52 protein-coding genes (2 of these 52 running past the window's edge) are annotated in these 54,809 nt (G+C 74.6%); 25 read left to right on the top strand and 27 right to left on the bottom strand.

Annotated elements, in window-relative coordinates; translation table 11 throughout:
- Together Ani05nite_RS01855 and Ani05nite_RS01850 are read right to left on the bottom strand one after the other, a co-directional pair.
- Positions 1 to 1,193 carry the 5' portion of a nucleotide sugar dehydrogenase gene (locus Ani05nite_RS01855; protein WP_203763603.1) on the bottom strand. It extends 64 nt beyond the left edge of the window, so the window shows 1,193 of its 1,257 coding nt (coding positions 1-1,193); it begins with the start codon at positions 1,191 to 1,193; its stop codon lies beyond the left edge, outside the window.
- Between the two features lie 27 nt (positions 1,194 to 1,220).
- Positions 1,221 to 3,167: a nucleoside-diphosphate sugar epimerase/dehydratase gene (locus tag Ani05nite_RS01850; protein ID WP_203763586.1), complete on the bottom strand. Its 1,947-nt coding sequence runs from the start codon at positions 3,165 to 3,167 to the stop codon at positions 1,221 to 1,223.
- Positions 3,168 to 3,588: 421 nt separating this feature from the next.
- On the opposite strand from Ani05nite_RS01850, the gene Ani05nite_RS01845 reads away from it, so the two are divergent.
- Positions 3,589 to 4,689 carry a glycosyltransferase gene (locus Ani05nite_RS01845; RefSeq protein WP_203763583.1) on the top strand — a complete coding sequence of 367 codons (1,101 nt, stop codon included), beginning with the start codon at positions 3,589 to 3,591 and terminating at the stop codon, positions 4,687 to 4,689.
- Here Ani05nite_RS01845 and Ani05nite_RS01840 read toward each other — a convergent pair.
- Positions 4,665 to 5,261 carry a VanZ family protein gene (locus tag Ani05nite_RS01840; RefSeq protein WP_203763580.1) on the bottom strand — a complete coding sequence of 199 codons (597 nt, stop codon included), beginning with the start codon at positions 5,259 to 5,261 and terminating at the stop codon, positions 4,665 to 4,667. The genes Ani05nite_RS01845 and Ani05nite_RS01840 overlap by 25 nt on opposite strands.
- A gap of 41 nt (positions 5,262 to 5,302) precedes the next feature.
- Entirely contained in the window at positions 5,303 to 5,908 is a 606-nt protein-coding gene (locus Ani05nite_RS01835) for a response regulator transcription factor (protein ID WP_203763577.1), read from the bottom strand.
- A 424-nt stretch (positions 5,909 to 6,332) separates the two neighbouring features.
- On the opposite strand from Ani05nite_RS01835, the gene Ani05nite_RS01830 reads away from it, so the two are divergent.
- A complete protein-coding gene (locus tag Ani05nite_RS01830; protein ID WP_203763574.1) occupies positions 6,333 to 7,028 on the top strand; it encodes a phosphatase PAP2 family protein in 696 nt (231 codons plus the stop codon).
- Here the strand turns inward: Ani05nite_RS01830 and Ani05nite_RS01825 are convergent.
- A complete protein-coding gene (locus tag Ani05nite_RS01825) occupies positions 7,009 to 8,190 on the bottom strand; it encodes a PP2C family protein-serine/threonine phosphatase (RefSeq protein ID WP_203763568.1) in 1,182 nt (393 codons plus the stop codon). The two genes, Ani05nite_RS01830 and Ani05nite_RS01825, sit on opposite strands and share 20 nt — an antisense overlap.
- Positions 8,191 to 8,322: 132 nt before the next feature.
- On the opposite strand from Ani05nite_RS01825, the gene Ani05nite_RS01820 reads away from it, so the two are divergent.
- The gene (locus tag Ani05nite_RS01820; RefSeq protein ID WP_239129103.1) at positions 8,323 to 8,979 is read left to right on the top strand and encodes a DUF3159 domain-containing protein; all 657 of its coding nucleotides are present in this window, start codon (positions 8,323 to 8,325) and stop codon (positions 8,977 to 8,979) included.
- Here Ani05nite_RS01820 and Ani05nite_RS01815 read toward each other — a convergent pair.
- The 3 genes from Ani05nite_RS01815 to Ani05nite_RS01805 are packed head-to-tail and all read right to left on the bottom strand — an operon-like array spanning position 8,944 to position 11,878.
- Positions 8,944 to 10,407 (bottom strand): glycosyltransferase family 2 protein, encoded by a 1,464-nt coding sequence (locus Ani05nite_RS01815; RefSeq protein WP_203763557.1) that lies wholly within the window; start codon positions 10,405 to 10,407, stop codon positions 8,944 to 8,946. The genes Ani05nite_RS01820 and Ani05nite_RS01815 overlap by 36 nt on opposite strands.
- Positions 10,404 to 11,504, bottom strand: a complete 1,101-nt coding sequence (locus Ani05nite_RS01810; RefSeq protein WP_203763551.1) for a HEAT repeat domain-containing protein — start codon at positions 11,502 to 11,504, stop codon at positions 10,404 to 10,406. Before Ani05nite_RS01810 ends, Ani05nite_RS01815 begins: the two co-directional genes overlap by 4 nt.
- The gene (locus Ani05nite_RS01805; RefSeq protein ID WP_203763548.1) at positions 11,504 to 11,878 is read right to left on the bottom strand and encodes a response regulator transcription factor; all 375 of its coding nucleotides are present in this window, start codon (positions 11,876 to 11,878) and stop codon (positions 11,504 to 11,506) included. The genes Ani05nite_RS01810 and Ani05nite_RS01805 overlap by 1 nt, the downstream gene beginning before the upstream one ends.
- A 143-nt stretch (positions 11,879 to 12,021) precedes the next feature.
- Between Ani05nite_RS01805 and Ani05nite_RS01800 the strand changes: the two genes are divergently transcribed.
- Positions 12,022 to 13,833: a sensor histidine kinase gene (locus tag Ani05nite_RS01800; protein WP_203763545.1), complete on the top strand. Its 1,812-nt coding sequence runs from the start codon at positions 12,022 to 12,024 to the stop codon at positions 13,831 to 13,833.
- Between the two features lie 9 nt (positions 13,834 to 13,842).
- A complete protein-coding gene (locus Ani05nite_RS01795; protein ID WP_203763542.1) occupies positions 13,843 to 15,051 on the top strand; it encodes a pyridoxal phosphate-dependent aminotransferase in 1,209 nt (402 codons plus the stop codon).
- A 40-nt stretch (positions 15,052 to 15,091) separates the two neighbouring features.
- Here the strand turns inward: Ani05nite_RS01795 and Ani05nite_RS01790 are convergent, their stop codons facing one another.
- On the bottom strand, positions 15,092 to 15,370 hold the full coding sequence (locus Ani05nite_RS01790) for a helix-turn-helix transcriptional regulator (RefSeq protein ID WP_203763539.1): 279 nt from the start codon (positions 15,368 to 15,370) through the stop codon (positions 15,092 to 15,094).
- Positions 15,370 to 15,858 carry a hypothetical protein gene (locus Ani05nite_RS01785; protein ID WP_203763536.1) on the bottom strand — a complete coding sequence of 163 codons (489 nt, stop codon included), beginning with the start codon at positions 15,856 to 15,858 and terminating at the stop codon, positions 15,370 to 15,372. The genes Ani05nite_RS01790 and Ani05nite_RS01785 overlap by 1 nt, the downstream gene beginning before the upstream one ends.
- Positions 15,859 to 16,011: 153 nt before the next feature.
- On the opposite strand from Ani05nite_RS01785, the gene Ani05nite_RS01780 reads away from it, so the two are divergent.
- A complete protein-coding gene (locus Ani05nite_RS01780) occupies positions 16,012 to 17,004 on the top strand; it encodes a hypothetical protein (RefSeq protein ID WP_239129235.1) in 993 nt (330 codons plus the stop codon).
- Positions 17,005 to 17,056: 52 nt separating this feature from the next.
- Here the strand turns inward: Ani05nite_RS01780 and Ani05nite_RS01775 are convergent, their stop codons facing one another.
- Complete coding sequence (locus Ani05nite_RS01775) at positions 17,057 to 17,626, bottom strand: helix-turn-helix domain-containing protein (protein WP_203763530.1); 570 nt, start codon at positions 17,624 to 17,626, stop codon at positions 17,057 to 17,059.
- Between the two features lie 47 nt (positions 17,627 to 17,673).
- Here Ani05nite_RS01775 and Ani05nite_RS42180 point away from each other — a divergent pair, with 47 nt between their 5' ends.
- Positions 17,674 to 18,516 (top strand): class I SAM-dependent methyltransferase, encoded by an 843-nt coding sequence (locus Ani05nite_RS42180; RefSeq protein WP_203763527.1) that lies wholly within the window; start codon positions 17,674 to 17,676, stop codon positions 18,514 to 18,516.
- Positions 18,513 to 19,157: a DNA-3-methyladenine glycosylase family protein gene (locus tag Ani05nite_RS01765; protein WP_239129101.1), complete on the top strand. Its 645-nt coding sequence runs from the start codon at positions 18,513 to 18,515 to the stop codon at positions 19,155 to 19,157. The genes Ani05nite_RS42180 and Ani05nite_RS01765 overlap by 4 nt, the downstream gene beginning before the upstream one ends.
- 7 nt (positions 19,158 to 19,164) lie before the next feature.
- Here Ani05nite_RS01765 and Ani05nite_RS01760 read toward each other — a convergent pair whose 3' ends face one another.
- On the bottom strand, positions 19,165 to 19,551 hold the full coding sequence (locus Ani05nite_RS01760; RefSeq protein ID WP_203763521.1) for a VOC family protein: 387 nt from the start codon (positions 19,549 to 19,551) through the stop codon (positions 19,165 to 19,167).
- A 91-nt stretch (positions 19,552 to 19,642) separates the two neighbouring features.
- On the opposite strand from Ani05nite_RS01760, the gene Ani05nite_RS01755 reads away from it, so the two are divergent.
- The 3 genes from Ani05nite_RS01755 (at position 19,643) to Ani05nite_RS01745 (ending at position 21,369) form a co-directional block, all read left to right on the top strand.
- The gene (locus Ani05nite_RS01755) at positions 19,643 to 20,254 is read left to right on the top strand and encodes an RNA polymerase sigma factor (RefSeq protein ID WP_203763518.1); all 612 of its coding nucleotides are present in this window, start codon (positions 19,643 to 19,645) and stop codon (positions 20,252 to 20,254) included.
- A complete protein-coding gene (locus Ani05nite_RS01750; protein WP_203763514.1) occupies positions 20,251 to 21,063 on the top strand; it encodes a hypothetical protein in 813 nt (270 codons plus the stop codon). Before Ani05nite_RS01755 ends, Ani05nite_RS01750 begins: the two co-directional genes overlap by 4 nt.
- A gap of 75 nt (positions 21,064 to 21,138) precedes the next feature.
- Positions 21,139 to 21,369: a hypothetical protein gene (locus Ani05nite_RS01745; protein WP_239129099.1), complete on the top strand. Its 231-nt coding sequence runs from the start codon at positions 21,139 to 21,141 to the stop codon at positions 21,367 to 21,369.
- Here Ani05nite_RS01745 and Ani05nite_RS01740 read toward each other — a convergent pair.
- The 6 genes from Ani05nite_RS01740 to Ani05nite_RS01715 form a co-directional block, all read right to left on the bottom strand.
- Positions 21,366 to 22,208, bottom strand: a complete 843-nt coding sequence (locus tag Ani05nite_RS01740; RefSeq protein WP_203763511.1) for a carbohydrate kinase family protein — start codon at positions 22,206 to 22,208, stop codon at positions 21,366 to 21,368. The genes Ani05nite_RS01745 and Ani05nite_RS01740 overlap by 4 nt on opposite strands.
- Positions 22,209 to 22,319: 111 nt before the next feature.
- Positions 22,320 to 24,005, bottom strand: a complete 1,686-nt coding sequence (locus Ani05nite_RS01735) for a glycoside hydrolase family 13 protein (protein WP_203763508.1) — start codon at positions 24,003 to 24,005, stop codon at positions 22,320 to 22,322.
- 68 nt (positions 24,006 to 24,073) lie between these two features.
- Positions 24,074 to 25,135, bottom strand: coding sequence for a LacI family DNA-binding transcriptional regulator (locus tag Ani05nite_RS01730; RefSeq protein WP_203763505.1), 1,062 nt, complete (start codon positions 25,133 to 25,135; stop codon positions 24,074 to 24,076).
- A gap of 31 nt (positions 25,136 to 25,166) precedes the next feature.
- On the bottom strand, positions 25,167 to 26,069 hold the full coding sequence (locus Ani05nite_RS01725; RefSeq protein WP_203763502.1) for a serine hydrolase domain-containing protein: 903 nt from the start codon (positions 26,067 to 26,069) through the stop codon (positions 25,167 to 25,169).
- Positions 26,070 to 26,109: 40 nt separating this feature from the next.
- Positions 26,110 to 28,095 carry a GAF domain-containing sensor histidine kinase gene (locus Ani05nite_RS01720; protein ID WP_203763498.1) on the bottom strand — a complete coding sequence of 662 codons (1,986 nt, stop codon included), beginning with the start codon at positions 28,093 to 28,095 and terminating at the stop codon, positions 26,110 to 26,112.
- A 10-nt stretch (positions 28,096 to 28,105) separates the two neighbouring features.
- Positions 28,106 to 28,480, bottom strand: a complete 375-nt coding sequence (locus tag Ani05nite_RS01715; protein ID WP_203763495.1) for a response regulator transcription factor — start codon at positions 28,478 to 28,480, stop codon at positions 28,106 to 28,108.
- Positions 28,481 to 28,676: 196 nt separating this feature from the next.
- Here Ani05nite_RS01715 and Ani05nite_RS01710 point away from each other — a divergent pair, with 196 nt between their 5' ends.
- The 3 genes from Ani05nite_RS01710 to Ani05nite_RS01700 all read left to right on the top strand — a co-directional run bounded on the left by Ani05nite_RS01710 (position 28,677) and on the right by Ani05nite_RS01700 (position 31,620).
- The gene (locus Ani05nite_RS01710) at positions 28,677 to 28,916 is read left to right on the top strand and encodes a hypothetical protein (protein WP_203763492.1); all 240 of its coding nucleotides are present in this window, start codon (positions 28,677 to 28,679) and stop codon (positions 28,914 to 28,916) included.
- 95 nt (positions 28,917 to 29,011) lie between these two features.
- Entirely contained in the window at positions 29,012 to 29,629 is a 618-nt protein-coding gene (locus Ani05nite_RS01705; RefSeq protein WP_203763489.1) for a hypothetical protein, read from the top strand.
- Positions 29,630 to 29,790: 161 nt separating this feature from the next.
- Positions 29,791 to 31,620: an anthranilate synthase family protein gene (locus Ani05nite_RS01700; protein ID WP_203763486.1), complete on the top strand. Its 1,830-nt coding sequence runs from the start codon at positions 29,791 to 29,793 to the stop codon at positions 31,618 to 31,620.
- A gap of 60 nt (positions 31,621 to 31,680) precedes the next feature.
- Here the strand turns inward: Ani05nite_RS01700 and Ani05nite_RS01695 are convergent, their stop codons facing one another.
- Positions 31,681 to 33,600, bottom strand: a complete 1,920-nt coding sequence (locus tag Ani05nite_RS01695) for a glycosyltransferase family 2 protein (RefSeq protein ID WP_239129097.1) — start codon at positions 33,598 to 33,600, stop codon at positions 31,681 to 31,683.
- Positions 33,601 to 33,834: 234 nt separating this feature from the next.
- On the opposite strand from Ani05nite_RS01695, the gene Ani05nite_RS01690 reads away from it, so the two are divergent.
- The 3 genes from Ani05nite_RS01690 (at position 33,835) to Ani05nite_RS01680 (ending at position 35,795) form a co-directional block, all read left to right on the top strand.
- Positions 33,835 to 34,854 carry an aldo/keto reductase gene (locus Ani05nite_RS01690; protein WP_203763483.1) on the top strand — a complete coding sequence of 340 codons (1,020 nt, stop codon included), beginning with the start codon at positions 33,835 to 33,837 and terminating at the stop codon, positions 34,852 to 34,854.
- Between the two features lie 20 nt (positions 34,855 to 34,874).
- Positions 34,875 to 35,453, top strand: a complete 579-nt coding sequence (locus Ani05nite_RS01685; RefSeq protein WP_203763480.1) for a DsbA family protein — start codon at positions 34,875 to 34,877, stop codon at positions 35,451 to 35,453.
- A gap of 72 nt (positions 35,454 to 35,525) precedes the next feature.
- Entirely contained in the window at positions 35,526 to 35,795 is a 270-nt protein-coding gene (locus Ani05nite_RS01680) for a hypothetical protein (protein WP_203763463.1), read from the top strand.
- A 14-nt stretch (positions 35,796 to 35,809) separates the two neighbouring features.
- Here Ani05nite_RS01680 and Ani05nite_RS01675 read toward each other — a convergent pair whose 3' ends face one another.
- The gene (locus Ani05nite_RS01675) at positions 35,810 to 36,505 is read right to left on the bottom strand and encodes a winged helix-turn-helix transcriptional regulator (RefSeq protein WP_203763460.1); all 696 of its coding nucleotides are present in this window, start codon (positions 36,503 to 36,505) and stop codon (positions 35,810 to 35,812) included.
- 107 nt (positions 36,506 to 36,612) lie between these two features.
- Between Ani05nite_RS01675 and Ani05nite_RS01670 the strand changes: the two genes are divergently transcribed.
- The 3 genes from Ani05nite_RS01670 to Ani05nite_RS01660 all read left to right on the top strand — a co-directional run bounded on the left by Ani05nite_RS01670 (position 36,613) and on the right by Ani05nite_RS01660 (position 38,702).
- Positions 36,613 to 37,446, top strand: a complete 834-nt coding sequence (locus tag Ani05nite_RS01670) for a class I SAM-dependent methyltransferase (RefSeq protein WP_239129094.1) — start codon at positions 36,613 to 36,615, stop codon at positions 37,444 to 37,446.
- A gap of 207 nt (positions 37,447 to 37,653) precedes the next feature.
- Positions 37,654 to 38,406, top strand: coding sequence for a hypothetical protein (locus Ani05nite_RS01665; protein ID WP_203763457.1), 753 nt, complete (start codon positions 37,654 to 37,656; stop codon positions 38,404 to 38,406).
- 32 nt (positions 38,407 to 38,438) lie between these two features.
- Positions 38,439 to 38,702 carry a hypothetical protein gene (locus Ani05nite_RS01660; protein ID WP_203763454.1) on the top strand — a complete coding sequence of 88 codons (264 nt, stop codon included), beginning with the start codon at positions 38,439 to 38,441 and terminating at the stop codon, positions 38,700 to 38,702.
- A 36-nt stretch (positions 38,703 to 38,738) separates the two neighbouring features.
- Here the strand turns inward: Ani05nite_RS01660 and Ani05nite_RS01655 are convergent, their stop codons facing one another.
- The 3 genes from Ani05nite_RS01655 to Ani05nite_RS01645 form a co-directional block, all read right to left on the bottom strand.
- Positions 38,739 to 41,981: an SCO7613 C-terminal domain-containing membrane protein gene (locus tag Ani05nite_RS01655; RefSeq protein WP_203763451.1), complete on the bottom strand. Its 3,243-nt coding sequence runs from the start codon at positions 41,979 to 41,981 to the stop codon at positions 38,739 to 38,741.
- A 69-nt stretch (positions 41,982 to 42,050) separates the two neighbouring features.
- Positions 42,051 to 42,884, bottom strand: coding sequence for an LLM class F420-dependent oxidoreductase (locus tag Ani05nite_RS01650; RefSeq protein WP_203763436.1), 834 nt, complete (start codon positions 42,882 to 42,884; stop codon positions 42,051 to 42,053).
- Positions 42,885 to 42,891: 7 nt separating this feature from the next.
- On the bottom strand, positions 42,892 to 45,525 hold the full coding sequence (locus tag Ani05nite_RS01645) for an MGH1-like glycoside hydrolase domain-containing protein (RefSeq protein ID WP_239129092.1): 2,634 nt from the start codon (positions 45,523 to 45,525) through the stop codon (positions 42,892 to 42,894).
- A 141-nt stretch (positions 45,526 to 45,666) separates the two neighbouring features.
- Between Ani05nite_RS01645 and Ani05nite_RS01640 the strand changes: the two genes are divergently transcribed.
- Together Ani05nite_RS01640 and Ani05nite_RS01635 are read left to right on the top strand one after the other, a co-directional pair.
- The gene (locus Ani05nite_RS01640) at positions 45,667 to 46,161 is read left to right on the top strand and encodes an NUDIX hydrolase (RefSeq protein WP_203763429.1); all 495 of its coding nucleotides are present in this window, start codon (positions 45,667 to 45,669) and stop codon (positions 46,159 to 46,161) included.
- Positions 46,162 to 46,212: 51 nt separating this feature from the next.
- Complete coding sequence (locus tag Ani05nite_RS01635; protein ID WP_203763426.1) at positions 46,213 to 46,986, top strand: hypothetical protein; 774 nt, start codon at positions 46,213 to 46,215, stop codon at positions 46,984 to 46,986.
- 29 nt (positions 46,987 to 47,015) lie between these two features.
- Here Ani05nite_RS01635 and Ani05nite_RS01630 read toward each other — a convergent pair whose 3' ends face one another.
- Together Ani05nite_RS01630 and Ani05nite_RS41735 are read right to left on the bottom strand one after the other, a co-directional pair.
- Positions 47,016 to 47,702: a response regulator gene (locus Ani05nite_RS01630; RefSeq protein WP_203763423.1), complete on the bottom strand. Its 687-nt coding sequence runs from the start codon at positions 47,700 to 47,702 to the stop codon at positions 47,016 to 47,018.
- Entirely contained in the window at positions 47,699 to 49,132 is a 1,434-nt protein-coding gene (locus Ani05nite_RS41735) for a sensor histidine kinase (protein WP_203763420.1), read from the bottom strand. The genes Ani05nite_RS01630 and Ani05nite_RS41735 overlap by 4 nt, the downstream gene beginning before the upstream one ends.
- Positions 49,133 to 49,718: 586 nt before the next feature.
- Between Ani05nite_RS41735 and Ani05nite_RS40765 the strand changes: the two genes are divergently transcribed.
- Positions 49,719 to 50,183, top strand: a complete 465-nt coding sequence (locus Ani05nite_RS40765) for a DUF1707 SHOCT-like domain-containing protein (protein WP_239129090.1) — start codon at positions 49,719 to 49,721, stop codon at positions 50,181 to 50,183.
- Positions 50,184 to 50,302: 119 nt separating this feature from the next.
- Positions 50,303 to 51,124 (top strand): metal-dependent hydrolase, encoded by an 822-nt coding sequence (locus Ani05nite_RS01615; RefSeq protein ID WP_203763414.1) that lies wholly within the window; start codon positions 50,303 to 50,305, stop codon positions 51,122 to 51,124.
- Positions 51,125 to 51,146: 22 nt separating this feature from the next.
- Here the strand turns inward: Ani05nite_RS01615 and Ani05nite_RS01610 are convergent, their stop codons facing one another.
- Both Ani05nite_RS01610 and Ani05nite_RS01605 read right to left on the bottom strand, forming a co-directional pair.
- Positions 51,147 to 52,838 carry a bifunctional 3'-5' exonuclease/DNA polymerase gene (locus Ani05nite_RS01610; protein ID WP_203763411.1) on the bottom strand — a complete coding sequence of 564 codons (1,692 nt, stop codon included), beginning with the start codon at positions 52,836 to 52,838 and terminating at the stop codon, positions 51,147 to 51,149.
- 59 nt (positions 52,839 to 52,897) lie between these two features.
- Positions 52,898 to 53,494, bottom strand: a complete 597-nt coding sequence (locus tag Ani05nite_RS01605; RefSeq protein WP_203763408.1) for a TetR/AcrR family transcriptional regulator — start codon at positions 53,492 to 53,494, stop codon at positions 52,898 to 52,900.
- A gap of 59 nt (positions 53,495 to 53,553) precedes the next feature.
- Here Ani05nite_RS01605 and Ani05nite_RS01600 point away from each other — a divergent pair, with 59 nt between their 5' ends.
- On the top strand, positions 53,554 to 54,809 hold the 5' portion of the coding sequence (locus Ani05nite_RS01600) for a glycoside hydrolase family 3 C-terminal domain-containing protein (RefSeq protein WP_203763405.1). Its footprint extends 1,003 nt past the window's final position; 1,256 of the gene's 2,259 nt are visible here — the first part of the coding sequence; the start codon lies at positions 53,554 to 53,556; its stop codon lies off the right edge, out of view.

The raw sequence follows: 54,809 nt of genomic DNA, 5'->3' as shown, positions 1-54,809 counted from the left end.
GTGACGACCAGGTCCAGGTCGAAGGCGTCGTGGTCGGCCAGCAGGATCACCGCGTCGGCCGCGGCGAGCTGCTCGGCGCTCGCGGCGACCCGGACGACGCGGCGGTCCACGTGGGCGTCCTCGACCACGTGCGGGTCGGCCGCGCGGACCTCGGCGCCCATCTCCAGCAGCAGCGCCGCGACCCGGCGGGCCGGCGACTCGCGGGCGTCGCCGCTGTTGCGCTTGTAGGCCAGGCCCAGCAGCAGCACCGTGGAGCCGTTGACCGGCTTGCGGCGGGTGTTGAGCGCGCCGACCAGCCGCCGCACCACGTAGTCGGGCATGTGGTTGTTGATGTCGTTGGCCAGCTCGACGAAGCGGAAGCTCTGGCCCAGCGTCCGCTGCACCCGCCAGGACAGGTAGGACGGGTCGATCGGCAGGCAGTGCCCGCCGACGCCCGGGCCCGGCACGAACGGCAGGTAGCCGAACGGCTTGCTGGAGGCCGCCGCGATCGCCTCCCAGACGTCGATGCCGAGCTCGTGGGCGAACACCGCCAGCTCGTTGACCAGCGCGATGTTGACGTGCCGGAAGGTGTTCTCCATGAGCTTGGCCAGCTCGGCGACCTTGGGGTCGGAGACCGGCACGGTGTGCTCCACGACCGAGGCGTAGAAGGCCCGCACCCGGGCCAGCGACTCCGCGTCGATCCCGGAGACGACCTTGGGCGTGGTGACCAGGTTCCACGTCCGGTTGCCCGGGTCGATGCGCTCGGGGCTGTAGCCCAGGTGGAAGTCGACGCCAGCGATCAGCCCGGAGCCCTCCTCCAGCAGCGGGGCGACCAGCTCGGTGGTGGTGCCCGGGTAGGTGGTCGACTCCAGCGCGACCGTGGCGCCGGGACGCAGGTAGCGGGCCAGGGTGCGGGCCGACTGCTCGATGTAGTGCAGGTCGGGGGTGCCCTCGCGCAGCGGCGTCGGCACCGCGATGACCGCGACGTCGAAGCCGGCGCACGAGCGCGGGTCGGCCGACGGCTGGAACGTGCCGGCCTCCAGGACCTCCTGCAGCTCCGCCGACGAGACGTCGTCCACGTAGGACTCGCCGGCGACGAGGCGCTTCACGCGTTCCTCGTCGACGTCGAAGCCGACCACCGAGTGGCCGACCTGGGCGGCGCGGACGGCCAGCGGCAGTCCCACGTACCCCTGGCCGGCGATCACGACCCGCATGCGTGCTCCCTTCGAGCCTGAGCGCCGCTACGCGGCGGTGGTCTTGTTGCGACGGCCGTTGCGCAGCGCGACCGGCGCCGGGGCCACCCGGGCCGGCGACAGCGCCGGGCTCTCGGCGAGCCAGCGCAGCACGGCAATCAGGTCCTGGCGCGGCACGGCCGGGTCCAGCAGCGAGAGCACCGAGCCGTCCAGCGGCGGCACCGGCGCCTGGGAGATCAGCGGGTGGTGCGGGCGGTGGTCGGGCTCGCCCGGGCCGAGCAGCGTCTCCGCGAGCTTCTCCCCGGCCCGCAGTCCGGTGTAGACGATCTGGATGTGCCGCTCGGCGGCGGCGGCGATGCGGCGGGCCACGTCGTCGATGCGGACCGGCTCGCCCATGTCGAGCACCAGCACCTCGCCCGAGCTGTCGATGGCGCCGGCCTGGATGACCAGGCGCACGGCCTCCTGCACGGTCATGAAGTAGCGGGTCATGTCGGGGTGCGTGACCGTGATCGGGCCACCCGCCTCGACCTGCGCGGCGAAGGCGGTCAGCACCGAGCCGCGGCTGCCCAGCACGTTGCCGAAGCGCACGCTGCAGTAGGTGCCCCGGGTGGCCTCGTCGGCGGCGGCGGTGAGCCGCTCGGTGATCCGCTTGGAGTAGCCCAGCACGCTCACCGGCTCGGCGGCCTTGTCGGTGGAGATGTTGACCAGCCGGTCGACGCCGTGGCGCAGGGCCGTCTGCAGGATCTGGTACGTGCCGATGATGTTGGTCTTGAGCGCCTCGGAGGGGTGCATCTCCAGCAGCGGCACGTGCTTGAGGGCGGCGGCGTGGAACACCACCTGGGGCCGGTGCTCGGTGAACACCTCGTCGAGGCGCTGCTGGTCGCGGATGTCGGCGACGACCAGGTTGCGGTCGTCGAGCATGCCGCGGCCGTCCAGCGAGAGCTGCACGGCGTGCAGGCCGGACTCGTCGCGGTCGAGCATGACCAGCCGGGCCGGGTGGAAGCGGGCGACCTGGCGGCACAGCTCCGAGCCGATCGAGCCGCCGGCGCCGGTGACCAGCACCCGGCGGCCCGCCAGGTAGCCGGCCACCGCCGCGAGATCGATGCCGATCTCGCGGCGGCCGAGCAGATCGGCGTGGCTGACCGGCCGGATGTCCTCGACCGAGACGGTACGGCCGAACAGCTCGACGACCGGCGGCACCACCTTCAGGTCGATGTTGAGCGGCGCGGCCAGCCCGGTCAGCTCGCGGACCAGGTCGGCGCCGGCGCTGGGGATGGCGATGAGCACCGCGTCGGCCCGGTAGCGCCGCGCCACCTCGGCCAGGTCGTGCCGGTTGCCGGCCACCGGCACCCCCATGATCCGCAGGGTGCGTTTGGTGGGGTCGTCGTCGAGCAGCGCGACCGGCACGTACGGGCTGAACGGGCTGCGCAGCATCGCGCGGATGACCTGGGTGGCGCCCTCGCCGGCGCCGATCACCACGACCCGGGTGCCGGGCTCCGGCGAGGGACGCAGCCGCTGGTCGTCGATCAGCCGGACGGCGTAGCGGACGCCGGCGGTGAGCACCAGCGCGATCAGGCCGGCGCCGATGATGGCCGAGCGCGGCACCAGCCGGCCGAGCAGGGTGTCCAGCACGAAGACCACCGGCGTGGTCACGGCCGCGGTCCGGGCCAGCGCGGCGATCTCCTCGAAGCAGCCGTACGACCAGCGTCCGGTGTAGAGGCCGAACCGCAGGCCGGCCACGGTGTGCACGACCGCGGCGACCATCGCGAGCGCCAGCAGCCCGGACAGGTCGACCCGGTGGAAGTCGCCGTCGTGGCGCAGCAGGGTGGCGATCAGCAGGGCCAGGCCCAGCGCCGCGGCGTCGACCCCGGCCCGGGCGGCCCGGCCGGGTAACGCCGCGCGCAACCACGGCGCCGGCCGGGGGCTCCGAGCCCGCCACCGGCGCGCGGCCGGGTGCCCCGCGGTGGCGTCGGGAGCTGCTCGCCGTACCTGCATGGATTTCCTCCCTGTACGGATACCGGCGGGTCGGGAAATGGAGCGCCGCGGCCACCATTGCGGATTGATGAAATGGCGCTCCGGGCGCAACGCTGATCGCTTTTCAGCGCTTACGAATAGAGGTTGCCAGTCGCCGCAGAACGAGCACAGTAGTAATTGTCATGGCCTACCTGAGCATGTTTCACGTTCAGTCCGCGGGGTCGCCGAGCGCTCTCGATCGCTTGTGCCGCAGCGACTTCCGGCGTCGCGGGGCCGCCGATCGGCCGGGCCGGCCGCCGCGTTTCGCGGCATCGGCGGCATTCATGTTCGGCATGACATCTGCGACTTACGCGCCGGCCGGCGCTCTGGCAGCGTGGCTGGCGCGCTCGCCGAGCCAGGAGCGGAAAATGACGCCTTACCGCGCGCACCCGGACCGCCGGACATGAGAGTCCTGCACGTCATCAGCGCCACGGGCCACGGCGGCGCCGAGCATCAGCTGCGGTTGCTGGTGCACCGGCTGCCGTACGACTGCGACGTGGTCACCCTGTCGCGGCCGGGAGCGGCCGCGGCCGCGATGCGCGCCGACGGCACGACCGTGCACGAGGTCGCCGCGGGCGGCGCCGCGGCCACCGTCGTCCGCCTGCGCCGGCTGATCCGGCGCGGCCGCTTCGACCTGGTGCACACCCACCTCTACCGGGCCTGCGTGCAGGGCCGCTTCGCCGCGCGGCTGGCCGGCGTCCAGCCCGTCGTGGCCACCGCGCACCACCTGAGCGAGCAGTCGGTCGAGGGCCGCCCGGCGACCGCCGCGGTCCGCGCGCTCTACCTGGCGGGCGAGCGCCTCGGGCAGGCCACGATCGCGGTGACACCGGCGGTGGCCGAGCGGCTGCGCTCCTGGGGCGTGCCCGGCACGCGCATCACCGTCATACCCAAGGCCCTCGAGGTCGCCGAGTTCCGTTTCGACCCGGCGCTGCGGGCCGCGGTCCGGGAGCGGCTGGGGATCGCGCCCGGCACGCCGGTCGTGGGCGCGGTGGGCCGGCTGGCGCACGGCGAGGGCATCGACCGGCTGATCCGGGCGGTCGCCGAGGTGCCCGGCGCCAGCCTGCTGCTGGTCGGCGACGGGCCGGCCCGGGTCGCGCTGGAACGGCTCGCCGTCATCGAGGGCGTGGCCGACCGGGTGCGGTTCGCCGGGTCCGTGGACCACGTCCGGGCGATGCTCTGCGCGATGGACGTGTTCGCCTCCCCGGCCGGCCCCGGCACCAGCGGCCTGGTGGTGCTCGAGGCCCTCGCCGCCGGCCTGCCCGCCCTGTACGCGGCCTGCCCGCCGCTGGAGGAGCTGGCGGCGGCCCGCGCGGCCGTCGAGGGCACGCACCGGCTCTCCCCGCGCGACCCGGAATCGCTGCCCCGGGCGCTGCGCACCGAGCTGCTCAGCCACCAGGAGCGCCACGGCGCCCGGCTGCCCGCGCGGTCGGCCGGCGCCCGCTACAGCGCCGCCGGGATGGCCGCCGCGGTCGCGCGGGTCTACGAGCGGCTGGCCGGGGGGTGAGCCTTCGCCGGGGCCGGCTCGTCCGGGCCGAGCGACCAGGGCCGCACCGCCCGGCGTACCGGCGCCGACCGCAGGGCCCGCCGGAAGATCATCCAGCCCAGCAGCGCGCCGAGCGTGTTCGCGGTCAGGTCGTTCACGTCGGCCCACCGGTTGCCGTGCCCCGCCAGAACGACGACGGCCTGGGTGATCTCGATGCCCAGGCTGGCCAGCAGCCCGGTCAGCACCACCGGCCGGCGGTCCCGCACCCCGGCCACCAGGTACAGCAGCGCCGCCAGCGGCAGCGTCATGACGATGTTGAGCAGGAAGTCGCCCACCCGCACGGTGACCAGCGGGACCAGGGTGATCCGGTAGAGCTCGGGCGGGCCGGCGCCGGGCCCCCAGGCCAGGTGCAGGGGCAGCAGGGTCGCGCCGACCACCGCGACCGCGTACCAGCCGGCCAGCCAGGCCGTGAGCAGGGGCCGTGGGCCGAGCCGGCCGCGCCGGCGCAGCACCACCGCCGAGACGGCCATGAGGAGGACGCCGAGCGGCAGCAGGATCGGCAGCGCCGGCACGTCGAGCTGGTGGTAGGGCATCCGGGACAACGGTACGTCGGCCACGCGCCGCACACCGCCGGTCAGTGCAGCCAGCCGTCCTTGCGGGCGATGCGGATCGCGTCCAGGCGGTTGCGGGCGCCGGTCTTGGTGATGACGGCGGACAGGTAGTTGCGCACGGTGCCGCCGGAGAGGTAGAGCCGGCCGGCGATGTCGTTGACCGACTCGCCCTCGGCGGCCAGCCCGAGCACCTCGAGCTCGCGGGTGCTCAGCCCGCGGTCGGTGTTGAGCGAGGCGGCCTGCAGCAGCGGCGAGACGACGCGTTCGCCCGCGGCCAGGCGCCGGACCGAGTCCGCCAGCACCGCCCCGGAGACGTCCTTGAGCAGGAAGTTGAGCCCGCCGGCCCAGCGCCGGGGCGGGAGCATGCCGCGCTTGGCCGGGTCGCACAGCAGCAGCATGGCGCAGGACGGCAGGGTGGCGTGCAGTTCGGCCGCGATCGGCAATACCTGACTGACCATGTATTCGGTGTCGATGACCAGCACCGTCGGCCACAATTCGGCCGCCCGCTGCGGGAGGTCGCCGGCGAACGGAACGGTGCCGACGTAATGCAGATCGGGCTTGCCCTCGAGCAGCACCCGGACCGGCACACCGAAGTATCCTTCGTCCCGCACCACCGCTACGCGAATCATGGCCCCACCCTCGCCGATGGACGTCCCGGCCCGGCCGGATCGTCGCCTTGCCGCCGCACGCCTGACCTCTCAGGTCTACTTCGGAGGCGCCAGCCGAGTGGATAGCCCGTCCGTCTCGACATGTGCGCACGTTTACCCGTTGAACCCCGAGTTTTCCCAGGTCATCTCGCATTTGTGCCGATGAATCCGCACGCCTATCGACCGATGTCAACGTACCGCCGCCGCCGGTATCCGACACGCGGGATAACCGATCAACCGAGGAAGGTCTGCCGGATCTTCACCCCGGGCCGACGGAAAGGCGCGAGCGAAACGCCCGACACCTGATGGGAAAACGCTCGATGTCGCTGCTTGTCGCATTTCTCCGGCAGGGAGCGCCCGCGGGCCCGGGTTTCGGGGCGAGGCCGGTGCGGGTAATGCGCCGGGCATGGCAGATTTCGCGGTTCAGGCCCTCAAGCGGGTGCTTCTCCCCGTCGCCGTGTTGCTCGGCGTCATGATCACCCTGGGTCTGCTCATCACCAAGGTCATGATGCACGTGTGGCCGCTGACGGTCGAGGACTCGGTGAACCGCGAGCTCGAACGCGACCGCACCCACGACATCAGCCTGGTGTCGCTGGTCTTCAGCACCCTGGCCAGCACCCCGGCGATCATCGCGGTGACCGTGCTGGCGGCGATCGTGCTGCGGCTGACGCTCAAGCGGTGGCGCGAGTCGATCTTCCTGTGCGCCGGGGTCTGCGCCCAGGCCCTGGTCTTCTTCCTCACCACGCTGGTCATCGACCGGCCCCGCCCGGACGTGGAACACATGGACACGTCCCCGCCGACGTCGAGCTTCCCCTCCGGGCACACCTCCGCCGCCGTCGCGCTCTACCTCGGCCTGGCCGTGATCCTCTACCGGGTGGCCGACCGGACCTGGCTCAAGCGGGCCGCCTGGCTGCTGCTGCTGGTGCCGATCGGCGTGGCCCTGACCCGGATGTACCGCGGCATGCACCACCCCAGCGACGTCGCCGCGTCGTTCCTCAACGGCGGCATCTGCGTGCTCGTGATGACCCGCGCCGTCCTGAACCGCACCGGCATCCCCGCCCCGGGCACCAAGGCGCGGCGGCTCACCACCGCGAAGGCGTGACCGCCGGCGGCGGCTGCCACTGCACCAGGGCAGCCGTCGCGTCGTCGCGCAGCTCGCCGTTCTCGTACGACACGATCGCGTGGATGAGCTTGCGCATCGACTCGGCCGGCGAGCCCTCGGCCAGCGCCCGCACGATGAAGCTGACCAGCCGGTCCAGCCCGAACAGCTCACCGTCGGCCGAGCGCGCCTCGGTGATCCCGTCGGTGTAGAGCACCAGCGTGTCGCCCGGCTCGAGCAGCACCTCGGTGACCCCCGGGGCCCGGGGCAGCATGTGACCGAGCCCGAGCGGCAGCGCCGTCGGCGTGGGCAGCCCCGGCATCGCCCGGCCGTCGCGGATGAGCAGCTCGGCCGGGTGCCCGGCGGCGATCCGGCGGTAGACCCCGGTGCTGGTGTCCAGCTCGCCGAGCACGGCCGTGACGAAGGCGCCGGGATACTGCGCGCGGATCCACTTGTCGATCGACCGATAGGTGTCGGCCAGGTCCAACCCGGAGCGGCGGGCATTGCGGTACGTGTTCAGCGTCAGCGTCGTCAGGGCGCTCGCGCTGATCCCGTGCCCCACGGTGTCGAACAGCGCCACGTGCACGGTGTCGCCGTTCGCCGCGTAGTCGAAGGCGTCGCCGCCCACGTCGTAGCAGGGCTCCAGGACCGCGGTGACCAGGGCGCCGTTGGCGGCGAAGGTCAGCGGCGGCAGCTGGTTCCAGATGATCTCGGCGGCCAGCTGCATCGGCAGCCGGCGGCGGGTCCGCTCCACCGCGTCGCCGTAGAACCGCCGGCTGGCGATCAGCTCGGCGACCAGCGCGGCGATCACCGCGAAGTCCCGGAACCGGCGCTCGTCCGGCTCGTCGTGCAGCCACACCTCGAGCACGCCGAGACGTTCCGCGCCGTGCAGCAGGGGCAGCCACAGACACCGCTCCTCGGCGATCGTCCGCGCGGTGCAGAAGGTCTGCCCGGCCAGCGTCCCGTCCACGGGGCGTGGCTCGCGGCTGCCCGGGGTGCCGTGCAACGGCCACAGCGACACCTGCTCGTAGTCGACCAGCAGCACCGTGACGCTGACGGCGTCGAGCAGCGGCGCGACGTCGGCCAGCGCCGGGGGCAGATCCTCCGGCCGGCTGCGGTACCGCAGGTCGAGCAGACGCCGTACCGCTTCCATCGAGTCGGGCACCCGGATCACCTCCGCCAAGCCCTTCCCCGAACCAGGCCCCCCTCAATCACCGTGCAGGTCGACGCGGCCACCTCGGGCTCCATGGCCCGTCGCCACCGGTTAGGCTGGCCTAACTCGAGAACGGGGTGGGACGTGGCGCAACCGGAGTCGCTGGCCGATCTGCTGGGCGGGCGGCGCGCCGCGCTGGACGCCACCGTCCCGCCGATGGTGTTCGTGGCCGGATGGCTGGCCGGCGGCCGGTCGATCTGGGTGGGCGCGGGCGCCGCGATCGCCGCCGCCGTGATCGTCTCCGGCTGGCGGCTGCGGCAGGGCGACCGGCCGCGGGCGGTCCTGGTGGGGCTGCTCGGCGTCTGCGTGGCCGCGCTGATCGCCCTGCGGACCGGCCGGGCCGAGGACTTCTTCCTGGTGCAGATCGTCACGAACGCCGCGAGCGCGCTGGCCTGGGCGGTCAGCATCGTCATCCGGTGGCCCCTGCTGGGCGTCATCGTCGGCGCGGTGCTCGGGCAGAAGACGCGCTGGCGGCGGGACCCGGCGCTGCTGCGGGCGTACTCGCGGGGCAGCTGGGTCTGGGTCGCGCAGTATCTCGTGCGCCTGGCCGTGTTCGTCCCGCTGTGGGCCGCGCACGCGGTCGTGGCCCTGGGCGTCGCCCGCGGGGTGCTGACCTGGCCGCTGGTGGCCGCCTGCCTCGCGGCGAGCTGGTGGGTGATCCGGCGCAGCCTGCCGGACGGCCACCCCGGCCTGCGGCACCCGCGCTCAGGGGTCGACGCCCACGCCGACGGGCTCGGCTGACTCCCGGACGGTGTCGAAGCCCTCGCGGTGCATCGTGCCCCACTCGGCCCGGCGCCCGTGCAGCGCGCCGAGCGCGCCCCGGACCTGCCAGACCGCGAGGATCTGCCGGTAGCCGAAGTTCTCCAGGATCGCCGCCACCACGCCGCGCAGCAGGTCGCTCCAGCGCGGGTAGCGGTGGAACGAGACCTCCTCGATGAACAGCGAGACGAGGCTGACCAGCAGCCCGTAGCCGTAGGCGACCAGCACGAAACGCCACATGAACCCGACGTCGACGGCGCCCGCCCAGAGCCCGAGGGGCAGCAGCACCAGCGCGGCCAGCTCGATGAACGGCGCCAGCAGCTCGAAGACCACGTAGTAGGGCAGCGCGAGCAGGCCGATCCGGCCGTACCGGGGATTGCCGATCATCCCGCGGTGCTTGCGCAGGATCTCGGCGATGCCGCGGTGCCAGCGGCGCCGCTGGCGGCCCAGCACGGCCAGGCTGGACGGCGCCTCGCTCCAGCTCACCGGCTCGGCGACGAAGATGACTCGGTAGTCCTGCCGGCGCCGGCGCAGGTGATGGTGCAGCCGGACCACGAGCTCGGCGTCCTCGCCGATGGTGTCGGTGGCCATGCCGCCGATCTCGACGACCAGGTCGCGCCGGAACAGGCCGAACGCGCCGGAGATCACCACCAGGCCGCCGAGGCGCGACCAGCCGGTGCGGCCCATCAGGAACGCCCGCAGGTACTCGACCACCTGGATGCGGAGCAGCCACTGCCGGGGCATCCGCACGTCCACGACCCGGCCGCCGATCACCTTGCACCCGTTGGCGATGCGCACCACGCCACCGCAGGCGGCCACGCGCAGCGGATCGTCGCCGAAGGGCTTGGCCACCGACAGCAGCGCGTCCGGGTCCAGCACGGAGTCGGCGTCGACCATGCAGATCAGCGGGTGCCGGGCCAGGTTGATGCCGACGTTGAGCGCGTCGGCCTTGCCGCCGTTGGTCTTGCGGACCACCGTCAGCGTCTCCGGGTGGGCCCGGGCGACGTGCACGGAGAGCACCTCGGAGTGGTACGGCACCTCGCCGGGCACCACCCGCGGCACCTCGACCAGGTCGAACTCGGCCCGCAGGAGCGCGAACGTCTCGTCGCTGGAGCCGTCGTCGACCACCACTACCTCGTAGCGCGGATAGCGCAGGGCGGTCATCGCCGTGACCGCCGCGACGATCCCCGGTCCCTCGTTGTACGCCGGCACGATCACCGACACCGGCAGCGTCAGCGGGCTGCGGAACATGTCGTCCGCGCCGGCGAACGGGGCGCGCCGCAGGTGCCGGCCGAACTCCAGCCCGGCCATCGCGATGAGCACCAGGTAGCTGCTGTTGAGCGCGACGAAGTAGGCGAAGATCAGGACGTCGGCGCCGCGCAGGATCTCGCGGACGAGCTCGTGGGTCACGCCCCGGCCCCTACCCGCTCGCCGCGCTCGGCCCCGACCCGGGACAGCGCCAGGGCCTCCTGGGCGTGGCTGGCCGACGACGAGGGCCGCGCGTGGGCGCCGCCCCGCTCGGCCTCGACGGCGGCGACCAGCGCCTGCTCGCCGGGCCGCCCCAGCCGGCGCAGCGCGTGCGCCGCCTCGTGGGCCACCTGGAACGCGCCGTCGTCGAGCAGTTCCACCAGGACCGGCACCGCGCCGGGCGCGCCCAGCTCGCCGAGGGCCCGGGCGGCGGCGGCCCGCAGCGCCGCGGGCCGCGCCGGGTGCAGCGCCAGCGTCAGCGGTTCCAGCGCGGTGCGGGTGCCGAGCTTGCCGAGGTTGGTGGCGGCGGCGACCCGCACGTCGAGGTAGCTGTCCTCGCGCAGCACCCGGGCGATGCGGCGTACCGAGCCGGTGGCGCCGAGCAGGCCGAGCGCGTCCAGGCAGACGGCGCGGACCCGGGCCTGCGGGTGGTCGAGGGCGGCCGACAGCGTCACCTCGGCCTCGGCGCCGAGCTGCACCAGGGTGTGCGTGGCCAGCAGCGAGGGCACCGGGTCGGCGCGGTCCAGGCTGGCGATGATGCGCCACGCGGCGGCCGGGTCGCCGATCCGGCCGAGCGCACGGACGGCGACCACGCGGACCTCGTCGTGGCGGTCGGTGAGCAGCCGGCACAGTTCCGGCACGGCCTGGCGCAACTCGAGGTCGCCGAGCACCTGGGCGGCCCGGGCCCGCCTGACCCGGCCGCGCGAGCGCAGGTCCCGCAGCGCGGTCCGGGCGGTGCCCCGCTGCAGGAAGACCGAGACCAGGGCCAGGTGCGCCTCGCCGCGCAGCTTGCCGAGCAGCGCCAGCGCGCCCGGTTCGGCGGCCCGCCAGGCGTCCTCAGGGATGGCGACCAGCTCCTGCGCGCCGTGCTCGCCGTTGTCGGCGGCGAAGGCGAGCAGCGCCCGGCGCGGCCCGGCGGCCAGCTCCGCCCGGCGGCGCTGCCGGCGCCGGCGGCTCACCCGGACGACGACGATCGCGGCCACGGTCGCCGCGACGACGACGGCCAGGATCTCCAGGACGACGGTGAACAGGCCCAGCATCAGCTGCTCACCCGGGCCAGCGCGGCCTCCACCCGCAGCAGCAGGTCACGGGGGCTGAACGGCTTGACGATGTACTCGGTGGCGCCGGCGGCGTACCCCTGCTCCAGGTCCTGGGGCCGCGACCGCGCGGTGAGCATGATGATCGGCACGGTCGGCGGCAGCGGGCCGGCCCGCAGCTCGCGGCAGACCTCGATGCCGGACATCCGGGGCATCCGCACGTCCAGCAGGACCAGGTCCGGCGGGTTCTCCCGGGCGGCACGCAGGGCGGCGACGCCGTCGGCCGCGGCGACCACCGTGAAGCCGCCCCGGGTGAGCTTGTACGACACCAGGTGGCGGATGTCCGGATCGTCCTCGACGAGGAGGATCGTGCTCATCGTCCTCCTGCCGGCCGCGGTTCGGAGCTCCTGCGCCGCCCAATATATCCGTTGTGCGAGCCTTGTTCGGCGCGAACGGTAGCAATGCGGCAACCCGTATCCGCGCTGCTCATGCCCCCCGGCCCCGGGTCGATAGGGGGGCCGTGAACATCCGGAAGGTGCTCGGCTCCCCGGGCCGGCGCGGCGTCGCCCTGGCGGCCACCGTCCTGACCCTCGGGCTCGGCACCGGCGCCGGCGCGGCCGCCGGTCTCACCGCGGCCGCCGGGGACGCCGGCACCGCGGCGCTCGCGCTGCGGACCGCGAGCGTGCGCGGCGCCCTGGACACGACCTTCCAGCGGTACGCCGACACGATGCAGGACCTCGCGGCCGCCGCCGCCCGGCCCGCCGCCGCCCTGGCCCCGACCCTGTCCCGCGTCGCCGCCGCCCACCTGCCCGGCGCCCACCAGATCATCGTGGTCGGCGCCGACCGCACCGTCCGCGCCCGGCAGACCCTCGACGGCAGCATCCCGGCCGGACCGCCGGCCCTCGCCGCCGGGCCCGAGCTGGCCCGCGGACTGGAGCTGGCCCGCCAGAGCGGCCGGCTGGTCGCCGGCCCCGCGCACGTGCTGCCGGCCGACCGCGGCCTGCCGCCGGCGCACCGCCAGCCGGCGTTCGAGTTCGTCGCGCCCGTGCACGACGGCGAGTTCCTCGGCTGGGTCGTGCTGGCCGTCCGCGCCCCCGACCTGCTGCGCGAGTCGCTGCAGGCGGCCGGCGTCACGGGCGTGGCCACCGTGCTGACCGAGACCTCCCCCGACGGCGTGACCCGCGAGGTGGCCCGCTGGGCCGAGGGCGGCGAACCGGTCGGCCACACCAGCGGCACGGCCGATCTCACCCCGGCCGCGCACACCTGGCAGATCCGGGTCCGCCCGACGACCGCCCTGATCAGCGCCGCCCGGGCCGCCGCGGCGCCGCTCACCCTGCTCGGCGCCGTACTGGTCAGCGGACTGTGCGCGGCGCTGCTGCTGGTCACCGACCTGGGCCGCCGGCGGGCCGAGGCCCGGGCCCGGCGGGCCGCCGCCGGGCGGCGACGCGACCTGGACGCGCACCGCGCCGAACTCGACCGGCAGCGCGCCGAGCTGGAGCGGCACCGGGACGACCTCGCCGAGCAGCGGGCCGGCCTGGACCGGCGCTCGGCCGCGGAGCAGGAGCTGCGGGAGCGCGCCGCGGCGGCCGAGCAGAGGCTGCGCGAGCGCGAGGCGGAGCTGTCCGGCTTCGCCGTGGCCGCGGCCGACCACCTGCACGCCCCGCTGCACACCGTCGCCGGCTTCACCGAGCTGTTGCTGGAGGACACCGGTCCGCAGCTCGACCCGGCCGCGCGCGGCTTCCTCGACCGCATCGCCGGCAGCACCGCCCGCATGCTGGCGGTGGTGGACGACCTGCAGACCTACGCCACCGCGAACGACGCCGCCCTCAAGCTCGAGCCGGTCGACGCGGGCGGGCTCGCCCTGGGCGTGGTCGCCGGCCACCTCGACGGCGCCGGCGGCGAACGCCCCAGCATCGACGTCGGCGACCTGCCGGTGGTCACCGCCGACGCCGAGCTGATCGGCGAGGTGCTCGGCCAGCTGGTCGACAACGCCATCCGCTTCGTCCGGCACGGCACGGCGGCCCGGGTCACCGTGGCGGCCCGTGCCCACGCCCCCGGCTGGTGGCGCGTCGAGGTCGCGGACCGCGGCATCGGCGTACCGGAGGAGGAGCGCACCCGGATCTTCGCGCCGTTCCACCGGGCCCCGGCCGCCGAGGGCTTCCCCGGCACGGGCCTCGGGCTGGCCGTCTGCCGGCGCATCGTGGCCCTGCACGGCGGCGAGCTCGGCGTCGAGCCCAACCCGGGCGGCGGCAGCGTCTTCTGGTTCACCGTGGCCGCCGCGCCGGTGGCCGCGGCCGCCGGCCCGGAGCTGCAGGCGGCCGACAGGTCCTAAGCTCGCAACATGGTGGAGCAGGCGAGCAGGCTCAGGAACGTCCGGTACGACATCCGCGGCCCGGTGCTGCGCCGCGCCCAGGAACTGGAGGCCGCGGGGCACCGCATCCTCAAGCTCAACCTGGGCAACCCGGCGCCGTGGGGGCTCAGCACGCCGGAGCCGATCGTCGCCGACATGGTCATGCACCTGGGCGACGCCGAGGGCTACAGCGACGCGCGGGGCATCTACTCGGCCCGGGTCGCCGTCGCGCAGTACTACCAGACGCTCGGCGTGCGCAGCGTGCAGCCCGACGACATCTTCCTGGGCAACGGCGTCTCCGAGCTGATCGTGATGTCGTTGCAGGCGCTGCTCAACACGGGCGACGAGGTGCTGGTGCCGAGCCCGGACTATCCGTTGTGGACCGGCGCGGTGACGCTGTGCGGCGGCCGGCCGGTGCACTACAACTGCGACTCCGGTCAGGGCTGGGCGCCCGACCTGGAACACGTGGCCGCCCAGGTGAGCCCGAACACCCGGGCCCTGGTGATCATCAACCCGAACAACCCCACCGGCGCGGTCTACTCCCGCGAGACCCTGCTGGGCCTGCTGGAGATCGCCCGGCGCAACAACCTGCTGGTCCTGGCGGACGAGATCTACGACAAGATCCTGTACGACGACGCCAAGCACGAGTGCGCGGCCGCGCTCGCCCCGGACCTGCTGGTGCTGACGATGAGCGGGCTGTCCAAGGCGTACCGGGCGGCCGGCTTCCGGTCGGGCTGGATGGCGGTCAGCGGGCCCACCACCCACGCGACGGAGTACCTGGAGGGGCTGCAGCTGCTGGCCAACATGCGGCTGTGCCCGAACGTGCCGGCCCAGCACGCGGTGCAGACGGCGCTCGGCGGCTTCCAGAGCATCACCACGCTGATCCGCCCGGGCGGTCGCCTGTACGAGCAGCGCAACCACGCCTGGCGCAAGATCAACGAGATTCCCGGGGTGGACTGCGTCCGGCCGGCGGGCGCGCTGTACCTGTTCGCGCGCCTCGACCCCGAGGTCCACAAGATCCGCGACGACCAGAAGATGATCATTGACCTGCTGGAGCAGCAGCTGATGCTGCTGTCGCACGGGACCGGGTTCAACCTGCCCACGCCGGACCACCTGCGGATGGTGTTCCTGGCGCCGGTCGACGTGCTCGACGACGCCACCGACCGGCTGCGGCGCTTCCTCGAAACCTACGAGCAATAGCAGCGGCAGCGGGGCCGGGGGTGCACGGCATCCGTACGGGTCACGGGGCCGCCGCGGCGCGCGGCAGGCCCTCCCCCGGCGGTTCGGGGTCCCACAAAGCCTCCACGGAGGACCGCAGGGCCTTGGCCACCTTGATGGCCAGGTAGACCGAGGGGGCGTAGTCGCCGGTCTCCATGGCGATGATCGTCTGCCGGCTCACCTGGACGGCGGCGGCCAGGCCCTGCTGGGTCAGGCCGATCTCCTTGCGGGCCGCGCGGACCCGAGTGCCGGCCGCGCCGTCACCGTCCGGGGAACGGACCGGGCCGGAGGGGGGCGTCATCAGTCCTCGTCCCCGGCCAGCGCCTCGCGCCGCGCGCGACGGCGGCCCTTCACGACCGTCGCCGCGACGCCCAGGAGCGCGCCGAAGGCACTGCCGAAGGCCGCGCCCTGCCACGACGAGTCCCCGGGGCGCGATACGTACAGCGCGCCGACGACGAACAGTGCGTACGGCACGACGTTGAGGACGAACAGCAGGATGCGCTTGGCGCTCCAGGTGCGCGGGGTCGTGTCGACCTGCCGGCGCCCCACGTACAGGGTCGCCAGCATCTGGGGGGCCCAGGCGGCGGCGAGCATCACCGCGAGGGGCAGCACGGAGGCTTTGCCCAGCGGCAGCACCATGACAGCCGCCGCCCAGGGCAGGAGCAGCGCCTGCAGCGAGGCCGCCGTCGTCATGCCCTCGTACCACCGGAAGCGCTCGCGTTCGTCGCCGTAGAGGTCGCCGTCGGGGTCCAGGCACCAGCGCACGACCCGATCGAGGATTGTCGTCATGCGATCCATCATCGCGTTAAGTCCACTTGACGTCAAGAGGACTTAACGTTGGTCGGGAAACCGGGAGTTCGACACGGCGCGCGGTTACTTCCGGCCCTTACCGGCGCCGGCCGATCGCGATACGACCAGGGGGCAGGGAAGGAGAGTTCCGTGATGTTCTTGAAGGGGAGCCGGACCGTGATCCGCCGGCTGGCCGCGCCGAGCGCGGTCGTTCTCGCGCTGCTCGTCGTTCCGTCCGGACCGGCCGCCGCGTCGGGCTGGTACCGAGCCGTGGACCTCGGTTTCGGGGGTGAGGCGCGCGCCGTCAACAGCCACGGCCAGATCGTCGGCGAAGGATCGGTGGGCGCCGGCGCCACCGGGACGCACGGGTTCCTCTGGTCCGCCGGCAGGGTGACCGACCTGGGCGTGCTGGAGCACGGCGAGCGGGAGTACGGCCGGGCGACCGACGTGAACGACCGGAGCCAGGTGGTCGGGTTCAGCGTCTTCCGCGCCGGTCCGGAGCAGTCCTACGCGCACGCCTTCCTCTGGCAGCACGGCGTGCTGACCGACATCGACCCGGCCAGCCTCGACAGCATGGCCACCGCCGTCAACGACCGGGGCCAGGTCGTCGGCACCCGGTACACCGCCGAGGGCGCTCACGCCTTCCTCTGGCAGGACGGGACCATGACCGACCTCGGCACCGGATACGCCGGGGACGTCAACGACCGGGGTCAGATCATCGGCCGGAACGCGATGGGCGGCACCGGGGCCACGATGTGGTTCCGCGGCCGGGTGTACGACCTGGGCGCCCCGCCCGGGCTCGATGACTGGCGGCCGATCGCCATCAACGAGCGGGGCTGGATCGCCGGTAACGGCGGATCGATCACCGAGCGCGCGTACCTGTGGCGCGCCGGCGCCTTCCGCGACCTGGGCACCCTCGGCGGACCGACGGCCTCCGTCGTCGACATCAACGACCGGGGCCAGGTTCTCGGCCTCAGCGAGACCGCGGCCGGCGGCCTGCACCCGTTCCTCTGGCAGGGCGGCGCAATGATCGATCTGACCACCCGGGGCATCCCGGAGGACGTGACCGTCAACGCCCTGGGCAATCGCGGAGAGATCCTGGGAACGGTCGGTGAGCACGCCGGGTACTACCGGCTGGAACGCTGAGCGCGGAGCCACCAGCTCCGGTGGCGGCGACGGGCCGGGCCGCCGGCGGTGTTCAGGATCCGTGCAGGTGACTGCGCTGCCCGTCGTGGTCGAGGATGCAGATGAGCTCCGCCGGCCCGTCGTGGCCGCCGAACGCGTGCGGGATCATCGTCGAGAACTCCGCCGCCTCGCCGGCACGGACCAGGATCGTGCGCTCCCCCAGCCGCAGCTCGACCGTCCCGGACAGCACGGTGAACCAGTCCTTGCCCGGGTGCACCCCCAGCTCGGCGGTCTCCCGCACCGGCCGGCTGACCCGGATCTTGGCGACCGTCACTCCCGGCAGTCCGGGATCGCGGCTGAGCAGCCAGGTGGTCAGGCCGCGCGTCTCGTCGCGGTGCGGCCGGATCACCACGTCCTCGTCGGCGACCGGCTCGACGAGCTGGTCCAGCGTGGTGCCCAGCGCCCGGGCAATCGGGGCCAGCTGGTCAAGGGCGATGCGCCGGTGGCCGGTCTCGATCCGGCTCAGCGTGGACGGGCTCAGCCAACAACGCGCGGCCAGGTCGTCGAGGGACCAGCCCCGGGCCACCCGCAGCCCGCGGATGCGCTTGCGGACCAGGGCGTCCAGATCACCGTCTTGCGTCATACGCAAGATGCTATGCCGTACGCGCAATGCCCGGCTAGGGTCGCAGCATGGCTGACCATCACCACCACCGTCACGAGCCGGCGCACGACACCGACGCGCTGGCCGACATGCTCGACCTGGACGCCGAGGTGCTGCGGGACCACCTCGACGGGCTCGTCGAATGGCTGCACGAGCGGACCGGCGGGCGGGCCCGGCGGATCCTCGACCTGGGCTGCGGCACCGGCACCGGCGCGCTGGCCCTCGCCACGCGCTTCCCGGACGCCGAGGTCACCGCCGTGGACATGGCCGAGCCGATGCTGCACCGCGTCCGCGCCAAGGCCCGCGCCCACGGCCTGGACGGGCGGATCCACACCCGGCAGGCCGACCTGGACGCGGGCTGGCCCGCCCTGGCGCCGATGGACCTGGTGTGGGCGTCGGCGTCGCTGCACCACGTGGCCGAGCCCGACCGGGTGCTGGCCGACGTCCTGGCCACCCTGCGGCCCGGCGGCGTCTTCGCGGTGGCGGAGCTGGAGGCCATCCCGACCTTCCTGCCCGACGACCTCGGCGTCGGCCGGCCGGGGCTCGAGGCCCGCTGCCACGCCGCCCTGCGCGAGGGGCTCAGCCACGAGGTCCCGCTGCTCGGCTCGGACTGGGGCCCGCGGCTGGCCCGGGCCGGCTTCACGGTCGAGGCCGAGCGGGTGTTCCGGATCGAGCTGACCCCGCCCCTGCCCGCCGCGGCCGGCCGCTACGCCCAGGCGTGCCTGCGGCGGCTGCGTACCGGGCTCGACGGCCGGCTCGACGCCCAGGACCGCGACACCCTCGACACGCTGCTCGACAGCGACGCCATCCTGTCGCGCACCGACCTCACGGTCCGCACGACCCGGACGGTGTGGCTGGCCGTACGCCCGTGAGCGCCGACCGGCAGGCCGCGATCGCCGAGCTCGGCCGGCGCGAGCCCGTGTTCGCCACCATCGTGGCGCGCTTCGGGCCGCCGCCGGCGTGGGACCGGGAACCGGGCTTCGTCACCCTGGTGCGCATCGTGCTGGAGCAGCAGGTCTCGCTCGCCTCGGCGCAGGCCGCCTTCGACCGGCTGGGCGCGGTCGTCGCGCCGCTCACCCCGCGGGGCTTCCTGCTGCTGGACGACGCGCAGTTGCTGGCCGTCGGCTTCAGCCGGCAGAAGGCCCGCTACGTGCGGGCGCTGGCGGCGGCCGTGCGGGACGGCTCCCTGGAGCTGGACGCGCTGGCCGGGATGGACGACGAGACGGTCGACGCGGCGTTGCGGGCCGTCCCGGGCATCGGCCCGTGGACCGCGACGATCTACCGGCTGATGGCGCTGGGCCGCCCGGACGCGTGGCCGGTGCACGACATCGCCCTGGCCCAGGCGGTCGCGGAGCTGTGGGAGCTGCCCGCGCGGCCCTCCCCCGCCGAGATGCTGACGATCGCCGAGGACTGGCGGCCGTGGCGGGCCATCGCGGCGCGGCTGCTGTGGCACTACTACCTGTCGACGCCGCGGGGACGCCCGGGCCGGACCCTGACACCCCCGGTCGCCTGACCAAGGCTCACGACTCCCCGGTGACCCGTTCCGCCGCCGAGCGGGTCACGCAGAACTCGTTGCCGGCCGGGTCGAGCAGCACGGCCCAGCCGTCGCCCGCGGGCGTACGGTGGTCCGCCAGCAGGGACGCGCCCAGGCCGAGCAGCCGGTCGACCTCCGCGTCGCGGTCGCGGTCGCCCGGCTCGAGGCAGACGTGCACCCGGTTCTTCGCCTGCTTGGGCTCCGGCACCGCCTGGAAGAACAGCCGTGGCCCGCCCGGCGGTTCGATGATGACCTCGGCGTCGCCCGGCGCGCATTCCGGATGGACGGGGTGACCGACCACCTCACCCCAGAACAGCGCCAGCGCGTACGGGTCGGCACAGTCGAACGAGACGTTACGGATCAACGAGACCATGCCGCCACCCTAGAACGGCCCCGCCGCCGCACCCCTGTAGTGATCCTCACGGTGATGGACATGAGGGGGTGTGACCAGATCCCATGTCCCCATGACGGCCAGCCGACCACCGGACGTCACGCCCGGTGACGAGGCCGCCTTCCGAGCCCTGTTCGAGGCCGCGTACGACGACCTGCTCTGCTTCGTCGAGCGGCGCACCCATCCGCTCGCCGCGGAGGACGTGGTCGCCGAGGTCTTCCTGACCGCGTGGCGCCGCCTGGACGACGTACCGCCCGGCCTGGACCAGGCCCGCGCCTGGTTGTTCACCGTCGCGCACCACCTGCTGCGCAACCACCGCCGCGGCGACCACCGCCGGCAGGCCGTCGCCCTGCGCATCCTGCGGGAACCCGGCAGCACCGTGGCGGAGCCCGCCGACGTCGCCGGCCGCGTCGACCTGAGCAGGGCCTGGGACCGGCTCAGCCCCGGCGACCAGCAGGTCCTGTCCCTCACCGCGGTAGAGGACCTGACCGGCCCGCAGGCCGCCCGGGTGCTCGGCATCTCGGCCACCGCGTTCAGCCTGCGGCTGCTGCGCGCCCGCCGCCGCCTGCGCAAATTCCTCACCGGGGAGCCGGCCGAGTTCCTCACCGGGGAGCCGGCCGAGTTCCTCACCGGGGAGCCGGCCGAGGCCGCCCCCACCACCACCGAACCGGGAGCACCCGCATGAGCAACGACGACCGGCACGACCTCGACCTGCGGCTGCGCGCCGCGGCCACCCCGGTGGCGCCCGGGCGGGTGCGCCAGGCGTCCGCGCAGGCCCTGCTGGAGCGGATCGTCGCCACCCCCCGTACCGCCGGGAGCCCGGCCCGCCCGGCCGCGCCGCGCACCCGCCGGCTCCGCTGGGCCGCCGCCGCAGCAGCCGCCGTCGCGGTCACCGGCGCCGCGCTGGTCATGCCGGGCCTCGGCGGCGAGGACCAGGCGTACGCCTCTTGGACCGACACGCCGGCGGCGCTACCGGCCGGCGACACCCGCGAGCTGAGCCGGGAGTGCGTGCGCCAGGAGCTGGAGCCCGGGTACGGCTACACCCAGGCCGAGCTGGGCGCCGCCCGGAACGTTCTCGGCGAGCGCCGCGGGGCGTACCGCTACCTGTCCATCGCCACCGCGCGGTGGACCGCCACCTGCTTCCGCGACCGGGCCGGAAAGGTGCACTTCGGCAGCGTCATGGAGGCGCCCGTGACCGACGCCGCGCTGGGCCGCCGAGGCGTCGAACTGCAGGGCTGGGGGCAGCTCCGGACGAGCGAGGGCTACGCCCGGCTGATGTCCGGGCACCTGGGCTCCGACGTCGTCGCGGTCGACGTCGTCCTGCACGGCGGCCGGACGGTGCACGCCACCGTCAAGGACCGGTACTTCGTCGCCTGGTACCCGGAGGCGGTGGACGCCACCGGCGGGGCCACCCTCACCCTGAAGCTGGCCGGCGGCGGCACCGTCGCCGGCCTGCCGGCCCGGGACCTGATGGAGACGCCGAAGCTGGACTGAGCGACGCCCGGCCGCGCCCCGGAACACCGGCGGCGCGGCCGGGCATCACCGGGCCGGCACGGGGTACTACCGCCGGTGAGCGACGACGGAGGGGACCCCATGGGCAGCGAGGACAGCGTCACAGCCGACGCCGGCAGCAGCACCGACCAGCACGTCACCGGCGCGCCGGAGACGGGCGAGTTCATCACCGACCAGGCGCCGACCGCGACCACGCCGGCGCACGGCAGCAGCAATTCCGGCGTGAACGCGACGGGCGCCAACCGGCAGGACGCCGACGCGCCCGAGGACGGCGAACAGGCCGGCTAGGAACCGGCCGCCAGGTCGGGTGATCGGACGCAGGCGGCCGCCGCGCTCGTGGCCCGGGCCAGGCAGCCGGACAGCTCCTGCCCGGCCAGGTGGGCGCTGAGGAAACCGGCGAAGAACGCGTCGCCCGCGCCGTTGGTGTCCACCACGTCGGACACCGGCTCGGCGGGCACCTCGACGATCTGGCCGCCGGGCGCCAGGGCCAGCGCGCCGCGGGCGCCCCGGGTGCAGACGGCGAGGCGTTTGCCGGCGGCGATCTGCTCGTGCAGGAAGGTGTGCGGGTCGGCGAGCCGCTCGTCGCTGACGAACAGGTAGTCGGCCGTGTCGCGGAACTCGGCGTGGAAGGCGCTGCGGCCGTCGTAGTCGTGCAGGTCGCACCACACCGGCCGGCCCAGGGACCGGGCCACCGCCAGCGCCCGGCGGCTGTGCTCGGCCAGGTCGACCACGACAGCGTCGGCGCCGGCCAGGGCCGCCTCCAAACCGTCCGCTCCGGGCGCGGCGGCCTCGGGCAGGGTCAGATAGAGCGACAGCCGCCGGCCGGCCCCGTCCATGAGGTTGACGTGCCGCTCCGAGCCGTTCACCGAGCGCCCTGCGACGAGGTGGATGCCGTCCGGCAGGGCGCGCCTGATCCGCTCGCCCGTCTCGTCGTCGCCGAGCAGCGTGTACAGGGTCACGTCCAGCCCGAGTCGCCGCAGGTTCAGGGCCTTGCCGGCGGAGGTGCCGCCGAGCCCCTCGTGATGCCGCTGGGCGAAGACGGCGTGCGGCTCGGGCGCCGGCAGCTCGGCTACGTACACCAGAAGGTTCCAGGACACCGGACCGATGACGAACACCCGCGACGGCATGCGGTCACGCTACCCGCGGGGCGCCGGGACCAGGGACGAGCGGCGCGGCCGGAGGACGGCGAGGTGGAGGTCCCGGCCCGGGTTGGCGGACCCGGGCCGGGACGGCTCAGCTCAGACCGACCACCACACGGTGGTGTCCGCCGGAATCTCCACCTCGGCCTCCGACAATCCGACCGGCCCGCTGGTCAGCAGCGCCTCGCCGGGCCGCGGGATCCGGATCGGCCGGTCGGTCATGTTGACCGTGCACCGCAGCGCCGAGCCGCGTTCGAAGACCAGCAGGCCCTCCGGCGCCTCGCACCAGCGCAGGTTGTCCGCCGCGCCGAGGGCCGCGTCGGCCCGGCGCAGGGCCAGCGCGGCCCGGTACAGCTCCAGGGTGGAGGCGGGGTCGCCCTGTTGCGCCGCCACGCTCAGCCGGGCCCAGCTCTCCGGCTGCGGCAGCCAGCTGGGGCCGCCCGCGGGCCCGAAGCCGTACGGCGCCTGCTCGCCCGACCACGGGATCGGCACCCGGCAGCCGTCGCGGTAGCCGTCCTGGCCGGTGGCGCGGTGGAACGCCGGGTCCTGGCGGACCTCCGGCGGCAGGTCGACCACCTCGGGCAGGCCCAGTTCCTCGCCCTGGTAGAGGTACGCCGAGCCGGGCAGCGCCAGCAGCAGCAGGGTGGCCGCGCGGGCCCGGCGCAGGCCCGCGACCGGGTCCACCTCGGCGGGCTTGCGACCGGCGACGTCGCCCTCGTCGGCCTGCAGCAGGCGGGTGGTGTGCCGGACGACGTCGTGGTTGGACAGTGTCCAGGTGGCCGGGGCGCCGACGCGGCGCATCGCCTCCAGGGACTCGTCGATGACCCGGCGCTGGGCGGCCACCTCCCAGGCGGTGCCGAGGTAGCTGAAGTTGAACGCCTGGTGCAGCTCGTCGGGGCGGACGTAGTTGGCCACCCGGTCCAGGGTGGGCGCCCAGGCCTCGGCCACCGCGATCCGCTCGCCCGGGTACTCGTCGAGGATGCGGCGCCAGCTGCGGTAGATGTCGTGCACGCCGTCGCGGTCGAAGCACGGGCTGACGCCCACGTCGAGCAGGTGCCATTCGGTCGTGGCGCCCAGGTCCGGCAGGCCCTGGGCCTTGACCAGGCCGTGGGCCACGTCGATGCGGAAGCCGTCGACGCCCAGGTCCAGCCAGAAGCGCAGGATCGTGCGGAACTCGTCGGCCACCGCCGGGTGGTCCCAGTTGAAGTCCGGCTGCTGGGGCGCGAACAGGTGCAGGTACCAGTCGCCCGGGGTGCCGTCCGGGTCGGTGGTGCGGGTCCAGGCCGGCCCGCCGAAGATGGACGGCCAGTCGTTGGGCGGCAGCTCGCCGCCGGCGCCGCGGCCCGGCCGGAAGTGGTAGCGGGCGCGCATCGGCGAGCCCGGGCCCTCGGCGAGCGCCCGGCGGAACCACTCGTGCTGGTCGGACGAGTGGTTGGGGACCAGGTCGACGATGACGCGCAGGCCGAGGTCGTGGGCGTCGCCGATCAGGCCGCGCGCGTCGGCCAGGGTGCCGAACATCGGGTCGACGGTGCGGTAGTCGGCGACGTCGTAGCCCGCGTCGGCCTGCGGGGAGGCGTAGAACGGGGACAGCCAGACCGCGTTGACGCCCAGGTCGCGCAGGTAGGGCAGGCGGCCGCGGATGCCCGGCAGGTCGCCGATGCCGTCGCCGTCGGAGTCGGCGAAGCTGCGCGGGTAGATCTGGTAGATGACCGCGTCCCGCCACCAGGACGGGGGCGCGGCCGCGCCGGGGCGCTCGGCGGACGGTGCGGTCAGTTGATCGGTCATGGGGGAAGAAGCTAGCAGGTTACTAACTCGTGTTACAGAGGTCGCGCCGACAAAGATCGCATCGACGGTCACGCCGGTTTGGCGGTGGAGTCGCGCACGATCAGCGAGGTGCCCAGCGACTGGTGCGGGTGCTGGTCCTCGCCGCGGATCGCCGAGATCAGGAAGTCCGCCGCGGTGCGGCCCTTGGTCACGATGGGCTGGCGCACGGTGGTCAGCCGGGGCCGGAACCAGGCCGACTCGGCCAGGTCGTCGAAGCCGGTCACGGACACCTCGCCCGGCACGTCGACCCCCAGCTCCTGCAGGGCGTCCACCACCCCGTAGGCCAGCACGTCGGACAGCGCCAGGATCGCCGTCGGCGCGCCCGGCCCGGCCATCAGCGCCCGGGTCGCGCGGTAGCCGTCGGTGCGGGTCACCGGGACCTCGGCCAGCCGGACGTCGTCCATGGTCAGCCCGGCCTCGGCCAGCGCCTCCGCGATGCCGGCCATCCGCCGGGCCAGCGGGCCGCGGTAGCCTCGCACCGGCCGGTCCGGGCCCGGGTCCATCGACACCACGGCCAGCCGCCGGTGGCCCAGCTCCAGCAGGTACCGGGTGACCTCGCGGGCGCCGCCGTGGTCGTCGACGTCCACGCTGGGGGCGTTCTCGTAGCGGTCGCTGTCGATCAGCACGAACGGGATGCCGCGGCGGACCAGCTCGGCCACCTCGCCCCGGTCGGTCTCCAGCCCGCAGACGATGAATCCGTCGACAGCCGCGTACGGGATCGCCTTGAGCACCGAGTCCTGCAGCGGCGGGGTCAACAGCAGGGTGTAGCCCTCCTGGTCGCACACCTGGCCGACGCCCATCAGGAACCGCGCGTAGTACGGGTTCTCCAGGATCCGGGCCAGCCGCTGCGGCAACAGCACGCCCAGCGACTGGGTGGCGCCGGACTGCAGCATCCGGGCCAGCGTGTTGGGCGTGTAGCCGAGCTCCTGGGCCGCCGCCAGGATCCGCTCGCGGGTGGCGGTGGCGATGCGCTGCGGGTTGTTGAACGCGAACGACACCGCGGACCGCGAGACCCCCGCGGCCGCCGCCACGTCGCTGGACGTCGGTTTGGTCCGGCGGCCCGGCTGGTCGCCGGTCCTTCTCGACGACATCCGCCCCGACCTCGCTGCAGTAGGTGAGCGCCTACGATAACCCAGCCGCCGCCAGCAGTCGCCGGGTCACCGCGTGCACGTCGGCGTGCTCGTCATCGGTCAGCAGCACGACGCTGGCGCGGCGCTCGGGCAGCCAGGCCGCGAAGGAGGCGAAGCCCGGGACGTCGCCCGGATGGAAGTACGCCCGGTGGCCGCCCACGGTGCCGACGAACACCCCGTAGCCGTAGTGGCCGGCGAAGAACGCGCGGCCGGCCCGGGGCTCCTCGGCCGTGGGCGCGAGCGGACCGGCCATCACCGCCCGCGACTCCCCGTTCAGCAGCGGTCCGGAGTGGATCCGCTCGTGATAGCGGGCCAGGTCGCCGACCGTCGACCACACGTCGCCGGCGCCGGGCCCGGGCGGCTCGCCGGCCACGTCGTCGCCCGCCGGGCGGCCCGTCGTGGTCGAGCCCATCTCCAGCGGCGCGAAGACGTGCTCGGCCAGGAACTCGCCGTACGGCCGGCCGGCCGCCTGCTCGACGATGTGGGCCACCAGCAGGTAGCCCGGGCTGCTGTGGAGCCAGCGCAGGCCCGGCCGGCTCACCGGGGTCCCCCGCGGGATCAGGCTCACCCGCTCGGCCGGGGTCATCGCCGCGCGCGGGTCGAACCCGGGCTCGTCACCCCAGTGCGGCAGGCCGGAGGTGTGGGTCAGCAGGTGGTGCAGGGTGACCTCGCGCCACCACGGCGGGCTGCCCGGCAGCCAGGACGCGACCGGCCGGTCCAGGGCGAGCCGGCCGCGTTCGGCGAGCAGCAACGCGGCCACCGCGGCGAACTGCTGGCCGATCGAGGCGACCGGGAACCTGGTCCCGGTCGTGGCGGGCGGGCCCGCGGACCGCACCACGACGGATCCGCCGACGGTCACCAGCGCGGCGCCGCGCAGGCCCTCGAGTGTGCGCATGGCCGACAGGCTATCCCCGCGCCGCGCGAATGGGGGCGCCTCAGGCCGCCGGCAGCCGGATGGTGAAGATCGTGCCGGCCCCCTCGGCCGAGCGCACCTCGATCCGGCCGTCGTGGTTGTCCACCACTGTGTGCACGATCGCCAGCCCCAGACCGGTGCCGGGCACCGCCTGCCGCACCGCGTTGCTGGCCCGGAAGAAGCGGGTGAACAGCGCCTTCTGCTCCGCCTCGGGGATGCCCATGCCGGTGTCGGCGACCGTGACCACGATGGCGTCGTCCGCCCGGCCGGCCCGCAGGGCGACCTGCCCGCCGGCCGGGGTGAACTTGACCGCGTTGGCCAGCAGGTTCATCAGGGCCCGGTCGAGCTGCGCGGCGTCGGCGCGTAGCGGCAGCGGACCGTCCACCTCGATGCGCAGCTCGATCCGCGCGTCGGTCGCGGCCGGCCTGATCACCGCGACCGCCTGCTCGACCAGCCCGGCCAGGTCGACCGGCTCGCGCAGGGTGGAGAAGGCCCCGGACTCGATTTTGGAGAGGATCAGCATCTCCTCGATCAGGTCGCGCAGCCGCCGGGTGTTGCGCCCGATCACCCCGAGCATCGTGACCTGGGCCGCGTTCAGCTCGCCGGCGTCGGTGTCCAGCAGCAGCTCCAGGTAGCCGGAGATGCTGGTCAGCGGCGTCCGCAGCTCGTGCGACACGGTGGACATGAAGTCGGTCTTGGCGGTGTCCAGCTCCTGCAGGCGGGCGACCAGGTGCTGCTCGCGCTCGTACAGCCGGGCCAGGTGCACGCCCCGGCCGAGGTCGGCGGCGACGACCTCGACGAGCCGGACGTCCACCGGGGTGAAGGCCGGCCCGTGGTCGCGCAGCAGGGTGAGCGCGCCGAGGCAGTCCCCGCCCACGCTCACCGCCACGGTCAGCACCGCGCCGGCCCCGGCGCAGGCCCGGATCTCGGCGTCCGGCGGCCGTACGTCGGCCTCCGGCGCGGCGTCGCCGGTGGCCCACACGTCGCCGGCGACCAGCCAGGTGACGTCGCACGCGGCCAGCGCGGCCAGGCGCCCGCCCTCGTGCTCGTCGCCCAGGCTGCTCAGGTGCGGCACGTCGGTCTGCCCCGGCGCCATCCGGACCAGCACGTGCTCGGCCCGCATGATGGCGGCCAGCCCCCGGACCGCCTCGTCGATCGCGTCGCGGACCCGCAGGTGGGCCCGGATCCGGTAGCCGAGCTCGCGGACCTCGCCGCGCAGCCGGGCGACGTCGCTCTCGGCGGCCCGGATCCGGTCGCCCTCGTCGGCCATGGCGTTGAAGGCGGCGGCGACCGCCCGGATCTCGGTCGGCCCGCGGGCGGTGTCGGCCCGGACGTCGAGCCGGCCGGCGCCGCGCTCGGCCAGCATCGTCACCACGCCGCCGAGCGGCCGGGTGATCCGACGGGCGGTCACCAGCGCGGTCACCCCGGCCGTGGCCGCCGCCACCAGGGTCAGCACGATCAGCACGACGATCGTGGTCCAGCCCAGCCACGAGCTGCGCCGCTGCAGGGTGGCGGCGCGGACGGCCAGGGAGGCGTCGAAGGCCTCGTTGGCCGCCACGAACGCCTGGAAGAGCGGCTTGCCCTCGGTCACGTACCGGGCCGCGGCGTCGCTGCGGGGCGGCGCCCGGCGCTGCTGCTCGGCCAGCGACCACCAGATGTCCGCCCGGGCGAGCTGGGCGTCCACGGCCACGTCCTCCCGGGCGTTGGCCAGGTCGCGCAGGTGCAGGCCGGCCAGCGTGTACTCGCTGCGGGCCACGTGGTACGTGTCCAGCACCTGCCCGTCGCCGGTGAGCAGGTAGCCCCGCAGCCCCCGCTGGGCGTCGCCGAGGACGGCCCGCAGCCGGGCGTTGGCCAGCTCCAGCGGCTGGACGTGGGTGGACAGCTCGCGCACCACCCGGTGCTGCATCAGCACCGCGGTGGTCTCGGCCACCCCGGAGCTGACGATCAGGGCCACCAGGACGGCGAACGATCTCGTCAGCAGGCGCCCGACGGTGGGGTCACGGCGCATCGGGACCGGCTCAGGCCCGGGCCCGGCTCAGCAGTGCCTGGATGCGCGAGACCAGCTCGCGGGGGCTGAACGGCTTGGTCACGTAGTCGTCGGCCCCGGCGCTGAAGCCGCCCTCCACGTCCTGTTCCTGCACCCGGGCGGTGAGCATGATGATCAGCATGTCGGCCGTGGCCGGGTCCGCGCGCAGCATCCGGCACACGTCGATGCCGGACAGCCCGGGCATCGAGACGTCCAGGACCGCCAGGGTGGGCCGGCGGGCGCGGGCCTGTTCGAGCGCGGCCTGACCGTCCTCGACCGCGATCACCTCGAGGCCGGACTGTTCGAGCTTGAACGCCACCAGGTCTCGGATATCGGCGTCGTCGTCGGCGACCAGGACCACCGTCACGGACTTACCCCCCGTCGCGGGCCGGGCGGAACAGCTCGGCCTTCTCACGCTACTTAATCGCACGATATCCGGTAGATCGGTCATGTGCGGCAGCACGGCGCAACCGCATGGCAACTGGCACGCAGCCGCTCCCGCAGCCTCCCCCGGGTGTGCTGAGACCACGACACCCCGTGCGACCGCCCGGCAGGAGGATCCGATGACTTCCCTGATCACCGACGACGTCCGGACCGAGGCACTGTTCGTCTCGCACCTGCAGCGCTCGCAGCAACCCACGCCCGAGCTCATCCGGGCCGCGGTGACCGCGACGGTGGACCGGCTGGGCGAACGCGGCTGCGCCGCGCTGGTCGCCCAGGAATTCGGCGAACACCCCGACTGCGCGCTGGGCCGCATGCAGTGGGCCCGCACGGCGGTACGCCGCGCCTACGCCGCGGCCTGACTCCCCCGTACGGCGGCTCCCACCCGGCCCCACGGCCGCGAATACGCACCGTGACGGCCGAGCCCGACCATCCGCCCTGCTCGTACGGTGGTCGGGTGCCCCACGACATCACCGCCCGTCACCGGGCCGGGGGTGTCGGCCGCCTGGTCGCGGTGCGCGGCGCCGCACCCCGGCACGCGGCCCCGGCACCCGTCGAGCCCCACCTGCACCGGCGCCGGCTCCGCCGGTTGGCCGTGCCGGCGGTGCTCCTGCTCGCGGCGGTCACCCCGCTGTTGTTCCGCGCCCCGGTCACGCCGCGGGCCGCCGTACCCCCGCCCGTGGTCTCCGTCCCGCCACCGCCGACCGCGACCGAACCGCCCGCGCCGGCCATCACCCGGCGGCCGTTGCACGCGGTTCGGCAGGCCGCCAAGGCCACCCCGCCGCCGCCCGCCCCGGCCGCCTCCGCACCGCCCGCGGTGCCCCCGGTGCTGCTCGGCCCGGCCACCGACGCGGACCTCGCCGCGCTGCTCGGGACCTACTGCCGCGCCACCTACGGCCGGTTCACCCTCGCGGCGGCGACCGCCGACGGCTGGTTCTGCGCCCCGCTGGCCCGCGCCGCGGTGGCGCTCGACCCGGACGCGATGTGCCGCTGGCGCTACGGCGACCAGGCCCGGGCCCGGCTCGGAAACGCCGGGCCACCGCGCAGCTGGCGCCGCTACCGCGACGGCCCCTAAGATGGCCGGCATGCACGCGCGATTGAGCATGTGGTGGCCCGCCGACCCGGCGGCCCCACCCACCCGCGCGTAACTCTCACCACCGCGGCCGCCTCCGACGAGGCGGCCTTTTTCGTACGGCCCGGTCCTCGGCGGCGACCCCAGCCCGAGACGAGGAACCGATGGAACCCTTCGCCCTGCTGCACCGCGACGGCGCCGACCACGTCGACGTCCTGACCGGCGACGTCGTCACCGTGGCCGCGCTCGCCGACATCCCGCTCAGCCCGGGCCGGAGCGGGCCGCAGACCCTCGCCCTGGTCCCGTACCGGCAGATCGCCGAGCGGGGCTTCGCCTGCGTCGACGACGGCGCGCCGCTGGAGTGCCTGCGGATCGCCGCGCACGACACCAAGCCGCTCGCCGAGCTCCTGGCCGAGCTGCCCGAGACCCCGGTCGCGCTGCGCGACGGCGGCTTCGACCTCTCCGACGAGACGTACGGCGAGATCGTGGCCGAGGTGCTGCGCGACGAGATCGGCCGGGGCGAGGGCGCCAACTTCGTGATCCACCGGGTCTTCACGGCCACCGTGGACGGCGACCCGCTGGCCGCCGCCCGGTCGGCGTTCCGCGAGCTGCTCACCGCAGAACAGGGCGCGTACTGGACGTTCCTGATCCACACCGGCACCCGCACGCTGGTCGGCGCCACCCCGGAACGGCACGTCAGCGTGGCCGACGGGCTCACCATGATGAACCCGATCAGCGGCACGTTCCGGCACGACGGCGAGCGCTCGCTGGCCGACTTCCTGGCCGACGACAAGGAGCGCGACGAGCTCTACATGGTGCTCGACGAGGAGCTCAAGATGATGGCCGCGGTGGCCGAGCACGGCGGGCAGGTCGTCGGGCCCTACCTCAAGCGGATGGCCCACCTGACCCACACCGAGTACCTGCTGGCCGGCCACGGCTCCCTGGACGTGCGCGAGGTGCTGCGGGCCACCATGTTCGCCCCGACCGTCACCGGCAGCCCGGTGGAGAACGCGTGCCGGGTCATCGCCCGCCACGAGCGCCGCGGCCGCGGCTACTACGCCGGCGTGCTGGCCCTGCTCGGCCACGACGACCAGGGCCGGCAGACCCTGGACGCGCCGATCCTGATCCGGACCGCGGAGATCTCCCCGGCCGGCCGGCTGCGGGTGCCGGTCGGCGCGACGCTGGTGCGGCACTCCACCCCGGCCGGCGAGGTCGCCGAGACGCACACCAAGGCGGCGGGCGTGCTGGCCGCGCTGGGCGCCACGGCGCTGCGGCCCCCGGCGGTCCGCCCGCCCGGCGACGACCCGGCGATCCGGGCCGCGCTGGCCGCCCGCAACGACGGCCTGGCCCGGTTCTGGCTGGACCAGCGCCGCCCCGGCGCGCTGACCGTGCCCGCGCTGGACGCGCGGACGGCGGTGATCGTGGACCACGAGGACACCTTCACCGCGATGCTGGCCCACCAGCTCAAGGCGCTGGGCCTGCGGGTGCGGGTGGTGCCGTGGACGACGCCCGCCGTGCCGGAGGCCGACCTGGTGGTCGTCGGCCCCGGCCCCGGCGACCCGGCCTCGGCCGAGCCCAAGATGGTCCGGGCCCGCGCGCTGGTGGCCGGGCTGCTGGCGGCGCGGCAGCCGATGCTGGCGGTGTGCCTGGGCCATCAGGTGCTCTCGGCCGTTCTGGGGTTGCGCCTGCACCGCCGGGACACCCCGTACCAGGGGGTGGCCCGCGACGTCCCGCTGTTCGGCGCGGTCCGGCGGGTCGGCTTCTACTCGAGCTTCACGGCGCTGAGCGACCACGACCGGCTCACCACCGCGTACGGCGAGGTCCTGCTGGCGCGCGACGAGGGCGACGGGAGCGTGCACGCCCTGCGCGGCGAGGGTTTCGCCGGTGTGCAGTTCCACCCGGAATCGGTGCTCAGCGCGGACGGCGTCACCGTCCTCACCGAACTTCTTCCACCACTTCTGACCCGGGTGGTTAGTCCCGCTCCGCTGGGGTAGCGATAGTGATGTCGGTGGTTCAAGCGGATCGAGAGCCTCCGCTTGGACCACCGACCCACGTCAGCGGCCGGTGGCCGCCGCGAGCTGGTGCGCGTCGACGTAGCCCTGTTGCACGGCCAGGTCGCCGAGCCGCTGCCACGCCAGGTCCGAGGTGGCCTGCAGGTCGAGCAGTTGTTCCAGCTCCTGCACGGACAGCAGCCCCTGCGCGACCAGCCGCTCGCCGATCCGCCGCTGCGCGGTGACCGAGAACGACCGCGGCACCCGCGACACCAGCCGGGACAGCGACCCCGCGGCGGCCACGGTGAGCAGGTGCGCCATCGGCGCCACCGAGATCAGCAGGGTGAGGCCCGCCCACACGTACAGCGACGGGTAGTCGTGGTGCAGCAGCTGCCCGGTGACCAGGCAGGCCGCGGCCAGGCCGGCCCAGCCCAGGTGCGGCCGGAAGGTGCGCCAGGTGTCGCCGGTGGCGGCGGCGCCCTTGGCCGTGACGACGTAGGCCAGCGGCCGGCCGGCCAGCTGCGCCGCGGCCGCGGCCACGTAGACCGGCGCGGTGATCAGCTCCAGCGCCATCCCGGCCAGGCCCCACGAGCGGCGTTCGTGCTCGACCAGGTTGAACCGCTGGGTGAACTGGAAGAACGTCATGCCGACGACGATGTTGGCGACGAACAGCACGCCCCAGACCAGCGCCGGCAGCCGGGTCACGGTGACCCCGCCGACCAGGTAGATCGCGCTGAGCGCGACGCCGGTGACCCAGGACAGGGCGGTGGTCGGGTAGTGCGACTGCAGGGCGAAGAACGACCACCGCTGCCCGGCGCTCAGCTTCGGCAGCAGCCGCGGCGAGTGCTGCCGGGCGATCTCCCAGATGCCGTACGCCCACCGCTTCTGCTGGCTGAAGAAGTCCGAGTACGTCGCCGGGCCCTCGCCCACCGCCAGGATGTCCGGGGTGTAGACGCCCCGCCACCGGTTGCCGGAGACCGGGTTGGCCGCGCCGTAGACGACCATCGAGGTGAGGTGGTCCTCGATGATGCAGTCCTGGTAGCCGCCGATCTGCCGGAACGCGGCCGGCCGGTACAGGTGGTTGGTGCCGATCAGCAGCGGCGCGCCCCGGCCGTTGCCGCCGCGCTGCATGATCCCGTGGAAGATGTACGCCAGCTCGGCCGCGCCCCGGGCGACGAACGACTCGCTGAGGTTCGCGTACACCTGCGGCGCCACCACGAAGGCGGTGTCCGGGTCGGCGAAGTAGCCGAGGGTGCGCTCCAGGAAGTTCGGGTACGGCACGTGGTCGGGGTCCATCTGGGCCACCACGTCGTAGTCGGCCTCGTGCGCGGCCCGCCAGGCGTTGTGGTTGCCGTGCTTGGTCCGCGCCTTGAACTCGCCGCTGGGCTGGTTCCACTCCGGGTGGCCCTTGCGGCTGAAGTGGCGTACGCCGATCTCCTCGCACCGGCGGCGGACGTCCTCGTCGTCACCCTCGTCGAGCAGCCAGACGTCGACGGGGCCGTCGTGGCGTACCCGTTTCATCGCGCGCAGCGTGGTCAGCACCAGGTCGACCGGCTCCTTGCCGGGCACGATCGTGGTCAGCACGGCCACCCGCAGGCCCGGCGGTGCCGGGATCGGCACCGGGTCGCAGGCCCGGGCGGCGAAGTACGCCAGCACCCAGGTGCGCAGGCCGACGATCAGCTGCAGCCCGATCATCAGGAACAGCCCGACGACCATGACGGTGTTGCCGACCGGGTGCCCCGGCTGGAAGCGCGGCAGGTTGCCCGGCAGCAGCAGGTAGACCACCAGGGCGGCGGCCAGGGCGATGTGCAGCGAGGCCACCCCCAGCATCAGCCGGTGCTGGCCGCGGCCGAGCACCCGCCGGTAGCGGACGGTCTCCGTGCCCGGCTGCAACGGACCGGTGATCTCGGTGGCCGTCCGGCCGTAGAGCTTGCCGGGCAGCCGGCGCTCCAGGATCTCGGTGGCGGCCGGTTCGAGGGTCATCGGTGCCGCCCACTGGCGGCACGGCGGGTCGGTGCGGGCGGCAGCTCGGAGACTGCGCGGCGGCACCCGGAGGTGGGGAGAGAGGACACATCCGGGCAATCGGTCGCGCGAACGCCGTCTTGAGGATGCCGCCCGCGCCGATCAGCCGGCCGAGGGCGCCGGCCGGAGTACGTCGAGAGCCCGGCCGGCGCCCGCTTCCGGGTGGACCTGCCCGCGGCGACGTAGGTTGCCGGTATGGAATACCGCACCCTCGGGCGCAGTGGCTGCGCCGTCTCCCGTCTCTGCCTGGGCACCATGACCTTCGGCGCCGAATCGGACGAGGAGGTGTCGCACGCCCAGCTGGACCGCTTCGCGGAGGCCGGCGGCACCCTCGTGGACACCGCCGACGTCTATTCCGCCGGCGAATCGGAACGCATCATCGGCCGCTGGTTCGCCTCCCGCGACGCCGCGGTGACCGAGCCCATCGTGCTGGCCACCAAGGGCCGCTTCCCGATGGGCTCCGACCGCAACGACCTCGGCCTGTCCACCCGGCACCTCACCCGGGCGCTGGACGCGTCGCTGCAGCGGCTCGGCCTGGACAGCGTCGACCTCTACCAGGCGCACGCCTGGGACCCGGTGACGCCGCTCGAGGAGACCCTGCGCACCCTGGACGGCTTCGTCCGCCAGGGCAAGATCCGCTACTACGGCTTCTCCAACTTCACCGGCTGGCAGCTCACCAAGGCGGCGTACCTGGCCCGCGAGCTCGGCCTGGCCGCCCCGGTCACCCTGCAACCGCAGTACAGCCTGCTGGTCCGCGAGATCGAGTGGGAGATCGTGCCGGCCGCGCTCGACGCCGGCCTGGGCCTGCTGCCGTGGAGCCCGCTGGGCGGCGGCTGGCTCAGCGGCAAGTACCGCCGCGACCAGCGGCCGACCGGGGCGACCCGGCTGGGCGAGGACCCGGACCGCGGCATGGAGGCGTGGGAGCGGCGCGGCACCGACCGCACCTGGGCGATCATCGACGCGGCGCAGTCCGTTGCCGAGGCCCGGGGCGTGTCGATGGCCGAGGTGGCGCTGGCCTGGGTCACCGACCGGCCCGGGGTGACCTCGACCATCCTCGGGGCGCGCACGGTCGAGCAGCTCGAGACCAACCTGCGGGCCGCCGACCTGCACCTGGACCCGGCCGAGACCGCGGCGCTGGACCGGGCCAGCGAGCTGGCCGCGCCGGACTACCCGTACGGGCCCCTCGGCGTCGACCAGCGCAGCCGGGCGCTGTGAACGCGCCTAGGATCGACGCCATGGAGGCTACCTACTTCTTCGACCCGGCCTGCCCGTTCACCTGGCGCACCTCGCGCTGGCTGGTCGGCGTGGCCCCGCAGCGCGACGTCACCCTGCGCTGGCGGGCGTTCAGCCTGTCCATCCTCAACGGCGACGACGTCCCGGAGCAGTACAAGCCCATGATGGCCGCCTCCGCCCGGGCGCTGCGCCTGGTCGAGGCGCTGCGGGCCGACCACCGCGACGAGGCCATCGGCACCTTCTACACCGAGCTCGGCAACCGCACCTTCGAGGCGGGCGTGCCGCTCTCCGACGAGATCGTGGTGGCGGCCGCCGAGGCGGCGGGCGTCGCGGACCCCAAGACCGTGCTCGACGACGAGTCCTGGGACTCCTCGGTCCGGGAGTCCCACGAGCTGGCGTTCGCCTCGGCCGGCCCGGACATCGGCTCCCCGGTGCTGCTGGTCGACGGCGCGCGGCGGGGCGTGCACGGTCCGATCATCGACGAGGTCCCGGCGCGCGAGGAGGCGCTGGCCCTCTGGGACGCGGTGGTGCCGCTCGCCCGCAGCGACACGTTCTTCGAACTCAAGCGCGGCCGCTCCTGACGTACCGGGTTTGCCGGCGCGACGTGGTTGGGTAACAGCGTCGCGCCGTCACCGGTACAACGAGGAGCCCCCATGGTCGAGCCGCACATCACTCTGGACACCGCATCGCTCAACCAGGTGGAGGAGAAGCTGCAGGGACCGCTGGAGGACCAGCTCACCTCGGCCCTGCAGGCGGCGGCGGACAAGGTCACCCACGAGTACGCCGGCGAGCCGGTCGACACGGTCACCGTGAAGCTGCTGGAGCAGACCCGCGCGGGCCTGCACCCGGACATCGCCGCGGGCTTCGCCCCGGACCAGGGCGAGCTGCGCCGCGTCGCGGAGGCCATCGTCCACACCGCCTGACCGGAGCGACCCGCTCAGGCGGACACCGACGCCGGCGGCCGGGGCACCGACGCGAACACCGACAGCGTGAACCAGCCCGGCAGCGTCCGGCGTACCGCCTCGGGCCCGTGCACCCGCAGCTGGCCGGAGCGCAACGTCTCGGTCCAGCTCCGGTCGCCGCGCCAGACCTGGACCAGCGCGCGCAGCTCCGCGGTCAGGCTCACCGTCACCTCGTGGCCCGGGTCCTCGTCGCACACGTCCGCCTCCCCGCCGGCGATCACCAGCCACCACGCGCGCGGATGCGGGGCCCGGACGTCGGGGAAGGTCACCGCGACCACGGTCCGTCCCGGCGGCACGGCCGCGTGGTCGATGTTGCGGCGCATGTCCCAGAGCAGCAGCTTCGGGTCGAGGTCGGCGTCGCCGATCTCGCCGATCCAGCGGATCCCCCAGGCGCCGACCGCCTCGACGATCGGCCGCAGCTCCTGTCCGGCCGGGGTCAGCCCGTACCGCACCTCGCCGTCGCCGGGCCGGCGCTCCACGACACCGGCCGCGGCCAGCTGCTGCAGCCGCTTGGACAGCAGGGTCGGCGACATCCGGGGCAGGCCCCGGCGCAGGTCGTTGAACCGGCAGCTGCCGGACACCAGCTCGCGGACGATGAGCAGGGTCCAGCGCTCGTCGAGCAGCTCCATGGCCTTGGCCACGGGACAGAACTGGTGGTACGAGGCGCTCATGAGCAGCAGCGTAGGCCCGCCGGCCCGGCCGGCGGCAGTACAGATCGTGTACTGGAGCGGGTGTCCCGCCGATCCCTACCGTCACCACCGACGGAAGGGAGCGGCAGATGACCGTACAGCCGGACACGATGGAGGCCGATCGGGCGCTCAAGGCCCGCCACCGGGCGATGTGGGCCCTCGGCGACTACCCCAGCGTCGCCACCGAGGTGATCCCCCACCTGGGCGCGACGCTGGTCGCGGCCTGCGCGCCCGGGCCGGGAGACCGGGTGCTGGACGTGGCGGCCGGCGCCGGGAACGCGGCGATCCCGGCCGCGCTGGCCGGCGCCGAGGTGGTGGCCTGCGACCTGACACCGGAGCTGCTGGAGGCGGGACGCGCCCTGGCCGCCGGGCCCGGCGCCCGGGTCGACTGGCGGGAGGGCGACGCGGAGGCGCTGCCGTTCCCCGCCGGCTCGTTCGACGCCGTGCTGTCGTGCGTCGGGGTGATGTTCGCCCCGCACCACCGGGCCGCCGCCGACGAGCTGGTGCGGGTGTGCCGGCCGGGCGGCGTCATCGGCCTGATCAACTGGACGCCGCGGGGCTTCATCGGTCAGCTCTTCGCCCTGATGAAGGCGTACACCCCGGCGCCGCCGCCGGGCGTGCAGCCGCCGCCGCTGTGGGGCGACGCCGGACACGTCCGGGACCTCTTCGGCGACCGGGTCGCCGAGGTCAGCGCGACGGTGGGCGCCGCGGTGATCGACCGGTTCGCCGACGGCGCGCAGTTCCGCGACTTCTTCAAGGCGCGGTACGGCCCCACCGTCGCCGCGTACCGCAACCTCGCCGGCGATGCCGACCGGGTGGCCGCCCTCGACCGCGACCTCGAGGATCTGGCCCGCCGCCACGACCGCGGCAACGGGGTCATGGACTGGGAGTACCTGCTGTGGACCGGCCGGCGGACGCGCTGACCCCCGGCGTTACCGGCGGCGCCGGCCGGCGGTGAGCAGGGCGACGAGCGCGCCGGCGATCACCGCCACGACGAGGAGACAGACCACCAGATGCCACGGCTTGATCGCGCCCATGCGGGGCACCGTACCGGAGCCCCGCCACCCCGTCGGGGGCCACCTCGGCGACAGGCCGCAGCGATCATCGCGCGCATCGATTAGCCTGACCTCGTGGAGACCGGCCACCCGCAGCCTGCCGGCCCGGCGGTCGCCGCGCCGGGGGTGCCGACCCGTCCGTTCCTGACCCTGGCCGACATCGCCGACATCGCCCGAGCCTTCAAGGGCGTCGACCCGGCGTTCTTCCTCCCCCTCGCTGAAGCACCCATCGTCCTGCTGCAGAGCTCCGCGGGACGCGGCCGCGGGAGCAGCGCGGTCAGCCTGATGGACTCCTTCTACAGGCTTCTCACCCGGATCGATACGGGCCCGGACCTGTGGATCGGCACCTCGCGATTCGCCGTCCGGACGGATCCGCAGGGCCACCGATTCCTCGCGGACGACTCCGGCAAGCGGTACGCCCCGGACAGATCCTTCAGCGTTCTCCGCGCATCCGGGACCGGCTCGGTCCTGCATCCGCTCTCGGCGATCGAGCGGCAAGCCGGGGTGCAGGACGTCGACGTCGTCCGTCCGGCACCGCCGGAAGCACCGGGCGGGGCGCGGCGCCTGCTGCAGCGAGCCGCCGCCCGCCTCAACCGGCAGCTGCAGCGCGCGTCGGAACCGCTCACCTTCGCCTCGCTGTGGCGCCGGCTGATCCGCGCCGCGGTCTCGGTCCTGCGGCAACTGCTCCACCGCCAGCGCCGGTGTCATACCGAGACGCCCGAGGCGGTCACCCACAGCCACACCGTTGATCAACATCGCACGCGCGGGCCCAACCCTGCCCGGACGACCTCGCCCCACATGGTCATCCGGGAGCCGACGCCTGTCTGACGGCTGCGCTCCCCGGCACAGGGAGTCAACTCATGCCCGTCTGGCTGCTGGAACTGATGGAGACGTCGCCGTATGTCGCGGTACCCGTCGTCGCGATCTGGCTCATCGTCAAGCACTGGTGTCTGTTGCTGGCGGGCACGTTCGCCGTGCTGCACCCGGATGAACGCCGGCGCGAGGACGCGCGCGAGGTGGTGAGACTCCTGCGCTACGGGGACCGCGGCCCCGCCGCGCTGGAGGAGGGGCCGCCACCCGGCCGGCCGCCGCGCCGCCGGCACCGACGCCGGCGGCGGGTCTGAAGGCGCCGGGTCCGGAACCGGCCCACCCAGGACCGCTCAGTGCATCCGGGTCAGGGCGGCGCGGAACCGCGCCAGGTCGCGGCGGCGGCGTTCCAGCGTCATGGCCAGGCCGACCAGCAGCAGGCCCGCGGCGGCCAGCGGGATCCAGCGCGGCAGCAGGTCCCAGACCAGCACCACCTCGTGCAGGGCGACCGCGGCGAGCACCGCGCCGCCCGCGACGACCGGGGCCCGCAGCCGGCCGTACGCCCCGGCCACCAGCACCGCCAGCGCGCCCAGACCGAGCAGCAGCCGGCGCACCGGCTGGCCCTCCTCGGCCAGCACCGTCGCCAGCGTCGGCAGCAGCGCCGCGCCCAGCGCCGGCCCGTACGTCACCCAGCTCGACAGCCCCGGCCGGGTACGCCGCGCCAGCCACCCGGCCAGCACCGCCACCCCGGCCGCGGGCAGCGTGTACGCCTCGACCGTGGCCACCCGTTCGGCGGCGATCAGCAACCACCAGCCGCCCAGCTCCGCCACCGCGGCGGCCAGCACGTGTCCGCGCCGGACCACCGCCGCCTCGCCGGGCCGCAGCGCCCGGACGCCCAGCGCCAGCCCCCAGAACGTGCACACCGCGGCGGCGTGCCGGATCGACCCGGCCGCCAGCAGCAGTGCGACCACAGCGCCGGCGTGCGCCGCCACCTGCACGGTCCGTCCCTCGACCGCGCGGCGCGTCGACAGCACCGTCCCCACGGCCAGGACGGCGGCGGCCGCCCCGAGCACGACGAAGGCGCTGGTCTGCGGGGACAGCGCGGCCGCCCGGCCGGCCGTCCAGGCCAACGCGAGCGCTGCGCCGGCGCCGGTCAGCCACCCGGCCAGCCGCGCGGCGAGCGCCCGGCCGGCGACGCCGGCCACCGCGCCGGCGACCAGGGTCAGCCCCAGCGCGGCGAGCGTCGCGCCCCGGGTGGCCAGCGCCCCGGCGAGCCCGGCGCCGGTCAGGGCACCGCAGACCAGCGCCAGCGGCGCCGCCGGCGCCCCCGGGCGCAGCAGCGCCACGGCCAGCAGCCCGGCCAGCCCGATGATCAGGCTCTCCGCCGGTACGCCGGGCCACGGCACGCCCCCGGCGGCGAAGCCCATCGGCGCGAGCACCGCCAGCACCGGCGCGACGGCCCAGAGGGCCCGGCCCCGGCCGGACGCGGCGTGCGCGGCGATCCCCACCGCCACCGCGAGCACCCCCAGCGCCACCACGTCGGCGGTGGCCACCGGGCCGGCGCCGGTGCCCGCCGGCGACCCGGACCAGATCCGCCCCAGCCACTCGTACGGGCGCAGCAGCACCCCGGCCAGGCTCGGCCCGGTGGTCACCAGCAGCGTGGCGACCAGCGGCCCGGCGGCGAGAGCCGTCACGATCGTCCGCACGAAGGTCAGGGCGACCAGCAGCAGCGCCCCGGCTGCGTAGATCGCCGGGGAGTCCCCGGAGGCGAACGCCCAGGCCGGCGCCGACACGACACCCAGCAGGGCGGCGGTCAGCGCGAACGGCCGGTAGCCGCCAAGGGGCAGCCGCACGGCGCCGGCCAGCAGCGCCGCGGCCGCCAGCACGATCCGGGTCTGCCACGGTGCGGGCAGCGACAGGGCCGCGGTCCCGCTCCAGGCGGCCGCGGGCACGGCCAGCAGCCCGGCGGTCAGCGCCACTCCCCCGACCAGCCGCGCCGGTGTCGGCATCGCCCGCGCCACGAAGGCGGTCGTGAGACCGATGACGGCCACCGTGGTCAGGGTCGCGCAGGCGACCCACGGCCGGTCGAAGGCGACGGCCACCGCGTGCGTGGTCAGCCCGGCAGCCACCGCGGCCGGCCACGGCGGGGCGCCCCGCAGCGCCAGGGCGAGTGCGGCCGCCACCACCAGCAGCTCCAGCCCGGGGCCGGTCCACCAGGGCAGGCCGAACGCCGCCGGGGCCGCGACCGCCACCAGCGCGAACCCGCCCAGGACCACGTGCGGCTGCACCCGCCGCGACACCAGCACGGCCAGGGCGGCGGTGACCAGCACGATCACGGCCGGCAGCCGCCAGTCGCCCCGGCCGGTCACCGCGGTGGCGACGGTCCCGCCCACGACTGCGGTACCGGTGCCGGCCACCACGACCAGCGCGCCGAGCCACGGCCCGAAACGTACCGGCTCGGGCAGCCGGCGGCGCACCACCGCGACCAGCACCGCCACGGCCGTGACCGACGCGGCCACCAGCACCGGGGCGGCGAAGCTGCCCGCGACGACGCCGGCGCAGCGGCCGGCCGCGACGGCCAGCGCCACGACGGACAGCCCGCCGGTGACCGACTGGGCGAGCGGCGCCCGGGCCAGCACGGCCGCGACCACCGGCACCGCGGCCGCCACGATCAGCGCGCCGGCCGCCAGGGCGACGTCGCCGGGCGCGAAGCGCAGGAACAGATCGGGGAGGGCGGCCAGCGCGGCCAGGACCGAGGCGGCGCCACCGAGCACGTACGCCGTGACCCCCAGCGCGCTGAGCGCGGAGCGGCGCAACTGCACCACCGCCAGGTTCAGCAGGGCCACCGCCGCCAGCGTGTACGCCCACCCGGTCGGTTCCGGGTGGACCGGCGCCACCAGCAGCGGCAGCACCGGCTGGGCCACGACCAGCGCCACGAACCGGGGGCCGACCAGCCCGGTCACGTGCTCGTAGCCGGCGGCCACCGCGGCCGTCACGGCACAGACCGCTCCCGCGTACCCCAGGGGCGAGTAGTCGGCGACGCCGAACAGGTTGACGTACCAGGCGGCGTACCCGTCCAGCAGCACCAGCAGCAGGCCGACGGCGGCGAAGGTCTCCGCCGTCGCGGTCAGGCCCCGGCGCAGCGCGGCGAGCGGCGCCGCGAGGGCCGCCACGGTGAACGCGCCCAGCAGCAGCGCCCGGCCGCCGACGCCGAACTGCGACCACGCCACGGCCGTGAAGACGATGGCCGCCACCGCCAGCAGCAGGCCGCCGAGCAGGAATAACGCGTTCTGCACCAGCCGGGTCGAGGCCTCCTTGGTGCGGGGGACGGGCACGGGCGCGGGCGCGGGCCGGGGCGCGGCCGGCGCCGGCGGGGGCGCCAGCGCGGCGCGGATCCGCGCCACCGCCGCGTTCCGGGCGTCCCAGGCCTGCCGCAGGGCCTGATCGGCGGCCGCCCGCCGGGCCGTCAGCACCGGGATCTCCGCGTCCAGGCGGATCACCTCGGCGGCGTCCGGGTCCGGGCCGCGGCCGCAGCCGGGGCAGCCGGAGGTCAGGTTGGCCGGGGTACGGCACGACGGGCACGGGTACGTGATCACGGCCTCGATCCTCGTCGTGCCGGCCGCCGCGCTCCTGAGTCCGCGTACCTATTCCCCGGGCTCAGTGGCTCACCGGCCGGTGAGGTCGGCGACCGCCTGCTCCCACTTGGCCAGCCCGGCCTCGACCACGCCGCGCGGGCCGGACGGCAGCCAGCTCGACGCCCGGTGCACGCCCGCCTCGGCCAGCCGCTCCAGCGCCTTCGGGTCCGGCGGCACGCTGAGCACCTGGATCTGCAGCGGCCGTTCCGCGCGGGACCGCAACTCGGCGATGCGGCCGAACAGGTCCTCGTCGTGCCACTGCGGGAACCAGCCGTCGGCCCAGGCCAGCACCCGGTCCAGCACGGTCGGGCCGCCGCCGCCGATCAGCACCGGCGGCCACGGGTGCTGGGCCGGCTTGGGCCACGACCAGATCCGGTCGAAGGTCACGAACTTCCCGGCGTAGGACGCCTCGTCCTGGGTCCAGATCGCCTGCATCGCCTGCACCCGCTCGGTGAGCAGGGCCATCCGGGTCCGGGGGTCCGTGCCGTGGTTGGCCATCTCCTCGCGGTTCCAGCCCGCGCCGACGCCGAACTCGAACCGGCCGCCGGACAGGTGGTCGACGCTGGCGACCTCCTTGGCGGTGACGATCGGGTCGCGCTCGACGACCAGGCAGACGCCGCTGCCCACGCGCAGCCGGCTGGTCGCCTCGGCCGCGGCGGTCAGCGCCACGAACAGGTCGTACGTGTGGGCGTACTTGCGGGGCAGCTGCCGGCTGCCGTCGCCCCACGGGCTGAGCCGGCTGGCCGGGATGTGGGTGTGCTCGGCGAAGAACAACGCGTCCTGACCGTGCTCCTCGACCAGCCGGGCGACCGCGCCGGGACGCATCCCGTCGTGGGTGGGGAAGTAGCCGACGCCGAATTCCATGCCGCTCCTATCGGTGCAGGGTCAGGATCAGGTCCACCACCAGGGCGGTCCAGCCGGTCTGGTGCCAGGCGCCCAGCCCGGCGCCGTTGTCGCCGTGGAAGTACTCGGGGAAGGAGACCAGGTCCTTCCAGTCCGGGTGGCTCTGGAAGACCTCCTGCGCGCCGTAGATCGGCCGCCGGCCCCACGAGTCCGGGACGAACAGCGACACCAGCCGCCGCGACAGGTCGTCGGCGACCGCGCTCAGCGGCATCTTGGTCTGCGAGCCGGTCGGGTACTCCACCATCAGGTCGTCGCCGAAGAACGCCGCGAACTCCCGCAGCGCCTCGATGAGCAGGTAGTTGACCGGCATCCAGACCGGGCCGCGCCAGTTGGAGTTGCCGCCGAACAGGCCGCTGGTGCTCTCCGCGGGCTCGTAGCCGACGGTGAACTCCGAGCCGCCCAGGTGCACCGTGAACGGCTTCTCCAGGTGCGCGCGGGAGAGCGTCCTGAGCCCGTACGGGGACAGGAACTCCTCCGGGTCGAGCATCCGGGCCAGGATTCGCAGCAGCTGGTCCTGGCCCACCATGGACAGCAGCCGCTGCTGGCGGCCGTCGGCCGACAGCCGGCGGGCGCTGATCACGTCGGCGTACTCGGCCTGCCCGGCCAGCAGCCAGCGCAGCCGCGCGGCCAGCTCGGGCAGCCGGTTCAGGGTGCCGGCGGACAGCCGGGTGGTCGCCGCGAGCGGCAGCAGGCCCACGATGGACCGGGCCTTGAGCGGCATCCGGTGCCCGTCGGGCAGGCGCAGCACGTCGTAGAAGAAACAGTCCTCGTCGTCCCACAGCCCCTGCCGGTACGCCGCCTCGGCGATGTACGCGAAGTGCTCGAAGAACTTGGTGGCCATGTCCTCGTAGGTGCGGTCGTGCAGGGCCAGCCGGACCGACATGTCGAGCAGGTTGAGCGCGTACATGGCCATCCAGCCGGTGCCGTCGGACTGCTCCAGCACGCCGGCCACCGGCAGCGCCGCGGACCGGTCGAACGGGCCCACGTTGTCCAGCCCGAGGAAGCCGCCCTCGAAGACGTTGTTGCCGCCGACGTCCTTGCGGTTGACCCACCAGGTGAAGTTCAGCAGCAGCTTGTGCATGACCCGGGCCAGGAAGTCGAAGTCCCGGCCGCCGTCGATCTCGAAGACGTTCAGCGCGGCCCAGGCGTGCACCGGCGGGTTGACGTCGCCGAACGCCCACTCGTAGGCCGGGATCTGCCCGTTGGGGTGCATGTACCACTCGCGCAGCAACAGCAGCAGCTGCGCCTTGGCGAAGCCCGGGTCGACCCGGGCGATCGAGACGCAGTGGAACGCCAGGTCCCAGGCCGCGTACCAGGGGTACTCCCAGGGGTCGGGCATGGAGATGACGTCGAAGCTGTTCATGTGCCACCAGGCGTTGTTGCGCCCGTAGCGCCGGCCGGGCGGCGGCGGCGCGGAGCCGGGATCGCCGTGCAGCCACTGCTTGACGTCGAAGTGGTAGAACTGCTTGCCCCACATCAGCCCGGCGATGCCCTGCCGGGCCACCGCGGCCTCCTCGGCGGAGGCGGCGGCCGGGATCACCTCGGCGAAGTAGGCGTCGGCCTCCGCGAGCCGGTCGCGCAGCACCGCCGTGAGGCCGTCACCGAGGTCGGGGGGGCCGGGCGCCTCATCGGTACGGGTCAGCCGCAGCCGGATCTGCCGGGACTCCCCCGGGCCCAGCGTCACCTCGTAGTGCAGCGCGCCCTTGGTGCCCGTGCCGGCCGGGTTGACCGTCGGGGCGCCCGCGACGACGTGGTCGTTGATCCCGTCCTTGGGGTACGTGCTGGTGCCGGGCAGGCCCCAGAGCCGCTGCGCGTTGGTCTCGTTGTCGCAGACCAGCGCGGGCGGGGCCGCCTCGCCGTCCAGCGTGATGTGCCCGAGCGTCCGGTGCTCGCCGTGCAGCCGCCCGTCACTGCCGGTGATGACCGGCACCGGCCGGTTCGCCGCGCCCCAGGACCAGGTGTTGCGGAACCACAGCGTGGGCAGCACGTGCAGGGTGGCTTCCTCCGGGCCGCGGTTGGCGACGGTGACGACGATGCCCATGTCGTGCACGTCCGCCTTGGCGTAGTCGACGGTGACCACCCAGAACCGGTCGTCGTCGAAGACGCCGGTGTCGATGAGCTCGTACTCCGGCTCCTCCCGCGAGCGCTGCCCGTTGACCCGGACCAGCTCGTCGTACGGGAACGCGGTCTGCGGGTAGTGGTAGCGCCAGCGCATCCACGAGTGGGTCGGCGTCGAGTCCTGGTACCACCAGTACTCCTTGGCGTCCTCGCCGTGGTTGCCGCCGTCGCCGCCGAGACCGAACATCCGCTCCTTGAGGATCGGGTCCCGGCCGTTCCACAGGGCCAGGGCGAAGCAGAAGGTCTGCCGGTCGTCGCAGACCCCGGCCATGCCGTCGTCGTTCCAGCGGTACGCCCGCGACCGCGCGTGGTCGTGCGGGAAGTAGTCCCAGGCGGTGCCGTGCTCGCTGTAGTCCTCCCGGACCGTGCCCCAGGCGCGTTCGGCGAGGTAGGGGCCCCAGGCGCGCCAGTTCCGCTCGCCGGAATCGGCCTGGGCCAGGCGCTCGCGCTCCGCCACGCCGCCGCTCACCCCCCTCGGTCCCACCCGCCGCATTGTTACTGACAGGTGTTACGAACGATAACGGAGGCGACCGCCGAAGATCGTCCGCGCCCGGCACACTGCTTCCCTGACCCGGATGCCGGCCTTTCCCGCCGGGCCGGACATGGTCATCACTAGGGTGGCCGCATGCCTGCCTCCGACTACGTGAAGAACCTGCGCGCCCGGGTCGGCCACGACCTGATCATGTTCCCGACGGTCAGCGCGGTCATCCTCAACGACCGCGGCGAGATCCTGCTCGGGCAGCGCAGCGACAACCACCAGTGGTCGGTGATCGCCGGGATGATGGACCCGGGCGAGCAGCCCGCCGACGCGCTGGTCCGGGAGGTCGAGGAGGAGACCGGCATCCAGGTGACGATCGAGCGCCTGGCCGGCGTGGCCCTGCACGAGGTGGTCTACGGCAACGGCGACCGCTGCCACATGGTCAACACGTGGTTCCGCTGCCGGGCGGTGAGCGGCGAGGCCCGGGTCAACGACACCGAGTCGATCGCGGTCGGCTGGTTCGCCCCGGACGCGCTGCCGGAGCTGAACCCGTTCGCGCTGGTGCGCATCCGCACGTCGCTGGCGCCGGACGCGCCGGCCTGGTTCGCCCGGCCCGGCGAGAACGGAGTCCCCGGCTACTGACGGACGCCTATATGATCGCCGCTTCCAGGCCGGACACGGGGAAGGCGGCTCATGGAGGACACGCAGGTGACACCGACCGGACCGGAGTTCCCGGCCGGGCCGGCCCAGGCCGCGGCGCCCACGCCGCGCCGCTCGCACGGGCGGATCTGGGCGACAGTGATCGGCATCGTGCTGGTGGCCGGGTGCCTCGCCGGGGTGACCCTGGCCGGGGTCCGGGCGATCAGGAGCACGACACCGCCGCTGGCGAAGGGCGTGTCCATGCCGCTGCGCTCCGGCGCCCCGGCCACCGCCGGCGAGGAGCCGGTCGCCGAGGTGCCGCGGGCCAGCTCCTATCCGGTACGCACCGCGAACGACCTGAAGCGGGTCTGTGAGCGCTGGTACTACCCGAAGTCGCCCAAGGTGCAGTCCAAGGGCATCCAGCCGGTCAGCATCTTCACCGCGGACAGCAAGGACGCCGACGACCGGCAGGAGGAGACGCTGTTCGACATCCCGAACTGGTACACCGCGCCGAAGCAGAAGGCGTGGGACCCGTCGTCGCCGGCCAAGGTGCGCCTGGTGGCCTGCGTGGACCTGACCGCGACCGGCAAGAAGGTCGCCACCTGCAAGTTCGACGACCCGAAGGACCTGAGGGTCCCGATGCGCGCGGCGACGTACCGGCTCACCCTGTACGAGGTCGCGACGGGCCGCAAGGTGCTGGAGAAGCGGCTGACGGGCGAGGACGAGGAGTGCCCGTTCGTGGTGCTGCTGGGCGCCGACCGCACGATCTACAGCCGGCCCGCGGACCGCCAGCTCTACGAGACCCTCCGCAAGCACGTCGAGAAGTGACGGGGCGCTGAGCGCCGATCGACCACCCCTCAGGCGAGCCAGCCGGGACGGATCAGGCCGGCCTCGTAGGCGTGCACCACCAGCTGGGCCCGGTCGCGGGCGCCGAGCTTGACCATGGTCCGGCTGACGTGCGTCTTCGCCGTCGCCGGGCTGATCACCAGCCGGGCGGCGATCTCGTCGTTGGACAGTCCCTCGCCGACCAGCACCATCACCTCGCGTTCGCGGTCGGTGAGCTGCTCCAGGCGGCGCTCGGCCTCCTCGGGCGGCGCCGTCGGCCGGCCGCGGCCGCCCGGGACGGCGAACTCGCCGATGACCCGGCGGGTGACACTCGGCGACAGCAGGGCGTCGCCGGCCGCGACCGCCCGCACCGCGCGCAGCAGCTCGACCGGTTCGGTGTCCTTGACCAGGAAGCCGGACGCGCCCGTGCGCAGCGCCTCGAAGACGTACTCGTCCAGCTCGAAGGTGGTCAGGATGACCACCCGGGTGGCGGCCAGCGCCGGGTCGGCGACGATGCGGCGGGTCGCCTCCAGGCCGTCCACGCCGGGCATCCGGATGTCCATCAGCACCACGTCCGGGCGGGTCTGCGCGGCCAGCCGGGCCGCCTCCAGGCCGTCGCCGGCCTCGGCGACCACCTCGATGTCGGGCTCCGCGTTGAGCAGCGCCCGGAACCCGGCCCGGACCAGCGCCTGGTCGTCCGCCAGCAGCACGGTGATCATGCGACCTCCCTGGTCGTGGTGGTGCCGGTGGGCAGGACGGCGGAGACCAGGTAGCCGCCGCCGGGCAGCGGCCCGGCCTGCAGCGAGCCGCCCAGGCTGGCGGCCCGGGCCCGCATCCCGGCGATCCCGCTGCCCCCGCCACCGGCCTTCCCGGTCCGGATCCCGACGATCCCGCTGCCCCCACCACCGGCCGCCCCGGTCCGGCCGGGCTCGTCCAGCCGGCCGGCCGGGTCCGGTTCGCCCGGTTCGCCCGGCTCGTCCGGCGGTCCCTGCGGTCCCGGCGGTCCCGGCGGTCCGGTCCGGCCGACCCCGCCCAGCAAGCCCGGCGGTCCGGTCCGGCCGACCCCGCCCAACAAGCCCGGCGGCCCGGTCCGGCCGACCCCGCCCAACAAGCCCGGCGGCCCGGTCCGGCCGACCGGGTCGGGCGGGCCGGGGGCCGTCCCGGCGTCGTTGCGGATCGTCAGGCGCAGCTCGCCCGGCTCGTAGGCGATCGAGACGATGGCGGCGGCGCCGGAGGCAGCGTGCCGGCGCACGTTGGTGAGGGCCTCCTGGACGATGCGGTACGCGGCCCGGTCGACCTCGGCCGGCAGGGCGCGCCGCTGCCCCACCACCTCCGTGGTCACCGGCAGGCCCGCGTCGGCCGTCAGGTCGGTGAGGCGGTCCAGGCCCAGCGCGGGCTGCCGGGGCGCCGCCTCCTCCTCCGGGCGCAGGACGCCGAGCACCGCGCGCACCTCCCGCAGCGCCTCGGAGCTGGCGGTCTTGATCGCGGTCAGCGCCTCGCGGGCCTGCTCCGGGCGGTTGTCCATCAGGTGCAGCCCCACCCCGGCCTGCACGTTGATCAGCGACAGGTGGTGGCCGAGCACGTCGTGCAGCTCGCGGGCGATGCGCAGCCGTTCGTCGGCGGCCTGGCGGCGTTCCTGCTCCTCCTTGGCCCGGGCACGTTCGGCGTTGGCCTTGGACAGCTCGGTCAGGTACGCCGCCCGGGCCCCGGCCGCGCTGCCGATGAACGCGGTCAGGGCCAGGATCAGGGCGGCCAGCACGGCGTCGCGCACGGACGGGCGGGCGGCGGCCGACAACCCGAGCGGACCCGCGCCGAACCAGGTGACCGTCAGATAGGCGAGGTAGCCGGCGGCCGCGACGACGAGCGCGGGCCGGCGGTGACCGTTGCGCACGGCGGTGAACAGCGCGATGACCGGCGCGACGGCGTACGTCCAGGACGGTGTGGCCTGGGTGGCGTACCCGATGGTGGCGGCCCCGGCGACGGCGAGCACGGCGATCGGCGCGCGGCCCCGCCAGGCCAGGGCGAGCGGGCCGATCAGCAGCAGCGCGCAGGCGACGACGGCGCGGGGCTGGGGCAGGTGGGCGGCGTGCGTCCAGTTGTCGATCACGTGGAAGCAGAGCGCCGCGATGACCGCACCGGGCCAGTGCACGTTGCGGGACCCGCGCCGGGACCGCACCCACTCGGGCGGCCGCCCGCCCCGGAACGCCCGCCCGCCGGACCCGTCCGGCCGCCCGCCGGAGCCACCCGGCAGGCCGGACCCACCCGGCAGGCCGGACCGACGGCTGCCCGAACCGCCGGACGCCCACCCGGACGCGGCACCATCGGCCGCCGCCGCTACGGAGGCCGCAAACCCCTGCTCAGCCCCCGCGACACCCGGCCCCTCCCCCGCCGACCCCTCGGCTAACGGCCGGCCCTCGGCACCCCCGGCGCCGGCTTCAGGCCACGCGCGCCCCGCCCGGCGGCCCCTTCGCTCCGGCCCGCCCGGCCGGCCCCGCAAGCCCCGGTCCCGCACGCCTCGAACCTACGGCACCGCAGCTCACCCGGTCATCCGCGCGCGGGCGACGACTCCGTGCGCCCCCGGGCGTAGCGCACGCCTCCCCGGTACTCCCCACGACGTACGCCCGCCGCGCCGGCTGCTCCGCCGGCGGCGTACCGGATGCTCCGCCGGGGCGACGCGGCCCGGCGCCGGATCCGCCACGCTGGAGTCCAGTCCCGCCACGTTTCAGGAGGTCACCGTGTATCCCAGCGCCATCACTCCGTCCGGTCCGCCGCGGCTGCGGACCTCCGACGCCGAGCGCGAGCACGTCGCCGCCATGCTCCGGGCCGCGATGACCGAGGGACGGCTCACCCTCGAGGAGGGCGAGGAGCGGCTCACCCAGGTGTACGCGGCCAGGTTCCGCGACGAGCTGGCCCCGCTCACCGCCGATCTGCCCGACCAGGGCCGCCGGGCGCTCGCCGAGACCCCGCAGGCGCGGGCCGCGACACGCCGGGACGTACGCCGGCACGCCGGTGTCGTGGCCGTGCTGGCGGTCGTGCTGACCGGGCTCTGGGCGCTGTCCGGCGCGCCCTTCTTCTGGCCCGCCATCCCGCTGATCTTCCTGGTCATGGGCCTGGTGCGGCATGCCCGGTACGGCCGCTACCGGCCCGAGTACAGCTACCGGCACCACGTCGCGCCGTGGAACGCGCCCACCTATAGGTGACCATGAACACTCCACAGTAGACGTGGCGGTCGTTGCCCACCCCTCCCGCCTCTGCGACAGTTGCCGGGTTTGCCTCCGGCCACCGGCGCCGGCGGCCACGGGGAGGGGTGGGCACGACCATGATGGGTCCGTCGCACGCGCTGTCGGGCGCGGCCGTCTGGCTGGCCGGCAGCTGGGCCGTGGATCACTTCGCGGGCTACGCCCAGTCGCCGCTCGCGATCGGGGTGGGCACGGCGGTCTGTGCGGGTGGCGCGCTGCTGCCCGACCTGGACCTGTCCGGCAAGGTGACCCGCAACCAGGGCGGCGCGACGGTGGCCCGGACGTTCGGGGTGTTCTCGCTGTTCGTGGCCGAGGTGATCGAGAAGATCTCGCTCGGGGTCTACACGGCGACCAAGCTGAGCCGGGACCCGCGGCGCAACAACGGCCACCGCACCTTCACCCACACGCTGCCCTTCGCCGGGCTGGTCGGCTGGGGCACGACGGCGCTGTGCGCGTCCTACGGCAAGTGGGCGGTCGTGGCCGTGGTGTTCTTCATGGCCGGGCTGGCCCTGCGCGGCCTGTTCGACGAGTGGGCCGAGCGGGCCGGCTGGCTGATCGTGACCCTGGCCTCGGGGGTGATCGCCTGGTTCACCGCCGCGCACCTGCCCGGCGACCGCGGATATCCGATACTGGGCTTCGCGGTCGGCGTGGGCTGCGTCGTGCACCTGCTGGGCGACATGGTCACCAAGAACGGCGTGCCGATCCTGTGGCCGATCCCGATGGGGCGCCGGATGTGGCGGATGATCGGGGTGCCGAACGGGATGGCCGTGCGGGTGGGTGGGCGTACCGAGGTGGTCGTGCTGCGCACCGTGTTCACGCTGATCGCCATCCTGTCGGTCTTCGGGATGTTCGCGCCGCACGTGTTGCAGCGCCTCGACCTGGACGTCTGGGCGGACGGCTGACCGGGCCACGGCGCCGCCGGGCTCACTTGGCGTCGGCGTAGCACTCCACGATCGACACGTCGAGCGGGAACCGCACCGCCGTGTCGCCGAACAACAGCTCACCGGCCCGGCCCGCGCTCACCCGCACCGCCTCGGCGACCGCCTCGGCCTCCTCCGCCGGGCAGTGCACGCCCACCTCGTCGTGCACGAACAGGACCAGTTCGGCCCGCAGGCCCTCCAGCGCGGTCCGCAGCGTCGCGAGCAGCACCAGCGCCCACTCCGCGGCCGTCGCCTGGATGACGAAGTTGCGGGTGAAACGGCCGCGGGCCCGGCCCGGCGCGCCGCCCTGCGGCTCGGCCGAGCCCCCCTCCTCGGGCGGCTCCAGGCCCGCGTCGCGCCAGGCGGTGGACGCCGGCGGGCAGGTGCGGCCCAGCCAGGAACGCACCAGCCCGCCCGCCTCGCCGGTGCGGGCCGCGGCCTCCACGTACTCGAAGGCGGTCGGATAACTCTGCCGCAGCACCGCCAGGGCCGGGATCGCGGCGCCGCCGGTCTGGCCGTACATCGCGCCGAGCAGGGCGATCTTGGCCTTGGCGCGGTCGCCGCCGAACGAGTCGGTGGCCAGCGCCGCGTACAGGTCGCCCGCGGCGCCGGCCCGGGCGAGCCGGGAGTCGCCGGAGACCGCCGCCAGCACCCGGGGCTCGAGCTGACCGGCGTCGGCCACCACGAACCGCCAGCCCGGGTCGGCCACCACGGCCCGGCGGACCACCTTGGGCACCTGGAGCGCGCCGCCGCCCCGGGTCGCCCAGCGGCCGGAGACCACGCCGCCGGGGACGTACTCGGGGCGGAACCGGCCCTCGCTGATCCAGGCGTCGCGCCAGGCCCAGCCGTGCGCCGTCCAGATGCGGTAGAGCTCCTTGTATTCCAGCAGGGGCTTGACCGCGGGATGCTCGACCTGGCGCAGCACCCAGGCCCGGGTGTTGGGCACCTCGATGCCGGCCCGGGAGAACGCGCGCAGCACCTCGGCCGGGGAGTCCGGGTGCAGCCCGCGTACGCCGAAGGCCTCGTTGATCTCCGCGGTGAGCTCGGCCAGGCGGCGGGGCGGACCCACCGGCTGGGGCGCCCCGAGCAGCTCACGCAGCAACTGGTCGTGGATGTCGGCGCGCCAGGGCAGGCCGGCGTGGCCCATCTCCGCGCCGACCAGGGCGCCCGCGGACTCGGCGGCCACCAGCAGGGCGAAACGGCCGGGCTGCCCGGTGGCGCCGATCCGGGCGTGCTGGTCGGCGTACACCTGGGCCAGGGCCTCCAGGACCCCGGAGCCGGCGGCGGCCGGCGGCCCGGACATCGCCTCGAACAGCGCGCCCTGGGCGAAGCCGGGTGGCTGCGGGAGCCGGGGCGGCGGGTCGGCCGGCACCGGGGCGCCGGTCAGCCGGGCCCGGGCGGCGGCCAGCGCGCGCGGCTCGCCCCAGCGGCCGGCATGGCCGAGCAGCAGGGCCTCGGTCAGCTCGACGTCGTGGCAGCGCCGCACCCGGACCCCGGCGCGCAGCAGGGTGGGATAGCCCTCGGTGGTGGCGGCCCAGAGCCAGCGCGGGTGCTCGGCCGCCTCGCGCGCGGCGATGGCGGCGGGCAGGTCGGCCACGCGGACCGGCGCCCCCGCGGGCGTGCCGTCGGGTCGCACGTCCTGCCAGCGGCCGGAACCGTGCCAGCTGCCGTCGTCGGACACCACCGCTACCAGCACATGGCCATTCTGCCGCCCGGGTACGACAACTTCCGCCGACCCGGCCCGGCGACCCGAGCTCAGGCGCCGAGCAGGCTCTCCAGCAGCTCCAGCGACTTCTCGATGTCCACCGCCGGGTCGAGCAGCCACTGCACCTGCAACCCGTCCGAGGCCGCGATGATCAGGGCGGCCGCCACCTCCGGCGGGACGTCCGGGCGGATGCGCCCGGCCGCCTGCTCGGCAGTGATCCGCTCGGCCAGCAGCTGCCGCAGGTGGGCGAACCGCTCCCCGAAGAACTCCCGGGACGGCTCGTGCCCCTCCTCCAGCGCCGCCGCGACCAGCGTCGAGTACAGCTGCACCAGCCCGGGCACGCCGTGGTTGCGCCGGGCGGCGTGGGTCATCAGGCCGACCACGGTCGCGTCCGGCGGGGGCGGGTCCTCGACGACGGAGCGTTCCTCCGCGGCCCGGTAGACCTCGATCAGCAGTTCCTCGCGGGAGGCGAAGTAGTGCTTGAGGGCCGCGTGGGACACCCCGATGGCCTCGCCGATCGCCCGCAGCGAGGTGCCCTCGGCGCCGCGCGCGGCGAAGACCTCGATGGCCCGGTCGAGGATCTCCCGCCGGCGGCGGACCCCCTTGTCGTACGCGCCGCGCCGGGTGCCCGGGGAAGGTTCGTCCACCGCGCCATCGTAGGCCACAAAAACTTCCACGCGGAGGTTTTCATTGTTACGGTCGGGACATGACACTCGACGTTCCCGCGCTGCTGGCCGCCCTCACGCTCGAGGAGAAGGCCTCCCTGCTCGACGGTGCCGACTTCTGGCGTACCCAGCCGGTCGAGCGCGTCGGCATCCCCGGCATCATGGTCACCGACGGGCCGCACGGCCTGCGCAAGCAGGCCGGCGAGTCGGACCACGTCGGGCTCAACGACAGCGTCCCGGCCACCTGCTTCCCGCCGGCCGCCGGGCTGGCCTCCACCTGGAACCCCGGGCTGCTGCACCGCATCGGCGAGGCGCTGGGCCGCGAGTGCCGCGCCGAGCAGGTCGCCGTGCTGCTCGGCCCCGGGGTCAACATGAAGCGCTCGCCGCTGTGCGGGCGCAACTTCGAGTACTTCTCCGAGGACCCGCTGCTGGCCGGCGAGCTGGGCGCGGCCCTGGTCAACGGGTTGCAGGGCACCGGCGTGGGCGCCTCGCTCAAGCACTTCGCCGCCAACAACCAGGAGACCGACCGGATGACGGTCTCCGCCGACATCGACGAGCGGACCCTGCGCGAGATCTACCTGCCGGCCTTCGAGCGGGTCGTCACCCAGGCCCAGCCGTGGACCGTGATGTGCGCCTACAACAAGATCAACGGCGTCTACGCGAGCGAGGACCCCTGGCTGCTCACCACCGTGCTGCGCGACGAGTGGGGCTTCGAGGGGCTGGTCGTCTCCGACTGGGGCGCGGTCAACCGCCGCGACGCCGGGGTGGCCGCCGGCCTCGACCTGGAGATGCCCTCCTCCGGCGGGCTGGGCACCCGGGTCATCGTGGACGCCGTCAAGGCCGGCGCGCTCAGCGAGGCCGACGTCGACCGGGCGGTCACCCGGGTGCTGACGCTGGTCGACCGGTCGCAGGGCGCGCTCGCCCCCGGGCAGACCTTCGACGCCGACGCCCACCACGCGCTCGCCCGCGAGGCCGCGACCGCCAGCGCCGTCCTGCTCAAGAACGACGACGCCATCCTCCCGCTGGACCCGCGGTCCGGCGGGACGGTCGCGGTCATCGGCGAGTTCGCCCGCACGCCGCGCTTCCAGGGCGCCGGGTCCTCGCAGGTCAACCCGACCCGGGTGGACACCGCGCTGGACGCGCTGCGGACCGCCCTGGACGGCCGACGCGAGGTCAGCTTCGCCCCGGGCTTCGTCATCGAGTCCGCGGAGGCCGACCCGGCGCTGGTCGAGGAGGCCGTACGGACCGCCGCGGCGGCCGAGGTGGTGGTGCTGTTCCTCGGGCTGCCTCCGTCGTA

Source organism: Actinoplanes nipponensis (genome assembly GCF_016862275.1).
Taxonomy (GTDB): domain Bacteria; phylum Actinomycetota; class Actinomycetes; order Mycobacteriales; family Micromonosporaceae; genus Actinoplanes; species Actinoplanes nipponensis.
The sequence above is the reverse complement of the archived record's forward strand: the minus strand, read 5'-3'. Positions and strand labels throughout refer to the sequence as shown.

What these genes read in the sequence shown, in the direction of transcription:
- Ani05nite_RS01735 (WP_203763508.1), bottom strand. Translation starts at nt 24,005, where the DNA reads ATGACCGATCAACTGACCGCACCGTCCGCCGAGCGCCCCGGCGCGGCC.
- Ani05nite_RS01750 (WP_203763514.1), top strand. Translation starts at nt 20,251, where the DNA reads ATGAGCAACGACGACCGGCACGACCTCGACCTGCGGCTGCGCGCCGCG.
- Ani05nite_RS01635 (WP_203763426.1), top strand. Translation starts at nt 46,213, where the DNA reads ATGGAGGACACGCAGGTGACACCGACCGGACCGGAGTTCCCGGCCGGG.
- Ani05nite_RS01700 (WP_203763486.1), top strand. Translation starts at nt 29,791, where the DNA reads ATGGAACCCTTCGCCCTGCTGCACCGCGACGGCGCCGACCACGTCGAC.
- Ani05nite_RS01710 (WP_203763492.1), top strand. Translation starts at nt 28,677, where the DNA reads ATGACTTCCCTGATCACCGACGACGTCCGGACCGAGGCACTGTTCGTC.
- Ani05nite_RS01810 (WP_203763551.1), bottom strand. Translation starts at nt 11,504, where the DNA reads ATGCTGGGCCTGTTCACCGTCGTCCTGGAGATCCTGGCCGTCGTCGTC.
- Ani05nite_RS01660 (WP_203763454.1), top strand. Translation starts at nt 38,439, where the DNA reads ATGCCCGTCTGGCTGCTGGAACTGATGGAGACGTCGCCGTATGTCGCG.
- Ani05nite_RS01850 (WP_203763586.1), bottom strand. Translation starts at nt 3,167, where the DNA reads ATGCAGGTACGGCGAGCAGCTCCCGACGCCACCGCGGGGCACCCGGCC.
- Ani05nite_RS01720 (WP_203763498.1), bottom strand. Translation starts at nt 28,095, where the DNA reads ATGCGCCGTGACCCCACCGTCGGGCGCCTGCTGACGAGATCGTTCGCC.
- Ani05nite_RS01790 (WP_203763539.1), bottom strand. Translation starts at nt 15,370, where the DNA reads ATGACGCCCCCCTCCGGCCCGGTCCGTTCCCCGGACGGTGACGGCGCG.
- Ani05nite_RS01730 (WP_203763505.1), bottom strand. Translation starts at nt 25,135, where the DNA reads ATGTCGTCGAGAAGGACCGGCGACCAGCCGGGCCGCCGGACCAAACCG.
- Ani05nite_RS01670 (WP_239129094.1), top strand. Translation starts at nt 36,613, where the DNA reads ATGACCGTACAGCCGGACACGATGGAGGCCGATCGGGCGCTCAAGGCC.
- Ani05nite_RS01780 (WP_239129235.1), top strand. Translation starts at nt 16,012, where the DNA reads ATGTTCTTGAAGGGGAGCCGGACCGTGATCCGCCGGCTGGCCGCGCCG.
- Ani05nite_RS01640 (WP_203763429.1), top strand. Translation starts at nt 45,667, where the DNA reads ATGCCTGCCTCCGACTACGTGAAGAACCTGCGCGCCCGGGTCGGCCAC.
- Ani05nite_RS01830 (WP_203763574.1), top strand. Translation starts at nt 6,333, where the DNA reads ATGGCAGATTTCGCGGTTCAGGCCCTCAAGCGGGTGCTTCTCCCCGTC.
- Ani05nite_RS01775 (WP_203763530.1), bottom strand. Translation starts at nt 17,626, where the DNA reads ATGACGCAAGACGGTGATCTGGACGCCCTGGTCCGCAAGCGCATCCGC.
- Ani05nite_RS01680 (WP_203763463.1), top strand. Translation starts at nt 35,526, where the DNA reads ATGGTCGAGCCGCACATCACTCTGGACACCGCATCGCTCAACCAGGTG.
- Ani05nite_RS01615 (WP_203763414.1), top strand. Translation starts at nt 50,303, where the DNA reads ATGATGGGTCCGTCGCACGCGCTGTCGGGCGCGGCCGTCTGGCTGGCC.
- Ani05nite_RS01690 (WP_203763483.1), top strand. Translation starts at nt 33,835, where the DNA reads ATGGAATACCGCACCCTCGGGCGCAGTGGCTGCGCCGTCTCCCGTCTC.
- Ani05nite_RS01840 (WP_203763580.1), bottom strand. Translation starts at nt 5,261, where the DNA reads ATGCCCTACCACCAGCTCGACGTGCCGGCGCTGCCGATCCTGCTGCCG.
- Ani05nite_RS01630 (WP_203763423.1), bottom strand. Translation starts at nt 47,702, where the DNA reads ATGATCACCGTGCTGCTGGCGGACGACCAGGCGCTGGTCCGGGCCGGG.
- Ani05nite_RS01650 (WP_203763436.1), bottom strand. Translation starts at nt 42,884, where the DNA reads ATGGAATTCGGCGTCGGCTACTTCCCCACCCACGACGGGATGCGTCCC.
- Ani05nite_RS01740 (WP_203763511.1), bottom strand. Translation starts at nt 22,208, where the DNA reads ATGCCGTCGCGGGTGTTCGTCATCGGTCCGGTGTCCTGGAACCTTCTG.
- Ani05nite_RS01695 (WP_239129097.1), bottom strand. Translation starts at nt 33,600, where the DNA reads ATGACCCTCGAACCGGCCGCCACCGAGATCCTGGAGCGCCGGCTGCCC.
- Ani05nite_RS42180 (WP_203763527.1), top strand. Translation starts at nt 17,674, where the DNA reads ATGGCTGACCATCACCACCACCGTCACGAGCCGGCGCACGACACCGAC.
- Ani05nite_RS01675 (WP_203763460.1), bottom strand. Translation starts at nt 36,505, where the DNA reads ATGAGCGCCTCGTACCACCAGTTCTGTCCCGTGGCCAAGGCCATGGAG.
- Ani05nite_RS01805 (WP_203763548.1), bottom strand. Translation starts at nt 11,878, where the DNA reads ATGAGCACGATCCTCCTCGTCGAGGACGATCCGGACATCCGCCACCTG.
- Ani05nite_RS01845 (WP_203763583.1), top strand. Translation starts at nt 3,589, where the DNA reads ATGAGAGTCCTGCACGTCATCAGCGCCACGGGCCACGGCGGCGCCGAG.
- Ani05nite_RS01725 (WP_203763502.1), bottom strand. Translation starts at nt 26,069, where the DNA reads ATGCGCACACTCGAGGGCCTGCGCGGCGCCGCGCTGGTGACCGTCGGC.
- Ani05nite_RS01685 (WP_203763480.1), top strand. Translation starts at nt 34,875, where the DNA reads ATGGAGGCTACCTACTTCTTCGACCCGGCCTGCCCGTTCACCTGGCGC.
- Ani05nite_RS01760 (WP_203763521.1), bottom strand. Translation starts at nt 19,551, where the DNA reads ATGGTCTCGTTGATCCGTAACGTCTCGTTCGACTGTGCCGACCCGTAC.
- Ani05nite_RS01795 (WP_203763542.1), top strand. Translation starts at nt 13,843, where the DNA reads ATGGTGGAGCAGGCGAGCAGGCTCAGGAACGTCCGGTACGACATCCGC.
- Ani05nite_RS01785 (WP_203763536.1), bottom strand. Translation starts at nt 15,858, where the DNA reads ATGACGACAATCCTCGATCGGGTCGTGCGCTGGTGCCTGGACCCCGAC.
- Ani05nite_RS01755 (WP_203763518.1), top strand. Translation starts at nt 19,643, where the DNA reads ATGACGGCCAGCCGACCACCGGACGTCACGCCCGGTGACGAGGCCGCC.
- Ani05nite_RS01835 (WP_203763577.1), bottom strand. Translation starts at nt 5,908, where the DNA reads ATGATTCGCGTAGCGGTGGTGCGGGACGAAGGATACTTCGGTGTGCCG.